The sequence below is a fragment of the Pseudonocardia nantongensis genome, assembly GCF_046546495.1.
GTDB classification, from domain to species: Bacteria; Actinomycetota; Actinomycetes; order Mycobacteriales; family Pseudonocardiaceae; genus Pseudonocardia; species Pseudonocardia nantongensis.
The window spans coordinates 112,961-160,808 of record NZ_JBKGXT010000015.1 but is presented as its reverse complement, the minus strand read 5'-3'; the positions used below and the strand labels follow the sequence as shown (position 1 = coordinate 160,808).

The following is a 47,848-nucleotide window of genomic DNA, read 5'->3' as shown; positions in this document are numbered from 1 at the left end:
CGGCTCATGTCCGCCCGGCTGGCTGGCGAGCAGCTCCCCGAGCCTCGAAGCGACGTCGAGAAGGAAGCTGCCCGCCGGCTAGCAGAAGACCTCGAGAACTGACTCACGAGGTTTCACAACACGCTCTCAGGCGTCGCGGCGCCGCATCCGGACGACCAGCACGGCGGCGCCGGCGAGCAGGTAGCCAGCGGCCAGCGCGGTGCTCGATCCCAGGCCGCCGTACGGGACCGGGTCGCGCAGCACGTCCGCACCCGAGCCCCAGCCCATGGTGAGCAGCCACGGCTGCAGCGGTTCCAGCGCCGGGATCGTACCCAGCACCCCGAACGCGATCAGCCCGCCGAGCACCGACGCCAGAACGACCAGCGGGTGCTCGGTGCACGCCGACACCGCGAGCGCCACCGCCGCGACGGCGGCCAACTGCCCGAACGTCCAGACCGCGACCAGGGCCAGCCGAGCGGCGACCTCGCCGGCGTCGAGCGTGCTGCCGGACAGCGTGACCAGCACGCCCGCCCCACCCGCCCCGGCCGGGTCCGGCGGGCCGATCAGCAGCCAGCCGGCCAGCAACGCCGCGACGATCACCACGGCGGTCGCGGCGGCGGCCACCACCAGCACCCCGAACCCCTTCATCGCCGCCAGCCGCAGCCGTCCGACCGGGGCGAGCAGCAGGCCGCGCAGGGTGCCGTGCGCGGCCTCCCCGGCGATCGCGTCCGCGGCGGCCACCGCGACCGCCATCGGCAGCAGCAGCGTCAGGGTGACCGACAGCGCGGTGACCGGGAGGACCAGGCCGTTCCCGGCGACGGCGCCGACCAGCCCGCCGCTCGGGCCGCGGTCGGACAGCACGATCCCGACCGCCATCAGCACCGGGACCAGGGCGAGCAACCCGAGCAGCACCAGCATCCGCGGCCGGCGCAGCACCCAGCGCAGCTCGGCGCCCAGCAGCCGGGTCCAGGACACCGGGTGCGGCGGTTCCGTGCCCGTCGTCGTCACCGGGGTGGTCATCCGGACTCCTCCTCGGTGAGCCGGGTGAACAGCTCCTCCAGGTCCGGGCGGCGCCGGCGCAGCCCGTGCACCGGGACGCCCGCGCGGACGAGGGCCTCGAACAGCACCGGGCCCTCGGGGCCGTCCTCGACGAGCACGCCGTCGCCGTGCGCGTGGGCGCTCGCCCCGGCGCCGCGCAGCGCGGTCAGTGCCCCCTCGACGTCGGTGCTGGCGATCTCCCAGCCGTCCGCGACGGCGTCCAGCAGCCGGCGCAGCTCACCGGAGGCCAGCAGCGACCCGGACTTCAGCACGGCGACGTGCGTGCACACCGCCTCCACCTCGGAGAGCAGGTGCGACGACAGCAGCACCGTCGCGCCGGCGGCCCGCAGCTCGGCGACGATGGCCCGGATCTCCCGGGTGCCGGCCGGGTCGAGGCCGTTGGTGGGCTCGTCCAGCACCACCAGCCGGCGCGGCACGAGCAGCGCCGCGGCCAGCCCGAGCCGCTGCTTCATCCCGAGCGAGTAGCCGCGGAACCGGCGCCCGGCCGCGGGCGCCAGCCCGACCCGCTCCAGTGCCTCCTCCACCGCCGGCCGCACCTGCGACGACGGCAGCCGGGGCTCGGTGGCGGCGGCCCGGCGCAGGTTCTCCCGCCCGGTCAGGAACGGGTGGAACCCCGGGCCCTCGACGAGCGCGCCCACGTCCGGGAGGGACGCGGCCAGCCCGTCCGGGACCGGGCGACCGAGCAGCTCGACGGCGCCGGCGGTCGGCCGGGTGAGCCCGAGCAGCATCCGGATCAGGGTGGTCTTGCCGGAGCCGTTCGGGCCGAGCATCCCGAAGACCGACCCGCCCGGGACGTCGAGGTCGACGCCGTCGACGGCCGTCACGGTCCGGTAGCGCTTGCGCAGCCCGCGCACCCGGGCGGCCGGGCCGGCGGGTTCGTCGGCGGTCCCGGCTCCGGCCAGCGGGCGGATGTCGGTACCGGTCACCGCGCGAGGGCCGCGCCGAGGACGTCGGGTCCGACGGCGCCTGCGGCGAACCGGCCGTCGTCGGTGAGGATCGCGGTGCCGGCCGGCGAGCTCAGCTGCCGCCCGGTGCCCCAGGGCCCGGAGACCGGGGTGCCCAGCTCGGACAGGTCCGGTGCCTGCTCGCCCGGCTGCTCCTGCGCCCGCTCGGGCACGGTGCCGGTCAGCACCGCGTCCCAGCCGTCCCCGACGACCGGGGCGTCCGGCCGCTCGCCGTCCTGCCCGCGGCCGGGCCGGTCACCGGACTCGCGGGCGGGTGCGTCCTGCACGGTCGCGCCCGGAGGCGGGGTGAAGGTGAACAGCGACGGGTCCTGCGGGCCGAACGTGACGTCGTCGAACCCGATCCGCAGCACCGGTTCCGGCTCGCCGGCGAGCACGGCCAGCTCCAGCGGCGTGCGGGTCTGCGCGTCGACGGCCACCCGGACCTGGCGGAGCAGCGTGCGCTCACCCGGCTGCGGGGCCAGGACCAGCGTGTACGCCGGGCGCCCGTCGACCTCGGTGGTCCCGTCGACGGTGACGGTGCTGGTCGACCGCAGCTTCTGCACGGCCTCGGCCGCGGCCTGCTGCGGGTCGGTCACGTCGCGACGATGCTCCGCGTCCGGCCCGCGGGCGGGCAGCTTCGTGACCGTGCGGTCGGCCGAGTCGTAGGCCCAGCGGGTGGCACCGTCGTCGACGTAGGTGCGCTCGCCGTCCGGGCGGGGGAGTGCGAGGCGGCCGCGGCCCTCGCCATCGGACCAGACCCGGGCGGTGGAGGTGCCGTCGGTCAGCCCGGGCTGCCCGCCGCCGCCCGGGAGCGCGGGCAACCCCAGCCGGTTCTCGACGGCGAGGGTGCCGGCCAGCGCCGCGGGCTCCGCCTCGGCGACCGAGGCGATCAGCTCCTCGGGGGAGACCGGTGGCAGCTCCTGTGCCGCCGACGCGCCACGGGCGGTGACCAGACCGAACGTCAGGGTGACGGCCAGCGCGGCCGCGAGCGCCGCGGCGATCCCGCCGGTGCGCAACCGGTGCGAACTCATGCGACCAGAGTGCCCGACCCCGGCCCGGCCGTGCAGATTTCCGGCGTGGCGGGCCCCGCGCGGCGTCGGGTCGCACCGCGCGGCACGGGCTGCTGCGGCCGCCGCGCGTTGGACCGGTCCGGTGCGCAGTGCGGGGCGGCGCCGTCAGGCGCGGTCGGCGCCGGCCAGGGGGCGCTCGGTGGCGGGGCCGCCGGCGGGTGCCGGTTCCGGCGCCGCGGGCCGGGTGGCGGTGGCCGCCCACATCCAGGACGCCGCCGCGACGACGAGCCCGGCGCCCAGCACGTGCAGCGAGACCAGCAGCTCCGGCACGCCGAGGGCGTACTGGGCTCCGCCCAGCGCGCCCTGCGCGAGCACCACGACGACCAGCACCCGGAAACGGCGCAGCAACGCCGGCGGGGCGGCGACGGCGTGCAGCAGGAACCCGATCCCGGCGAGCGTGCCGAGGTAGGCGAACAGCGCGTCCGCGTGCACCTGGACGAGCAGCGGGATGTCGACGTCCAGCCGCGGGGTCTCCGGGTCCCCGCCGTGCGGTCCGGCCCCGGTGACCAGGGTCCCGGCGACCAGCAGCACCGCGAGCACCGCGGTGGAGAGCACCATCAGCCCGCGCCCGGGGGCGGGGATCGTGCGGGTGCGCGGGCCGTCGTCCTCGGTGGCGGCACCGACGAGCAGCACCGCGAACCAGACCAGCACCATCGACGCCAGGAAGTGCAGCATCACCGTCCACCAGGCCAGGCCGGCGAGCACGGTGATCCCGCCGATCACGGCCTGCGCGACGACCCCGAGCGGCATCGCGACCGCCAGCGCGGTGAGCCGCCGCCGGTAAGGCCGGGTGAACAGCGCCCCGAGCAGTGCGGCCCCGGCCGTCAGGACGACCAGGACGCCGAGCAGCCGGTTGCCGAACTCGATCCACATGTGCAGCGGGGCGATCTCGGCGTGCGTGACCGGCACCATGCTGCCCGGCTCGCACTGCGGCCAGGTGGAGCAGCCCAGCCCGGAGCCGGTCACCCGCACCACCGAGCCGGTCACGCCGATCCCGATCTGGGCGACCAGGTTGGCGATCGCCAGCCCACGCATCAGCGCCGGTGGAGTGGAGGGTACGCGGGCGAGGATCGGCACACTACGAAGTGTAGAAGTCGCGCCGTGAGTGGTTGTCGTGGCCCTGAGCACGACAACCACTCACGGGTGCGTCAGCGCCACCGCACCGTCCGCGCCGCCACGAGTCCCGCGACCACGGCCCAGCCGGCCAGCACCAGCAGTGACCCGACGGCCGGGAACGTCCCGTCCCCCAGGGCCGCTCGCAGCGCCTCGGCCAGGGCTCCGGAGGGCAGCCACGGCGCGACGACGGCGAGCGGCCCGGGAAGATCGGCCACCGGCACGACGATCCCGCCGGCCAGCAGCAGCACGAACCACACCAGGTTGGCGACGGCGAGCACGATCTCGGCCCGCAGCGTCCCGCCGAGCAGGACCCCCAGCGCCCCGAACGCGGCGGCGCCGAGCAGCACGGCGATCAGCACGCCGTCCAGACGGGCCCCGGACGGGGCCCAGCCCAGGAACGCGGCCAGCACTCCCAGCAGCAGCATCTGGATCACGACGACGGCGGCCACCGCGGTCAGCCGCCCGCAGACAAGCGACCAGCGCGGCAGCGCGGTCGCGGCGAGCCGGCGCAGCGCGCCGTAGCGCCGGTCGAAGCCGAGCGCGATCGCCTGGCTGGTGAACGCCGAGCTCATCACGGCCAGCGCCAGCATCGGCGCGAGGATCCAGCTGACCCGCGGCTCGGGGGTGCTGACCGCCGGGACCAGGGTGAGCCCGACCAGCAGCGCGGCCGGGATGAGCAGCGTGAGCAGCACCTGCTCGGCGTTGCGCAGCGCCAGCCGGGTCTCCAGGCCGGACTGGGCCCGCAGCATCCTCAGCGTCCGCCCGCGGCCCGGGTCGGGGGTGAAGGTGCCCTCGGGGAACACGCTCACGGGTTCGCTCACGGGCGCAGCTCCCGTCCGGTCAGGTCCAGGAACACGTCCTCCAGGCTGCGCCGGACGACCTGGACGTCGTCGGCCATGACGCCCTGGTCGGCGCACCAGGAGGTGATCGCGGCCAGCGCGGCCGGGTCGATCCGGCCCTGCACGCGGTAGCGGCCGGGCCCGGTCTCGCTGGTGGCGTACCCGCCCGGCAGCCGGGCGTCCAGGCCGGCGGTGTCCATCCCGGGAGGGGCCCGGAACCGCAGCTCGGTCTGGTCGCCTGCGGTGAGCTGGGCGGGCGTGCCGTGCGCGACGACCCGCCCGTCGTCGATGATCACGACGTCGTCCGCGAGCTGCTCGGCCTCGTCCATCAGGTGGGTGGTGAGCAGCACCCCGACGCCGTCCCGGCGCAGTGCCCGGACCAGGTCCCAGACCAGGTGCCGGGCCTGCGGGTCGAGCCCGGCGGTGGGCTCGTCGAGGAACACCAGCTCCGGACGGCCGACGACGGCGCAGGCCAGTGCGAGCCGCTGTTGCTCGCCGCCGGAGAGCCGCTTGTAGGGCGTGCGCGCCCGCGGCCGCAGGCCGAGCACGTCGAGCAGGTGGTCCGGGTCCAGCGGGCGGGCCGCGCAGTCCGCGACCAGGTGCAGCATCTCGCGGGTGCGGACAGCCGGGTAGGCGCCGCCGCCTTGGGGCATGACCCCGATCCGGGGCCGGACGGCGTCGGCGCCGGCGGGGTGCCCGAGCACCGCGACCGAACCGCCGTCGGGCCGGCGCAGCCCGGTGCAGACCTCCACGGTGCTGGACTTGCCCGCCCCGTTGGGGCCCAGCAGCGCGACCACCTCGCCGCGCTCCAGTCCCAGGTCGACGCCGTCCACCGCGGTCCTCGACCCGTACCGGACGACGAGGCCGCGCACGTCCAGCGCGGTGACCGACGAGGTGCTCATGGCGGGCGCGGTCACGAGGCCGGTTCCGGCACGGACCCGGACCCGTCCCGGCCGGCGGGCCGGTGCAGCACGCGGCGCACCACGAGCAGCGACAGCGCGAACATCACGAGTCCGGCGATGATCGACAACGGCAGCTGGAAGGCGCGGAAGATGAAGTCGGCGCCGGTCGGCGGCACCAGCAGCGCGATCACCGCGGACAGCGCGATCACCGCCCGCCGGTAGCGGGGCATCGCGCGGGTCGCGACCAGCGGCAGCAGCGCCCAGAACAGGTACCAGGGGTGCACCACCGGTCCGAGCAGCACGACGGCGCCGAGACCGGCCCCGGTGCCGGTCACCGGGTCCAGCTTCCCCCGCAGGCAGGCCAGCAACAGCCAGACGACGACGACCGCGATCACCGCCCAGCCCAGCCCGCGGGCCAGCGTCAGGGTGGCCTCGGAGTGGTCGCCGAGCCCGAACAGCCGCCCGATCTGGCCGCCGAGCATGCCCAGGTCGGTGGTCACCGAGAACCAGCTGCGGATCGCGCTCGGCGCGGACAGGCCCTTGAGCCAGTTGAAGCCGAGGCCGGTGGCGAAGCTGAATGCGCTGAGGACGACCGCGGCGACGACGGTGAGCCAGCTGGTCAGGACCACCCAGTCGACGAGCCGCCCGCCGCGCTTGCGGACCAGGTAGACGCCCACGAACCCGAGCGCGAGCAGCGCCGGCAGCTTCACCGCGGCCGCGGCGACGATCAGCGCCGCGCCCAGGGTGATCTTCCACCAGGGTTGCTCCGCATCGTCGCGGCCGAGCATCACGTAGAGCCCGAGCAGCAGCAGCGGCAACATGATCGACTCGTTGTGGATGCCGCTGACCAGGTGGAACAGCACCAGCGGGTTCGCAACGCCGAGCCAGAGCACGAGCCCGGCGTCGAGGTCGAAGCGCTGCGCGAGCCGGGGCAGCGCCCACACGATCACCGCGACCCCGAGCAGCGCCAGCACCCGGTGCTCGAAGATCCCGAGCACGACGTTCTCGCCGCTGATGGCGGTGATGACGCGGCCGAGGCCGAGGAACAGCGGCCCGTACGGGGCGGGGGTGTCCCGCCAGATCGTCGGGATGCCGCCGACCAGCGGGTCCCCGACCCCCAGCGCCTGCGCCGGGCCGATCGTGTACGGGTCGATGCCGCGGGCGAGCGTCGCGCTCTGCGCCAGGTAGCTGTAGATGTCCTTGGAGAACATCGGCGGCGCCAGCGCGAGCGGCAGGCCCCAGAGCATCGCGGTGCGTCCGAGCTCACGCTTCTCCGGCGCCGGGAACCGGGCGCCGCGGGCGGTGAGCATCCGGGCGATCCACAGCCACGCCGTCACGACCATCAGCAGGCCCGCGTAGGTGACCGCGATGGCCAGGGTCACGTTCCGCGCGGGCAGCCCGAGCACGCGCAGCCCGTTGAGCGGGTTGGGGGCCGGGAACGCGCCCGATCCGAGCGCGCTGATGCCCATCAGGAGCGCGCCGGTCAGGCCGAGTCGCCGGGCGATCCGGGCCTGGTCGCGCAGGCCGCGCCGGGTCGGCCGGGCGGCGTCCGGCCCGGCGCCGTCGTCGCCGGACGGCGCTGCGGGGAGGGAGTCGTCCCGCCCGGGCGGGACGACCTCGGGCGTCACCATGGGTACGCAGGCTAGCCGGGGCGGGTCGGGCCCCCGGGTACCGGCCCGGACCGGCGGGGACGAGGCCGATCGGGGTGAGCCCGGTCACCCGGGACCGGTCGGAAGGGGGGTGGGTTTTGCCGACCGCCGGTATATCCGCAACACTGGTGTTGTGAAAACGAACCCGACGGCGCACACGCGCTCGGACCCGGCCTGCGGGCACGGGACCGACGCCGTACTGCCCGCGTCCGGTTCGCACGAGGGCAGTACCCGGGCCGCGGTGGCGCGGGTGCTGATGGAACAGGGCCCGGTCACCGCCGCCGTCACGGCGGGGGAGCTGGGCCTGACCGAGGCGGCGGTACGCCGGCACCTGGACGCGCTGATCGCCGACGGCGAGGCGGAGGTCCGGGCACCGGCCAGGTCCGTGTCGCGCCCCCGCGGGCGCGGGCGCCCGGCCAAGGAGTATTTGCTCACCGACGCCGGCCGGGTCCGGTTCGGGCACGGATACGACGACCTGGCCACCTCGGCCCTGCGCTTCCTCGCCGAGACGGCGGGGGAGGACGCCGTGAACGCGTTCGCCCGCAAGCGGGTGCACGACCTGCTGGGCGAGGAGATCGGGGCGGTCACCGCACCGGCGAGCCCGCAGGACCGCGCGGAGGCACTGGCCCGGGTGCTCAGTGCCCGTGGCTACGCCGCGCAGACCCGCGGCGGCGGATTCGGCGTGCAGCTGTGCCAGCACCACTGCCCGGTCGCGCACGTCGCCACCGAGTTCCCGGAGCTCTGCGAGGCCGAGACGCGTGCCTTCGCCGAGTTGCTGGGTACTCACGTGCAGCGGCTGGCCACGATCGCGCGCGGCGACGCCGCGTGCACCACACACGTCCCGCTCGAGGATCCCGAACTCCTCGCGCGGGCCCGGCACGGGGACCGGGACGAGGTACCCACCCCCCGCGCCGGAAGTCCGCAACCACCTGCAGGTGTGACGAGCAGGGAAGCGATTCCCGCGTCCGAGGCTGTGAGTCAGCAACGGGCGGCGGCGGTAGCGGATCCGGGGACTCCCGGGTCCCGCACCGTGAATCCGCAACCCACTGCTCGGCTGCGGAAGATGCAAGAAGAGAAGGGTCCCGCCGAAGGCGGGTCAAAAACCCACCACGGTCCCCGAAAGGGAGGCAGTCCGAATGACGACCACTCCTGATGTGCGCACCGAGCTCACCCAGGAGGAGACGATCGCGGCGCTCGGCCGGTACGACTTCGGCTGGGCGGACTCCGACGAGGCCGGCTCCAGCGCGAAGCGCGGGCTGTCCTCCGAGGTCGTCGCCGACATCTCCCGCCTGAAGGACGAGCCCGAGTGGATGCTCGAGTTCCGGCAGAAGGCGCTCGACATCTTCGGCAAGAAGCCGATGCCGCGGTGGGGTTCCGACCTGTCCGGGATCGACTTCGACAACATCAAGTACTTCGTGCGGTCCACCGAGAAGCAGGCCCAGACCTGGGAGGACCTGCCCGAGGACATCAAGAACACTTACGACAAGCTCGGCATCCCGGAGGCGGAGAAGGAGCGTCTGGTCGCCGGCGTCGCGGCCCAGTACGAGTCCGAGGTCGTGTACCACCAGATCCGCGAGGACCTGGAGGAGCAGGGTGTGGTGTTCCTGGACACCGACACCGCCCTCAAGGAGCACCCGGAGCTGTTCAAGGAGTACTTCGGCTCGGTGATCCCGGCCGGGGACAACAAGTTCTCCGCGCTGAACTCGTCGGTCTGGTCGGGTGGCTCGTTCATTTACGTGCCGAAGGGCGTGCACGTCGACATCCCGCTGCAGGCCTACTTCCGGATCAACACCGAGAACATGGGCCAGTTCGAGCGGACGCTGATCATCGTCGACGAGGGCGCCTACGTGCACTACGTCGAGGGTTGCACGGCGCCGATCTACAACACGGATTCGCTGCACTCGGCCGTGGTGGAGATCGTGGTGAAGAAGGGCGGCCGTTGCCGCTACACCACGATCCAGAACTGGTCGGGCAACGTCTACAACCTGGTCACCAAGCGCGCCAAGGCCGAGGAGGGCGCGACCATGGAGTGGGTCGACGGCAACCTCGGCTCCAAGGTGACCATGAAGTACCCGGCCGTGTGGCTGATGGGCGAGCACGCCAAGGGCGAGGTCCTGTCCGTCGCCTTCGCGGGCGAGGGCCAGCACCAGGACGCCGGCGCGAAGATGGTGCACATGGCGCCGAACACGTCGTCGACGATCGTGTCGAAGTCGGTGGCGCGCGGCGGGGGCCGGACCTCGTACCGGGGCCTGATCCAGGTCAACCCGCGGGCGCAGAACTCGCGTTCGACGGTGAAGTGCGACGCGCTGCTGGTCGACACGATCTCGCGGTCGGACACATACCCCTACGTCGACATCCGCAACGACGACGTGTCGATGGGGCACGAGGCCACCGTCTCGAAGGTCTCCGACGACCAGCTCTTCTACCTGATGAGCCGCGGTCTGACCGAGGACGAGGCGATGGCCATGGTGGTGCGCGGGTTCGTCGAGCCGATCGCCCGTGAGCTGCCCATGGAGTACGCGCTGGAGCTGAACCGGCTGATCGAGCTGCAGATGGAGGGTTCCGTCGGATGACGAGTGACGTTGCTGGCCTCGCGCCCGAACTGAAGGGCGCGAAGGAGGGCCAGGGCGAGGTGCCGATCGCCTCGGCGGGCGAGCGGTTCCAGTCGTTCGACGTGGCGGCCTTCGAGGTCCCCGGCGGGCGCGAGGAGAACTGGCGGTTCACGCCGATGCGCCGGCTCAAGGGCCTGCACGACGGCACCGCCGACTTCGAGGGCTCGACGACGGTCTCGGTCACCGGGGCCGCCGGGGTCGCCACCGAGACCGTCGGCCGCGACGACGCCCGGCTCGGCGAGGGCGGGATCCCCGCCGACCGGGTCGCCGCGGCCGCCTGGTCGGCCTTCACCGAGGCCACCGTCGTGACCCTGGACGGGAAGGACACCGGCGGGAAGGTCGACCCGGTCACGGTCACCGTGGAGGGCCCCGGCACCGGGGCCTCCGCGGCCGGCCACCTGCACATCCGCACCACCCCGCACACGCAGGCGACGGTCGTCGTCGAGCACCGGGGGCACGGCGTGCTGGCCGACAACACCGAGATCGTGCTGGCCGACGGCTCGCAGCTGACCCTCGTGGTCACCGAGGAGTGGGCCGACGACGCCGTCCACGTGGGCGCCGAGCACTACAACGTCGGCCGGGACGCCACGCTGCGCGCGACCGCCGTGCAGCTCGGCGGTGACCTGGTGCGGGTCAGCTCCACGATCCACTACTCCGGGCCCGGCGGCGACGCCGAGCTGCTCGGCCTGGGCTTCACCGATGCCGGGCAGCACCTGGAGCAGCGGCTGCTGGTGGACCATGCGGTCGCGAACTGCAAGTCGAACGTGCTCTACAAGAACGCGTTGCAGAGCGACTCGAAGGATCAGGCGCACGTGGTGTGGATCGGCGACGTGCTGATCCGGGCCGCCGCGGAGAACACCGAGACGTTCGAGTTCAACCGGAACCTGGTGCTCACCGAGCACGCCCGCGCGGACTCGGTCCCGAACCTGGAGATCGAGACCGGCGAGATCGCCGGTGCCGGGCATGCCAGCGCCACCGGCCGGTTCGACGACGAGCAGCTGTTCTACCTGCGCAGCCGCGGCATCCCGGAGGACCAGGCGCGTCGCCTCGTCGTCCGCGGGTTCTTCGGCGAGGTCCTGAACAAGATCACGCTGCCCGAACTCAAGGAGCGGCTCGAGGCCGCCGTCGAGGCCGAGCTCGCCATCACCGGCGTCTAGAGCCCGGCTCGGCCCAGCCCACCACCTTCTGCGACATACGGAGCGACCACCACAGATGTCCACTCTGGAGATCAAGGACCTGCACTCGTCGGTCGAGACCGAGGACGGTCCCAAGGAGATCCTGCGCGGCGTGAACCTCACCGTCCGCGCGGGCGAGACGCACGCCATCATGGGTCCGAACGGCTCGGGCAAGTCGACGCTCGCCTACGCCGTCGCCGGCCACCCGAAGTACACGATCACCTCCGGCCAGGTCCTGCTGGACGGCGAGGACGTGCTCGAGATGAGCGTCGACGAGCGGGCGCGGGCCGGGCTGTTCCTGGCCATGCAGTACCCGGTCGAGGTGCCCGGTGTGTCGATGGCGAACTTCCTGCGGTCCGCGGCCACCGCGGTGCGCGGCGAGGCGCCGAAGCTGCGCACCTGGGTCAAGGAGGTCAAGGACGCGATGACCGACCTGGACATCTCCCAGGAGTTCGCCGACCGTTCGGTGAACGAGGGCTTCTCCGGCGGCGAGAAGAAGCGGCACGAGGTGCTGCAGCTGGGGCTGCTCAAGCCGAGGATCGCGGTCCTGGACGAGACCGACTCCGGCCTCGACGTCGACGCCCTGCGCGTCGTGTCCGAGGGCGTGAACCGCTACCGCGAGGGCGGCGAGACCGGCGTCCTGCTGATCACGCACTACAACCGGATCCTGAACCACGTCACGCCGGACTACGTGCACGTGTTCTTCGACGGCCGCATCGCCGACTCCGGGGGGCCGGAGCTGGCCCGGGAGCTGGAGGAGACCGGCTACGCGCGGTTCACCCAGCAGGCAGCTGCGGCGGTCTGAGCATGACGACCGTGCACGGTACCGGGACCGCGGCCGGCCTTGACGCCGACGCCGTGGCCCGGATCCGGGCGGACTTCCCGATCCTCGGGCGCACGGTCCGCGAGGACAAGCCGCTGGTGTACCTCGACTCCGGCGCGACGTCGCAGCGGCCGCGCCAGGTGCTCGACGCCGAGCGCACGTTCTCCGAGCGGCACAACTCGGCGGTCCACCGCGGAGCGCACCAGCTCTCCGAGGAGGCCACGGACGCCTACGAGACGGCCCGCTTCCGGATCGCCGGTTTCGTCGGCGCCGGTCCGGACGAGATCGTGTTCGTCAAGAACGCGACCGAGGGCATCAACCTCGTCGCCTACGGGATGTCGAACGCCGCGGTCCGGGCCGGGCTCGACCCGGCCTCCGAGCGGTTCGCGCTCGGCGAGGGCGACGAGGTCGTGGTCACCGAGCTGGAGCACCACGCGAACCTGGTGCCCTGGCAGGAGCTGTGCCGGCGCACCGGTGCGACGCTGCGCTGGTTCCCGGTGACCGACGAGGGCCGGATCGACCCGGACTCGCTGGAGCTGTCCGACCGCACGAAGGTCGTGGCGTTCAGCCACCAGTCGAACGTCACCGGGGCCGTCGCACCGGTCGAGGCGCTGGTCCGCAAGGCCCGCGCCGTCGGTGCGCTCACCGTGCTGGACGCCTGCCAGTCGGTACCGCACGGCCCCGTCGACGTGCACGCGCTGGGCGTGGACTTCGCGGTGTTCTCCGGGCACAAGATGCTCGGGCCGTCCGGGGTCGGCGTGCTGTGGGGGCGCTCCGAGCTGCTGCAGGCGCTGCCGCCGTTCCTGACCGGCGGTTCCATGATCGAGATGGTGCACATGGAGGGGTCGACCTACGCCCCGCCGCCGCAGAAGTTCGAGGCCGGCGTGCCGATGACGTCGCAGGCAGTGGGCCTGGGTGCGGCCGTGGACTACCTGTCCGCGATCGGTATGGAGACGGTCGCCGCGCACGAGGCCGAGCTGACCCGCGTCGCGCTGGACGGGCTGCGCGAGGTCGACGGCGTGCGGCTGGTCGGACCCGACACCACGGAACAGCGCGGCGGGGCCGTGTCGTTCGTGGTGGACGGGGTGCACGCGCACGACCTCGGCCAGGTGCTCGACGACCGCGGCATCGCGATCCGGGTGGGGCACCACTGCGCCTGGCCGCTGCACCGGCGGTTCGGGATCGTGGCCACGGCGCGGGCGTCGTTCGCGGTGTACAACACGGTGGACGAGGCGGCGCAGCTGGCCGACGGCATCCGTGCCGCCCAGAAGTTCTTCGGGGTGAGCTGATGCAGCTTCAGCAGATGTACCAGGAGATCATCCTGGACCACTACCGCGACCCGCACGGCTCCGGCCTGCGCGAGCCGTACGACGCCGAGACCCACCACGTGAACCCGACCTGCGGGGACGAGGTCACGCTGCGGGTCAAGGTCGAGGGCGACACCGTCAGCGACGTCTCCTACGAGACGCTGGGCTGCTCGATCAGCCAGGCGTCGGTGTCGGTGCTCAACGACCTCGTGATCGGCCGCCCGGTGTCCGAGGCGATGCGGGTGATGGCGTCGTTCCAGGAGATGGCGCAGGGTAGGGGGCAGGTCGAGCCGGACGAGGCCCTGCTCGGCGACGGCGTCGCCTTCGCCGGGGTGGCCAAGTACCCGGCGCGGGTCAAGTGCGCCCTGCTGGGTTGGATGGCGTTCAAGGACGCCGTCTCCCGTACCGACGCGACGATCGAGACCGCTGATACGGAGGGATCTCCGGCATGACCGACACCACCGAGAACAGCACCGACGAGGTCGTGCGCGGCGCGGCCGGGATGCCCGAGCCGCCGGCCGGGCAGGCCGACGAGGGCGCCACGCAGGACCAGCTCGAGGAGGCGATGAAGGACGTCGTCGACCCCGAACTCGGGATTAACGTCGTCGACCTCGGCCTCGTCTACGGCATCGACCGGGACGGGAACACCGCGGTCATCGACATGACCCTCACCTCGGCGGCCTGCCCGCTGACCGACGTGATCGAGGAGCAGACCCGCTCCGCGCTCACCTCCGGTCCGGACGGCGGCCTGGTCGACGACATCCGGATCAACTGGGTCTGGATGCCGCCGTGGGGCCCGGAGAAGATCACCGAGGACGGCCGCGAGCAGCTGCGCGCCCTCGGTTTCCGGGTCTGAACGACCTCGCACGAGCACGCCGGAGCCGGGTCCCTGTGGGGCCCGGCTCCTCGTGTGTACGGGGTCAGGAGAAGTGCCGCTCCCGGAGCCGCCCCTCCAGCCCGGCGATGCCGGCCGTGTCGATCCCGAAGACGTCCTCCAGTGCACCGCGTACGGCCGATGCCGACTCCAGCTCGTGCTGCTCGGTGCGGCCGTCCGCGTAGCGCAGGGTGAGCCGGTTCCCGTCGAGCGTGGCCCGGTGGTCGTCCGCCGAGTAGGCCGCCCCGACCTCGTTGCGGAACCCGGAGCCGGGGTGCCGGGTCAGGTACCAGGATCCCATCGTGAAGTCGACGTCCGGGGCCGGGACCAGGTCGAACGTGTACTGGGGGAGCCAGCCGCCGCTGCCGCGGCGCTCCAGGACCCAGGTGCCGTGATCGCCCCGCCGGTAGCGGTAGCTGCCGTGCGCGGTCGGCTGGACGGTCCCGGCGACCAGCCGCAGCGGTGCGACCGGCACGGTCCCGCCGAACCCGACGTCGGCGGTGACGGTGCCCTCGTCGGTCTCCACCAGGGTCAGCCGGTGCGTCCGCGAGGTCGTCGGGGCGTCGTCGTCGAGGCCGAGCCGGACCCGTCCGACCAGCGGCGTGACCCGGTACCCGAGGTCGCGCAGGACGTCGTGCAGGAGCAGGTTGTGCTCGAAGCACCACCCGCCACGATGCCCGTGCACCAGCTTCGCGGCGACGTCTGCGCCGTCCACCGGAGGCTCGAGGTGCGTGAACGGATCGAGGTTCTCGAACGGGATCGTCGCGACGTGCGCACGGACGATCCGGGCGAGCAGCGACACGTCCGGCGGGCCCGGTACGACACCGATCCGGTCCAGGTAGGTGGCCACAGCCGGCGGGGCGGTCGTCATGGCGGTGAGCCTGCTCCCTGAACCGGGCTTCAGGTCAAGGCGCTCCCTGATCACCCGGCCGGCCCGGGCCGGTCAGCGTTCCCGGGCGCCGCGCAGCGCCCAGGCCCGCAGGTGCGCGTAACCGCGGGTGTGCAGGGTCGCGATCCGGCGCAGCGCGAACCGCGGGTCGTCCCGCAGCGACTCGTGGACCTCCCGGTCGACGAGCACGGTGTCCGGCCGGGCCGCGGAGGTGAGCCGGGCGGCGACGTTGACGACCTCGCCGTAGACGTCGCCGTAGCGGCTCAGCACCATGCCCTGCGCCAGCCCGATGCGCAGCTGCGGCAGCGCCGGTTCGACCCGCACCCGGTCCCGCAGTCCCAGCGCGATGGCGGCGGCGTCGGCCGGGTGCTCGGTCACGAACAGCACCTCGTCGCCGACCGTCTTGATGATCCGGCCGCGGCCGTTGGCGATCACCTCGTTGGTGACCGCGCCGAACCGCTCGATCATCTGGCCGAGCTCGTCCATCGACCGGCGCCGGGTGGTGCGGGTGAACCCGACCATGTCGGCGAACCCGACGGCCAGCGGCCAGGTGTCGGCCGCGATGCGCTGCGGGTCCGAGCGTTGCGCGCCGGCCGTCCAGCGGGCGGCGGTCGCGGCCATGTGCCGGCGCCAGACGTAGGACTGCAGCTGCTCCAGCTCGGGCAGCACGTCGGCGGCCAGCCGGGCGGCCGCGCTCGGGGTGAGCTCCTCGACGTGGTCGGCGGCGAGCTGGGCGAGCATGCCGACCTGCCACTCGGCGAGCCGGGACAGCGACTGCGCGACGGCCCTGGCGACCGCCTCCCGGACCCCGGCGTCGGGCAGCCAGGCGTCACTCAGCTGCGCGACGGTGCGGGCGGCGTCCAGGTCGGCCCGGGTGAAGACCCGCTCGTCGGGGGCCGAGTCCGGGAAGCCCAGGGCCCGCCAGAGCCGGTTCGCCTCCTCGGCGTCCAGGCCGGAGGCCGCGACCAGCTCGTCGCGGGTGTACTCGCGAGGTGCCCCGAGGATGATCTCGTCGAGCACACCGCCCTCGATGTCGGTCCAGTCGATCGAGGCGGGGTCCGGCAGCGCCGGGTGATCGGGAGGCTGGTCGCCGTCCGAAGAAGGTCCGGTCACCGGCTCAGGTGGTGTGCACCACGAGCACGTCCACCCCGGCGCGCCGGGTCGCGTCGGACGGGACCGAGCCGAGCAGCCGCCCGGAGAGCGTGTTGAGCCCGCGGTTGCCGACCACCAGCAGGTCCGCGTGGTGGTCCTTGACCGCCTTGCGCAGGACGTCGACCGGGGCGCCGTCCTCGGCGTGCGTGCTGACCTTCTGCGCACCGATCTTCGCGGCCCGGTCGGCGGCCTCGCGCAGCGCCTCCTCGGCCGGGGTCCAGCCGGTGACGAGGTGCGCCTCGTCCTTGAGCACGTCCTCGGCGGCGGCGGTGTCCTCGCGGCTGGCGGGGGTGTAGGCCGAGACGATGACGAGCTGGGCGTCGCTGTCCGCGGCGACGCCTGCGGCGCGCTGCACCGCGGCGAACGAGGTCGCCGAGCCGTCGGTCCCGACGACGATGGTCTGGTAAGCGGGCATGGGGCAGCCTCCGTGGGGCGGGGCCGTCGCCCGCACCCGGTCGCCGGGCGAGCGGGGGACGGACCCTCGACGCTGGGTACCAGGACGTTACCTCCTGGTACCCGGTCAACTGGTCACAACCCCGAGCCGTCACCGCCCGATCGGGTGAAATCGTGCCGCCGAGCGGAGCATCTTCCGTCGAACGGGGGCCGGTGCAGCGGCGAACACCCTGGCCATCCCGGCCAGGTTGCCGGGCAGGTCGTCACGCCCGGTGAGGAACGCGCGGCGCCGTCCGGCCGTCGCGCCGGAGGCGAAGAAGGCGTCGAAGAAGCCGGGGACCAGCGGCGGCGGCATCTCCAGCACGGTCCGCAGGCCGTGCCGGCGCAGCCGGTGCACCCAGCGCGCCGCCGGCGACCAGAGCAGCCGGCCCGCTGCGGCTGCCGCCCGGTCCGGATCGGCCGGCAGCCGCGTGGCGAGCACCGCGGCCAGCCGGGGCGCGAGCTGCAGCGCCGGGGCGACACTGAAACCGGTCGCCGGGTGCACCAGCGGGGTGGCGGCTCCGAACGGCACCGGATGCGCGGGTCCGCGCGGGGTGTCGACCGGGAAGCGGACCCGCTCGACCCGGGCGTCGTCCGGGACCGCCACGCCGAGGGCGTCCAGCCGGGCGTGCAGACGCTCGCGCAGTTCGGGCAGCGGCAGCCCGGGGCGCCGCGCCAGCGAGGTCTCCTCCAGCAGCACCGTGCCGTCGCCGTACGGGACGGCGTAGAGGAACGTCGGCCAGTCCGTCCAGCCCGGCGCCGGCGTGCCGGCGGGGGAGCGCCAGTCCATGAACACGGCCTCGTCCGGCCCGGTGACCGGCGCGGCCACCGCGTCGCCGACGACGACGCCGTAGGCGGTCTGCTCGGCCCGGGGGCCCGCGGCGGGCCGCAGCCGGGACGGGGCGCCGGTCGCGTCGACCACGAGCGCCGCGGTCACCGACCGGTCGTCGAGCGGGACGCGGTACCGGCCCCCGTCCCGCCGGACCTCCCGGGCGTGCCCGGTCAGCACCGCCACCCCGGCCAGCCCGGCGTCCAGGTGCGCGCGCAGTCCCGTGGTGTCGAGCACCGCGTAGTCGCCGAGCAGGCGGGTGCCGTCCGGGCCGGGCAGTACGACCCGGGCCTGCGGCCGGGCCGCGACCGCGGAGGCCGGCAGGTCCGGCGGCAGCTCCTCCGGCCACGCGCAGTAGGTGGCCGTCCACGGACGCTCCGGCGCCGGATCGGCCAGCGCGGTCCGCAGGCCCGCCGCCGCGCAGCTGCGGGCCAGCGCGCGCCCGGCCGGTCCGCCGCCGAGCACCAGGACGTCGGTTCCCGGGTCCGTCACCGCCGTCGCACCCGCCTCTCCGGTCCCGCGCACCCGGCCCGCGCCGGTGTGCGTCCACCGAACCAAAGTCCCGGCGGCCGGGCGCGCGGAGGGGTCGATGCGGGTGAGGTCGGTCATGTCACCGGGCCCGCATCGGGAATCCGATCGCCCCGGCCGGTAGCCTGGCGACGTGGTCCTGATCGAGTAACCGATGCGCCCGGGCACTCGTGTGCCGGCCGTCCGACTCTCAGCACCCCACACTCCGTCTGGAGCCCCTTCACGTGATCACCACGACCGACCTCGAACTGCGTGCCGGCTCGCGGATCCTGCTCTCCGGTGCCGACCTGCGCGTGCAGCCCGGTGACCGGATCGGCCTGGTCGGGCGCAACGGTGCCGGCAAGACCACCTCGATGCGCGTGCTGGCCGGTGAGGGCGAGCCGTACTCCGGTGAGGTCCGTGCCAACTCCCCGATCGGTTACCTGCCGCAGGACCCGCGCGAGGGTGACCTCTCGGTCCCGGCCAAGGACCGGGTGCTGTCCGCCCGGGGGCTGGACGTGCTGCTCGCGAAGATGGAGAAGGCGCAGACCGCGATGGCCGAGCTGGCCGACGGTGCGGAGAACGAGAAGGCGGTCCGCGAGTACGGCCGGCTGGAGGAGCGCTTCTCCGCGCTCGGCGGGTACGCCGCGGAGTCCGAGGCGGCCCGGATCTGCACCCACCTCGGGCTGCCGGACCGGGTGCTGGACCAGCCGATGCACACCCTGTCCGGCGGCCAGCGGCGCCGGGTCGAGCTGGCGCGGATCCTGTTCGCCGCGTCCGACGGCGGCTCGCAGAGCGCGACCACGCTGCTGCTCGACGAGCCCACCAACCACCTCGACGCCGACTCGATCGCCTGGCTCCGCGGGTTCCTGCAGAACCACGAGGGCGGCCTGGTCGTGATCAGCCACGACACCGACCTGCTGGCCGACGTGGTCAACAAGGTGTGGTTCCTGGACGCCACCCGCGGCGAGGCCGACCAGTACAACATGGACTGGCGCCGCTACCAGGAGGCGCGCGCCACCGACGAGAAGCGCCGCCGCCGGGAGCGGGCCAACGCCGAGAAGAAGGCGTCCGTGCTGCACACCCAGGCCGCGAAGATGGGCGCCAAGGCGACCAAGGCGGTCGCCGCGAAGAACATGGCACGCCGGGCCGACGAGCTGCTGTCGAACCTGGACGAGGAGCGCCAGGACGACCGGGTCGCGCGGATCCGGTTCCCGGATCCGGCCGCCTGCGGGAAGACGCCGATGACCGCCGAGGGGCTGTCCAAGGCGTACGGGTCGCTGGAGGTGTTCACCGGGGTGGACCTGGCCGTGGACCGCGGGTCCAAGGTCGTCGTCCTGGGGCTGAACGGCGCCGGGAAGACCACCCTGCTGCGGCTGCTGGCCGGCACCGAGGAGGCCGACGCCGGAAAGGTCGTCCCCGGCCACGGGCTGCGGACCGGCTACTTCGCCCAGGAGCACGACACGCTCGACATGAACGCCAGCGTCTGGGACAACATCCGGCACGCCTCGCCGGACGCCCCGGAGCAGCAGCTGCGCACGTTGCTGGGCTCGTTCATGTTCTCCGGTGAGGCGCTCCACCAGCCGGCCGGGACGCTCTCCGGCGGTGAGCGCACCCGGCTCGCGCTGGCCGGACTGGTGTCGTCGGCGGCGAACGTGCTGCTGCTCGACGAGCCCACGAACAACCTGGACCCGGCCAGCCGCGAGCAGGTGCTGGACGCGCTGCGCCGGTTCTCCGGCGCCGTCGTGCTCGTGACGCACGACCCCGGCGCGGTGGAGGCGCTGGAGCCGGACCGGGTGATCGTCCTGCCGGACGGCACCGAGGACCACTGGTCGGCGGACTACCTGGAGCTCGTGCAGCTCGCCTGAGCGCGACCGCTCCGGTCGCCGCACCGACGGATGAACACTCGTCCGGACCAGCAAGCGCGTTGCACGGGCCGGGCCGGTGATCGTCTGCAATTCCCGATTGCACGTGCCGAATCCTTCGGGTGACCGGACCGGGCGACCTTCCTCATGATCGTTCCGCCGGTCACCGAACCATGTGCGCCGTTCGGGGGAACCGTTCACCGATCGCGTTTTCGGCGTTCTGGTCAGAATTCGTGTTCTGGATCATCATGGCCTGATCGTCGCGCCGTTCGCGGCGGTCCGCGGGGGCATCCGCGGTGGGGATGAGGAGGGCCGATGGCCGAGTTGAAGAAGGGCGCCCGGATCACCGGGACGCAGCGGGGGAAACTCGCGGCGGATCTCAAGAAGAAGTACGAGAAGGGCGCCAGCATCCGCTCGCTCGCCGAGCAGACCGGGCGTTCGTACGGATTCGTGCATCGGGTGCTCTCCGAGACCGGTGTGACCCTGCGCGGTCGCGGCGGGGCGACCCGCACCAAGAAGAAGTAGCCGCTCCGCACCGTCGCGCCCGGGTCGGCCGCCCACCGGCGGTAGCACCGGGAGCGGGCGGAGCGGTCACCACCGGCGACGCCGCAGGCGGGGTCCAGCAGCAGGCCCTCCGGCGGCGTCGTCGCATGCCGGTCCCCGCCCGTACCGGACCGCGCCGCGGGCCGGTAACCGCCGTAACGTGATCCCACGCCGTCCACCACCGGCGAAGGGAACACCGTTGGATCGCCCGCTGGCGCTGATGCGCGGGGTCGTCCGTGGAGCGGACTCGGAGTCCATCCGCCGCGGCTCCGTCGCGAAGGGCACCTGGCGACGCATCTGGGGCTTCGTCCGCCCCTACCGTCGCTGGCTGCTCGGCTTCCTGGCGCTCACCACCGTCACCGCCGTGATCGGCGTCGTCACCCCGCTGCTGGCCGGGCGGGTGGTCAACACCATCGTCGCGGCCGGGGATCTCCCGGACGCCGCACGCGTGATCATGGTGCTGGCCGGCGGCATCGCCGGGATGGCCGTGCTGGAGGCCGTCGTCGGGCTGACCGGGCGCTGGTTCTCGTCCCGGCTCGGCGAGGGGCTGATCGAGGACCTGCGGGTCGCGGTGTTCTCGCACGTGCAGGCCATGCCGCTGGCGTTCTTCGCCCGCACCCGGACCGGAGCGCTGGTCAGCCGGCTCAACAACGACGTGATCGGTGCCCAGACCGCGATCACCGGGGCGCTGTCCACGGTGCTGTCGAACAGCATCCAGCTGGTGCTCGCGATCGCGGTGATGATCGGCCTGGCCTGGCAGGTGACGCTGCTGGCGATGCTGCTGCTGCCGGTGTTCGTGCTCCCGGCCCGGCGGATGGGTACCTGGCTCGCCGAGCTGCGCCGGGAGGCCGCCGAGCTCAACGCGACCATGGGCAACCAGATGACCGAGCGGTTCTCCGCGCCGGGCGCGACGCTGGTCAAGCTGTTCGGCGACCCGGTGCAGGAGGCCGGGGTGTTCCGCGGCCAGGTGGCCCGGGTGCGCGACATCGGCGTCCGGTCGGCGATGGTCTCCCGGCTGTTCGTCACCGCGCTGCAGCTGGTGTCCGCGCTGGCCCAGGCCCTGATCTACGGCCTCGGCGGCTACCTGGCGGTGACCGGGTCGATCCCGGCCGGCACCGTCGTCGCGCTCGGGCTGCTGCTGACCCGGCTCTACACCCCGATGACCGCGCTGGCCAATGCCCGGGTCGACGTGATGACCGCGGTGGTCGCCTTCGAGCGGGTCTTCGAGGTGCTCGACCTGCAGCCCTCGATCACCGAGCGGCCGGACCCGCGGACCCTGCCCGACGGTCCGCTGGACGTCCGGCTGCACGACGTCCGGTTCACCTACCCCCGTGCCGAGGACGTCTCGCTGGCCTCGCTGGAGGAGGTCGCGGTCCTCGACCAGCGGGTCAACACCGAGGTGCTGCACGGCGTGGACCTGCACGTCCGCGGGGGTGGGCTGCTCGCCCTGGTCGGGTCCTCCGGCGCGGGCAAGTCCACGCTGGCCTCGCTGGTCCCGCGGCTGCACGACGTCGACTCCGGCGCGGTCGAGCTGGCCGGGACCGACGTGCGGGACCTGAGCTTCGCCGCGCTGCGCGGCACGGTCGGCATGGTCACCCAGGACGGGCACCTGTTCCACGACACCATCGCGCAGAACCTGCGCTACGCCGCCCCGGCCGCGAGCGACGAGGAGATGCGCGACGCGCTGCGCCGGGCCCGGCTCGGCGAGCTGCTCGACACGCTGCCGGAGGGGCTGGAGACGGTCGTCGGGGAGCGCGGCTACCGGCTCTCCGGCGGCGAGCGCCAGCGCCTGACGATCGCCCGGCTGCTGCTCGCCCGGCCCCGGGTGGTGATCCTCGACGAGGCCACCGCGCACCTGGACACGGAGTCCGAGGCGGCGGTGCAGGCCGCGCTGTCCGAGGCGCTCGTCGGCCGGACCGCGATCGTGATCGCGCACCGGCTGTCCACCGTCCGGGCCGCGGACCGGATCGCGGTCCTCGAGCACGGCCGGGTCGTCGAGACCGGCACGCACGACGAGCTTCTCGCCGCCGCTGGCCGCTACGCGACCCTGTACCGGACCCAGTTCGAGACCGACGCCGTGCGCTCCTGACCCCGGCTACCCGGCGGCGACGCCCTCGAGCGGGGAGGGCAGCCCGGCCTCCGGGCCGGCGACCGCCCAGAACAGCAGCGCCACCCCGACCGCGCCGGGATCCTGCGCGCCCTTGGCCCGGTCTCCGAGGTAGGACGCCCGACCGTGCCGCGCGAGCAGGTCCGCGGTCTGCTCGGCGCCCTCCCGGGCGGCGGTCGCCGCCGCGGCGTAGCCGTCCCGGCCCAGGGCCGTGACCGCCGGCGCGAGGGCGTCGACCAGGGTGCGGTCGCCCGGCTCGGCCTCGCCGACCCGCTGGATCGCGGTCAGCCCGGCACGGGCACCGGCCGCGAACGCGGCGACGTCGTCGGACGAGGTGCTCAGCGCCCGGGCGATCTCGGTGAACAGCAGCCCGAGCAGCGGCCCGCTGGTCCCGCCGACCTCGTCCAGGAAGACCTCGCCGAGCGCGGCGAACCCGCGGTGCGGGCCGTGCCCGGCGCGCTGCACCGCGGCCCGGACGCCGGCCCGCAGGTTGTCGCCGAAGTCGCCGTCGCCGGAATGCTGGTCGAGCGCGGTGAGCGCGCCGTGCCCGTCCTCGACGGCGGTCGCGAACCGGTCCAGCACGGCGTCCTGATCCAGATGGGTCATCGGTCCTCCCCGGTGCCGCGCGGGAACGCGGCGGTCTCGGCCGGTGCGGCCCAGTAGTCCTTCCAGTGCGGCCGCATCCGGGTCAGCGTCAGCGAGAACCCGGCCATGTCCAGCGCCGGGACGAACGTCCCGACCAGCAGCCCGGCCCGGGTCAGCCCGCGCTCGGCCAGTCCGGCCGAGGCCAGCTCGGCGAGCACGTAGAGCTCCAGCAGCGCGGTCCCGCCCATCCCGTTGACGACCAGCACCACGTCGTCGCCTGCCGGGGCGCCCGGCGCGTCGGCGAGGGCGGCGACGAGCTCGTCGAGCATCCGGCCGACCAGCTCCTCGGTCGGCGGGCGCGGCACCGACCGCCGGGCCCGCTCGCCGTGGATGCCGACGCCGTAGTCCAGCTCGCCGTCCAGCGCGAACGCCGGATCTCCGGTGCGGGCCGAGGTCTGCGCGCGGGACGCCACGGCCAGGCTCCGGGATGCGGCGGCGACCTCGGTGCCCAGCGTCGCGAGCTCGTCCAGGCCGGCGCCGGTGTCCGCGGCCGCCCCGAGGATCTTCTCGACGACGACCGTGGCGCCGGTCCCGCGGCGGCCGGTGGCGGTGTCCAGGCCGTCGGTGGCGAGGTCGTCGTCGACCAGCACCCGGCGGGCGTCGACGCCCTCCATCCGCAGCCGTTCCGCGGCGATCCCGAAGTTGATCCGGTCGCCGGTGTAGTTCTTCACCACGTGCACCACGCCGCCGGGACCGGCGGCGGCCCGGGACGCGGCCAGCACGGCCGTGTTGTGCGGCGAGGTGAACACCGGGCCGGGGGCGACGGCGTCGAGCATCCCGCGGCCGAGGAACCCGGCGTGCAGCGGTTCGTGCCCGGAGCCGCCGCCGGACACCAGGCCGACCCGGCGGTCCGGGTGCCGGTGCCGGGCGACGAGGTGGATCGGGTCCTCGTGCAGGGCGACGAGGTCGTCGTGCGCGCGGGCGAACCCGCGCACGGCGGTCGGGACCGGGTCGTCGCCGGCCGGGTGGAAGGGGAACGGCATGCCCCCGATCCTCCTCCGGTCCGGGACCGGCGGATCAGGGGGTGCGGCCGGCCGCCCGGACCCCGTTCTCGACGACGTCGAGCACCTCGTCGAGATCGTCGGCGGGCAGGCCCATCGCGAGGTGTGAGACCAGGCCCTCCAGCACCAGCTCCAGGTAGCGGGCCAGCACCGGGACCCCCACGTCGTCCCGCAGCGCACCGGCGGCGGCCTGGCGCTCCAGCCGGGCCCGGGTGGCCGCGGTGAGCCCACCGGAATGCTCCTGCCAGCGGGCCCGGAACTCCGGGTCGGTGCGCAGCCGCCGGGAGACCTCCAGCCGGGTCCCGAGCCAGCTGCGGTCGCTCACGTGCTCGCCGGCGTCGGTGCCGCGGGCGGCGTCGAGCAGGTCCCGCATCACCTGCACCAGCCCCTGCTCGGCGACGACGTCGGCCATCCGGGTCGCGTCCTGCTCGGCCAGCGCGAGGAACAGCGCCTCCTTGTCCCGGAAGTAGTGGAAGATCGCGCCCCGGGACAGGCCGGTGTACTGCTCCAGCCGGCGCACCGTGGCGCCCTCGTAGCCGTGGTCGCCGAAACAGCTGCGTGCACCGTCCATGATCTGCCGCCGGCGGGCGGCGAGCTGGTCGGTGCTGACGCGGGGCATGGGAGCCAGTATCCCGTACGGCTGTCCGGTAAGGCCCCCCGGCTCGCCCGTCCCGGTGTCGCTGCACGGCGGAAACGTGGCTCTGGCCACCCGGAAGACGTCATGCGGGCGTCATCCGGCCGGGGTAGCGTCGCCGTGGTGATCCTGGAGGAGAGCGCCGCATCCGGCGACGGGGTGCTGCGCAGTCAGGCCGAGGCGGAGGCCTACGTCGCGTCGGTGTGCTTCAAGCACGGGCCGCCACAGCTGGCGGGTGTCGAGCTCGAATGGATGCTCTACCACCCGGATCGGCCGGGCGACCCGGTCGACCTCGACACCCTGCGGGCCGCGCTCGGCCCGCACACGCCCGCCTCCCTGGGCAGCACCGCGCACCGCCCGCTTCCCGCCGGGTGCACCGTCACCGTCGAGCCCGGTGGGCAGATCGAGATCTCCAGCCCCCCGCTCGACGGGCTGACCCGCCTCGTCGCCGACGTCTCGGCCGACGCCTCCTACCTGCACGAGCTGCTCGCCCGGCACGACCTCCGGCCGCACCCGCGTGCCGCCGACCCGGTCCGGCCCGCGCAGCGCCTGCTCGACCTGCCCCGCTACTCGGCGATGGAGTGCACGTTCGACCGCGTCGGCCCGCACGGTCGCAGCGGGATGTGCTCGACGTCGGCGGTGCAGGTCTGCCTGGACGCCGGGCCCGCCGACCGGGTCGCCGACCGCTGGGCGGTGCTGCACGAGCTCGGCCCGGTGCTGGTCGCCGCGTTCGCGAACTCCCCGGTCCAGCACGGCCGGGCCACCGGCTGGAAGTCGTCCCGCCAGGCGTGCTGGCTGAGCCTGGATCCGGCCCGCACGGCGCCACCGCCGGCCCCCGCACTGGGCGGGTCGCCCGCCGCGGCGTGGGCCCGCCGGGTCGTCGAGACCCCGCTGCTGTGCGTGCGCGGCACCGGGTCCTGGGCGGTGTCGGCCGGCGTGACGTTCGCCGACTGGGTCACCGGCCGCGCCCGGGACGGCGTGCTCGAACGCCCGCCCACCACCGATGACCTGGACTACCACGTCTCCACGCTGTTCCCGCCGGTCCGGCCGCACGGGCACCTGGAGGTGCGCTACCTGGACGGCCAGCCCGGCGACGACTGGGCGCTGCCCGCCGCGGTGCTGCTGGCACTGACCTCGTCCCCGGCGGTCGTCGACCGGGTGCGCGAGGTGTGCGCGCCGGTCGCCCGGTCCTGGGTGCCTGCGGCCCGCGACGCGCTGGCCGACCCGGCACTGGCCCGGGCCGCGGCGGTGCTGTTCCCGCTGGCCTGCGAGGTGCTCGCGGCCGGCGACGGGGCGCTCCTCGACGCGCCGGGCCCGGTGCTCGACCGGCTCCGCGAGGTCACCGAGCAGCGGGTGCTGCGCGGCCGCTGCCCGGCCGACGACCCGATGCCGCTGGAGGAGGGCCCGGCCGCGGACGGCCCGGGCCCCGGGGCGGCGTTCCCGCCCGGCCTGTACCAGTCCGACGGGGCACACGACCACACCGCCCGGATCGAGGAGGGTGTCCGATGAGCATCGATTCCGCACGACCCACGACACGACCCACGACCGGTCCCGCCGCGCCGGGGGAGACCCCCGAGGCGATGCGCGAGCGGGTCGCCGCGCTGCTGGCCCGCTCCCGGGACCGCAGCACCACGCTCACCGACCTGGACGACGCCGAGCTCTCCACCCAGCACTCGCCGCTGATGTCCCCGCTGGTGTGGGACCTCGCGCACATCGGCTCCCAGGAGGAGCTCTGGCTGGTCCGCGACGTCGGCGGCCGCGAGCCACTGCGGCCGGAGATCGACGGCCTCTACGACGCGTTCCAGCACTCCCGGTCGAGCCGGGTCGGTCTGCCGCTGCTGGGGCCCGCCGAGGCCCGGCAGTACGTGGGCGAGGTGCGGGAGAAGGCGCTCGACGCGCTGCACCGCAGCCCGCTGCGCGGCCGTCCGCTCGAGCACGAGGGTTTCGCGTTCGGGATGATCGTGCAGCACGAGCAGCAGCACGACGAGACCATGCTCGCCACCCACCAGCTGCGGTCCGGCGGCCCGGTGCTGGACGCGCCGGCGCCGGGCCGTCCCGCGGCGCCGGTCGACCCGGCCGCGCAGGTGCTGGTGCCGGCCGGGCCGTTCGAGGTGGGGACCTCGGCCGAGCCGTGGGCCCTGGACAACGAGCGACCCGCGCACACGGTCGACCTGCCCGCGTTCCGGATCGACGCCTACCCGGTCACGAACGGCCGCTACCGGGAGTTCGTCGAGGCCGGCGGGTACGACGACCCGCGGTTCTGGACCGAGGCCGGCTGGGCGCACCGGGTCGCCGAGGGACTGACCGCTCCGCGGTTCTGGTCCCGCGACGCCGGTGGCGCCTGGTGGCGGCGCCGGTTCGGCGTCCTCGAGCGGGTGCCGATGGACGAGCCGGTCGTGCACGTGAGCTTCCACGAGGCCCGGGCGTTCGCGACCTGGGCCGGGCGGCGGCTGCCGACCGAGGCCGAGTGGGAGAAGGCGGCCCGGTTCGACCCGGCGACCGGCCGCTCCCGGCGCTTCCCCTGGGGCGACGACGAGCCGACCGCCGCGCACGCCAACCTCGGCCAGCGGCACCTGCAGCCCGCCCCGGTGGGCGCCTACCCGGCCGGTGCGTCCGTGCTGGGCGTGCACCAGCTGCTCGGCGACGTCTGGGAGTGGTGCGACTCGGGCTGGCATCCGTACCCGGGGTTCCGGATGTTCCCGTACCCCGAGTACTCGGAAGTCTTCTTCGGCGGGGACTACACGGTGCTGCGCGGTGGCTCGTTCGGCACCGACCCGGCCGCGATCCGGGCCACCTTCCGCAACTGGGACCACCCGGTCCGGCGGCAGATCTTCGCCGGTTTCCGGCTGGCCGCGGACGCCCACCCGGGCCACGACCACTGAGGTGTGCCGCCACCTGGCCTACCTCGGTCCGTCCCGGACGCTGGCGGAGGTGCTCCTCGCCCCGGAGCACGGTCTGCTGGCCCAGTCCTACGCCCCCGCCGACATGCGCGGCGGCGGCACGATCAACGCCGACGGCTCCGGCGCCGGCTGGTACTCGGAGCCCGGCGCCGACCCGGTCCGGGTGCGGTCCGAGCGGGCGCTGTGGGCCGACACCGCGTTCGTCGCGCTGGCCGGGGCGACCCGGGCCACCGGCATGCTGGCCGCGGTCCGCTCCGCGACCACCGGGATGCCGGTGGTGAGCACGGCGAACGCCCCGTTCGTCGAGGGCCGGTGGCTGTTCAGCCACAACGGGGTGGTCCGTGGCTGGCCGGGGACCCTCGCCGCCGCGGCCGCGGCGCTGCCCGCCGTCGACCTGATGACCCTGGACGCGCCCACCGACGCGGCCGTGCTGTGGGCGCTGGTCCGGGACCGGCTGCGGGCCGGCGAGGACCCGGGCGCCGTCCTGGGCGGGACCTGCGTGCGGGTCGAGCAGGACGCCCCCGGCTCCCGGCTCAACCTGCTGCTCACCGACGGGACGACGATCTGGGCCACCGCGTGGCGGCACGCCCTGGCGGTGCGCACCTCCGGCGGCCCCGGTCGCCCGGGCGCCCCCGAGGTCACCGTGGCCTCCGAACCCACGCACGCGTTCCCGGACTGGACGCAGGTGCCCGACCGGCACCTGGTGGTGGCCCGCCCGGGCCGGCACGAGCTGTACCCGCTGGGGGAGACCTCCCCGGCGGCCGTAGCGCAGTGATCGCGAAGGAGCACCGTGTGAGCACCCCCGGCGGCCTGATCCGCCTCGACGTCCACCTGACCGATGCCGATGCCGACGCCGCACTGCGCACCGATGTCGCGCGGGGCCTCGTGGCCCGGCCCAAGGAGCTCCCGCCGAAGTGGTTCTACGACGCCCGCGGCTCGGAGCTCTTCGAGCGGATCACCGAACTGCCCGAGTACTACCCGTTCCGCACCGAGCGGGCGCTGCTCGCCGACTCGGTGGCCGACATCGCCCGCTCGTCCGGCGCGGACACCGTCGTCGAGCTGGGGTCGGGCTCGTCGACGAAGACCCGGTTGCTGCTCGACGCGTTCTCCGGTGCCGGCACCCTGACCCGCTACGTGCCGCAGGACGTCAGCGAGTCGGCGTTGCGCGGCGCGATCGACGTGCTGCACCGCGACTATCCGGAGCTGGTGGTGCACGGCGTCGTCGGGGACTTCACCACGGACCTGGACCGGCTCCCCGGCGCCGACCCCGGCGGCAAGCGGATGATCGCCTTCCTGGGCGGGACGGTCGGCAACCTGCTGCCCGGGCCCCGGCACGAGTTCCTCACCCACGTCCGTTCGGTGCTGGCGCCGGGGGAGCAGCTGCTGCTGGGCACCGGGCTGGTCACCGACCCGGCCGTGATGGTGCCCGCCTACGACGACGCCGCGGGCGTCACCGCCGAGTTCAACCGCAACGTGCTCCTCGTGCTCAACCGCGAGCTCGGCGCGAACTTCGACATCAACGCCTTCTCGCACGTCGCGGTGTGGGAAGCCGAGCACGAGTGGATCGAGATGCGGTTGCGCGCGGTACGGGACCTGCACGTCAGCGTGCGGGCGCTGGACCTGGACGTGTCGTTCCTGGCCGGCGAGGAGATGGTCACCGAGATCTCGGCGAAGTTCCGGCCCGAGGTGATCGACGAGATGGTCACCGCGGCCGGGTTCGTGCCGTCCCGGCGCTGGACCGACCCGGACGACCGGTTCGCGCTGAGCCTGGTCACGGCCGTCTGACCCGGCCCGGTTGGCGATCAGCGTAATTACGGAATATCGTAAGGGCGTGATCGCCACCGGGTCCTCCACCGTCCCCGCCGCCGGGCGCGGCACGCTCGCCGCGGCGCTGGCTGGGGCGGTGCTGCTCGGCGTGCTCGGCTGGCTGCTCGCGCCCGCGCCGTCGTCGCCCGGGCCGGAGCAGAGCGGCGACCCGGCGCTGGCCGAGCGGCTGCGCGCGGCCGCCGGGCCGGGGCAGTACGGCGTGGTGGCGGCCGTCGTCGAGGGCGGGGCGGTGACCTACGCCGGCATCGGCGACGACGGCCGCGGCACCCCGGTGTCGGCCACGACCCCGTTCGAGATCGGCTCGGTCACCAAGACCATGACCGGGGCGGTGCTGGCCGGGCTGGAGCGGCAGGGCGTCGTCGACGCCGACGACCGGGTCCGCGAGGTGGTCCCGGGCCGGGAGTGGGGCCCGGTCGGCGACGTGACGCTGGGCGAGCTGGTCTCGCACCGCTCCGGGCTGCCCCGGCTGGCCTCCGGGTTCGACCGGTTCGCCATGGGTCTCGGCTACACGTGGTTCGGCACGGACCCGTACGACAGCTCGCCGGAGGATGTGTTCGCCTCCGCGGACGCGGCGGGCCTCGGGCCGCGCGGCGAGCCGGAGTACTCGAACCTGGCGAACGCGCTGCTCGGGCAGGTGCTCGCCGCCCGTACCGGGACGCCGTACCCGCAGCTGGTCGAGCAGATCGTCACCGGCCCGCTCGGGATGACCGCGACGGCGATCCCGGACGCCTCACCGCCGGGAGCGGCGGTCGGGCACGACGAGGCCGGCCGCGCGGTCGCACCGTGGATCAGCCCCGGCGACGTCCCGGGTGGGGTCGGGGTGTGGTCCACGGCCGAGGATCTCGTCCGCTACGCCGGTGCCCTGGACGCGCCGGGTTCACCGGTCGCCGACGCCGCCGTCCCGCGCTACCCGTCGGACTTCGGCCGGATCGGCTATGGCTGGTACACCCTCGAGACCGGCGGGCACACCCTGCTCTGGAAGAACGGTGGCTCCGGTGGGGTGTCGTCGTCGGTGCTGGCCGAGCCCGCGACCGGGTCGACCGTGGTCGTTCTCGGCAACTCCGAGGCCGGGGTGGACCGGATCGGCGCCGAGCTGCTCGGCGTGCCGCCGCCGTCGACGGCGCGGACCGACGACGCCGGAGGTGTCGAGCTGCCCGGCTTGGTGCCGGTCCTGGTGGCGATCGTGTTCCCGCTGTCGGCCGGGACGACCGTGCTCGGTGCGGCTCGCGGCGGGTGGCGGCGCGCACCGGCGTCCGTGCGGCGCACCGACGTCGGGACCGCGCTCGGCACCGGCCTGTTCTTCCTCGTCGTCGCCTGGGCGACCGGCGCGATCGGGTGGGCGTACGTCCCGTTCTGGGTAGCCGGGTGCGTGCTCGCCGGGGCCGGTGCGGGTCTGGCCGTCGCGCGGTGGCGGGACTGGGGACCCGACCACGATGCCGGCGCCGGCGGCCGGCGGGCGAGCGCCGCCTTCGGGCTGGTGCTCGGCCTGGGGGCGCTCGCGGCCGTCGTCACGGCCCGGGTGCTGATCTGACGACGGCCGGGCCGGGCGCGCGCTACGGTCCCGGCCATGCCGATGAACGCGCTGCACCGCCGCATCTGCCGTTCCGACTCGTGGGCCGACCGGATGCACGGGACGACGCTGCCGTGGGCCACCCGGGATGTCGATCTCGGCGGCGAGGTGCTCGAGATCGGGCCCGGCTACGGCGTCACCACCCGCTGGCTGGCCCCGCGGACCGGTGCGCTGACCGCGCTGGAGGCGGACCCGGCGATGGCCGCCGACCTGCGCGAGGGGCTCGGCGGCCCGCTCGGGGTGGACATCCGGCACGGCGACGGCGCCGCGCTGCCGTTCCCGGACGCCGGCTTCGACGCCGTCGTCTGCTTCACGATGCTGCACCACGTGCCCACCCCGGCCGAGCAGGACCGGTTGTTCGCCGAGGCCGCGCGGGTGCTGCGCCCCGGCGGCACGTTCGCCGGCATCGACACCCGGCTGTCCCTGAGGTTCCGGGTGATCCACATCGGGGACACGATGACCGCCGTCGACCCCGACCGGCTGCCCGCCCGGCTGGCCGCGGCCGGGCTCGCCGACCCCGGAACGGAGCTCGGCGCCCGCTCGTTCCGCTTCCGTGCCGTGCGGCCCTCCTGAGGCGTTACCGTGCCGGACATGACCACCGACTGGCGCGACGACGGCGTCCGCGTGATCCCCGGCGACGCCCTCGACACGAACACCCCGCAGACGCCGGGCATGAACCGCGCTGCGGCCGTCACGCACGGCCGGGCGGGTGCGGAGAAGCTCTGGGCCGGCACGGTCACCATCCATCCGGGCGCCCGCACCGGGGCGCACCACCACGGCGAGCTGGAAAGCGTGATCTACGTCCTCCGCGGCCGGGCTCGGATGCGCTGGGGCGAGAACCTGGAGTTCACCGCGGAGGCCGGGCCCGGTGGGTTCATCTTCGTCCCGCCCTACGTCCCGCACCAGGAGATCAACGCGCTGGACGACGAGCCGCTGGAGTGCGTGCTGACCCGCTCCGGGCAGGAGCCGATCGTGGTGAACCTGGACATCGACGGCGTCGCCGACCCCGAGCACGTGCCCTGGGTCGACCCCGGCCATCCGGCCTGACCCCGCACCCTCGCGGGCCGAACGCGTGCGCGTTTCTCCTGAACGGCGCGGGGTCGGTCGTCGGTCAGGGAGTGGGGGCGGGCCGGAGGGTGAGCCGGCCGTGCGTCGCGACGAGGACCAGCACTGCCGGCGCGACGGCCGTCGCCTCGCGCAGCGCGTCGACGAACTGGAAACCGGGCGGCTCGAACGAGAACAGCGTCCGGTACGGGTGAGCGCTCCAGGCGTTCTCCGCCCGTGCGCGAGCGCCACCAGCAGCACGTTCCGGGAAGAACAGGGCGGTCACCAGGTACGCGAGCCCGACGGCGTCCGGCGCGACGATCTGCACCGGCCAGCCGGCGGTGGCCAGCAGAAGGCAGAACGCGAGCACGGGACGTCGCCGAACGACTCCCGTGATCCGCTGTCGTACCCCCGGCACCGGACCACCCCCGGCGTCGATGCTGCCACGACATCGAACCTGGCCGAACCGCCGGCGCAGCGCGGTCAGGCGCGCACGGCGGGCAGAACGCGTGCGCGGCGCGGGATCCGCTGCGCGGGCCGCCCGCTGCGCGCGGGGTCCGGCGCTGCGTGGCGGCCGCTGTGCGGGTTAGGGCGCGACGGCCGGTCGGTCCCGCTACGGGCCTGCGGGAGCGCTCAGAGGTACGGGCGGGTGAGCATCTCCAGGAAGTGCCCGGCCGGATCCCGGAAGTACACGCCGCGTCCGCCGTGCCCATGGTTGATCTCGCCGGGACGCTGCTGCTGCGGGTCCGCCCAGTGCGCGACGCCGTCGGCGACCAGCCGGGTGTAGGCCCGGTCGAACAGCTCGTCGTCGACCAGGAAGGCGTAGTGCTGGTTCTGGATCTCCGGGAACGCGTCCTCGGGCAGGTCGGCGAACTGGATCAGCACGCCGCCGTCGAGCAGCACGTTGGTGAACGGCCCCCAGGACGGTGCCTCGGCCGCCTCGAACACGTGCCGGAAGAACGCCGCCGACTCCGAGCGGGCCCGTGCGGCGACGATGGTGTGGTTGAACGTGCAGGTCATGGTGGTCCTCCTGTGGTCGAGAACCGGGGGAGTGCGCACCCCGACCGAGCGCGAGGAGCGAGAGGAGACTGCGCCCGCGGGCCCGTGCGGGACGCCGACGCGAGGCGTCGGCGGTGCGAGGACTCCTTCCGGCTGGGCCCATCGGGGGCGCACCGGTGAAGCTAGCAGGTCACGTGCCGGGTGCGAAGCCCTCGCCGGGGGCCCGCTGCGCGGCGACCAGCAGTGCGGCGCAGCGCTGCACGACGTGCTCGCGCGGGGCGTCCAGGTCGCCGACGAGCCAGGCCTCGAGCACCCGGCCGAGACCGCCGACGGCGAAGGTGGCGACCAGGTCGTCCGGGCCCCGCTGGCGTTCCACGAACAGCCGCACGAACAGCCGTGCGGTCTCGCCGTGCCGGGCCGCGTGCTCCGGCCCGAACAGCACCCGGCCCTTGCGCGGGTCGTCGGCGAGCACCGCGACGATCGCGCCCACCCCGGCCCGCACCCGCTCGACGTGCGGCGTGCCCGGGTGGTCGACGGCGGCGGCCGCGGCGGCCCCGACCTCGGCGACGACCTGGTCGTAGACGGCGGCGGCCAGCGCATCCCGGTCGGCGAAGCTCTCGTAGAAGTAGCGGGTGGCGACCCTGGCCACCCGGCACGCCCCGCGCACCGTCAGCTCCCCGCCCGGGCTGCCGAGCAGCTCCAGCGCGGCGGCCAGCAGCTGCGCCCGCCGGTCGGCCCGGCGCTGCGCGCCGTTCACGCCGCCATAGGTGCGCAGTGCCTCCGCCACGGCCACGATCGTGCCTGCTTGCGACGCCCGTGCCAAACTGACTACGGTCGTTGTCAGAAGCTGGGGAGGGAGTCGGGATGCTGCTCGGTGCGCCCGCGGCGACACCTCGCACGGCCCGTGATCTGGTGCTCGCACCGGTCCTGCTGGGCGCCACCGCGAACGTGATCATGGAACTGTCCCTGCCGCCGGTCGGGCACGGCGTGCGGGAGAGCCGGGTGACCAGCGGCAACCTGTTCGAGCACCCGCTGCACCGGTTCCGCACCACGAACACCTACCTCGGGGTGGCCCTGCTGGGCACCGAGGACGACCGGCGGGACTACCGGCGTGCCGTCGGGGGCTCGCACGCGCAGGTCCGCTCGACCGAGCAGAGCCCGGTCGCCTACCGGGCCACCGACCGGAACCTGCAGCTGTGGGTCGCCGCCTGCCTCTACCGGGCGTTCGAGGACACCTGGGGCCTGCTGACCGGACGGCCCGGGATGCGGCTGCCGAACCCGGTCTATCGCGAGTGCGCCGCGCTCGGGACCACGCTGCAGGTCCGGCCCGAGCAGTGGCCCGCGGACCGGGCTGCCTTCGAGGACTACTGGACCGAGGGGCTGCGTGCGGTGGCGATCGAACCGGCGATGCGGGCCTACTTCGAGCGGCTGATCAACCGGGAGTACCTCGGCCGGGCCGGCCGGATCGGCCTCGCCCGCAGCCGCTGGTTCACCACCGGATTCCTGCACGAACCGTTCCGGAGCATGCTCGAACTGCCCTGGTCGGACGCCGATCAGCGGGAGTTCGAGCAGCGGACGCGCAGGATGGGCGAGGTCCTGTTCCGGCTGCCGCCCGCGCTGCGCCGGATGCCGTACAACACCTGCCTCGCCGACATGCGGCTCCGTCGCCGGTTCGGCCGCCCGCTCGTCTGACGCACGCCACATGACACCCACGACAAGATCGGCGAGGATGTCGCCGGGTTCCGCCGCGCCGGTTCCGCCGGGATCGTCCGGCCGTCGGAGCCCGGCGCACGGCCGCCGCGCACGCGCCGCCGGCACGCCGGCCGGGACGGCCCGGGCCCGCCGCGCAGATCCGTGACACGTTCGGAGAGGAATGCCCGATGGACTTCGCCCTGCCCGAGACCGCGCTCGCCGTCCAGGAAGGGGTGCGGGCGATCGGCGCCCGCTACGACCACGACTACTGGTCGCGGATGGAGGAGGAGCACCGGTTCCCGTGGGAGGTGTGGAAGGACCTGGCCGCGGGCGGCTGGCTGGGGCTGACCGTCCCCGAGGAGTACGGCGGAGGCGGGCAGGGGATGCTCGAGCTGGCGATGGCCTGCGAGACGCTCGCCGCGTCCGGTGGCACCGGCGGGACGTTCCTCTACATCCTCACCCCCGGCTTCGGCGCGACCACCCTGACCCGGCACGGCAGCGTGGAGCAGAAGGCCCGGCTGCTGCCCGGGCTGGCCACCGGTGACCTGCAGTTCTGCATGGCGCTCACCGAGCCGGACGCGGGCAGCGACGCGCTGAGCATCCGCACCCACGCCGTCCGCGACGGCTCCGACTTCGTGCTGAACGGCCAGAAGGTCTGGATCTCCGGGCTGGAGAACGCCGACTGGATGATCGCGATCACCCGGACCGTGCCTGCGGCCGACGCCCGGCCGCGCACCTCGGGGTTCACGCTGTTCCTGGTCGACGTCAAGGAGGCGGTCGACGCCGGGACGCTGCGCTACACCCCGATCCCCAAGATGGGGTCCAACATCGTCACCTCCAGCCAGGTCTTCCTCGACGACGTCCGGGTGCCCGCCGAGAACGTGCTCGGCGAGGTGGACGCGGGCTTCGCGGTGCTGTGGGACGTGCTCAACCCGGAACGGATCCTGGCCGCGGCCGGCGGCGTCGGCGGTGCGGACGCCGCGCTGGACGTCGCGGTGCGGTACGCCTCGGAGCGCGAGGTGTTCGGCCGCCCGATCGGCGCCAACCAGGGCATCCAGTTCCCGCTGGCGCAGATCAAGGCGAAGACCGAGCTGGGCCGGTTGATGACCTACAAGGCAGCCTGGCTGTTCGACCGGGGCCTGCCGTGCCAGGCCGAGACCAGCATCGCCAAGCTCACCGGCGCGCAGGTCGGCTGGGAGGCCGCAGAGCAGGCGTTCCAGACCTTCGGCGGGATGGCCTACTCGAAGGAGTACCCGGTGGAGCGGCTGTTCCGGGACGCCCGGATCGCCCGCAACATCCCGGTGGCCGAGGAGCTCGTGCTCGCGCACATCGGCACCCAGGTCCTCGGACTCCCGCGGAGCTACTGAGCCGGTGACCGGGCTAGCCGGTGAGCAGCTTCTTCTGCACCTTGCCCATCGGGTTGCGCGGCAGCGCGTCGACGAACCGGACCTCGCGCGGGCGCTTGTGCCACGACAGCTGGGACGCCACGTGCTCGATCAGCGCGTCGCCGGTGCCGGCCTCGCCGACCACGAACGCCACGATCCGCTGGCCGAGGTCCGGGTCCGGCAGTCCGACGACGGCGCACTCGGCGACCGCCGGGTGGTCCAGCAGTACGGCCTCGACCTCGCCGCTGCCGATCCGGTAGCCGCCCGACTTGATCAGGTCGGTGCTCTCCCGGCCGACGATCCGGTGGAACCCGCCGGCGTCGCGGACGGCGAGGTCGCCGGTGCGGAACCAGCCGTCCCCGGCCGACGACTCGGCGGTCGCCTCCGGCCGGTTCAGGTAGCCGGAGAACAGCATCGGGCCGCGCACCTCCAGCCGGCCGATGGTGTCACCGTCGTCCGGGACCGCGCCCACCTCGTCCTCGGCGGGCATCAGCCGGGTCTGCGCGCCCGGCACCGGCAGCCCGACCCACCCGGCGCGGCGCTCGCCGTCCGCCCGGGCGGACAGCGTGATCATGGTTTCGGTCATGCCGTAGCGCTCCACCGGCGCCTGCCCGGTGAGCGCGGCGACCTGCTCGAACAGCGACGCGGGCAGCGGGGCGCTGCCCGAGACCAGCAGCCGGGCGCCGCCGAGTGCCCTGGCCGAGTCCGGCTCGGAGACGATCCGGTTCCAGACGGTGGGCACGCCGAAGTACATGCTGGCGCCGGCCGCGGCGTAGCGGGCCGGCTGCGGCTTCACGGTGTGCACCACCCGGGACCCGACGCGCAGCGACCCGAGCACGCCCAGGATCAGCCCGTGCACGTGGAACAGCGGCAGCCCGTGCGCGACGGTGTCGGCGGGCGTCCAGCCCCAGACCTCGGCCAGCGCGTCCAGGCCGGTGGCGATCGACCGCCCGCTGAGCTGCGCACCCTTCGGCGCGCCGGTCGTGCCGGAGGTGTAGAGCAGCATCGCGGTCGCCTCGGGGTCGACCTCACCGGGGGCGAGTGCCGTCGGGCCGGGCGTGACGCGCGGGAGCTCGACGCCGTCCGGGACCTCGCCGGACCACGCCGTCGCGCCGGAGTCGCGCAGCACGTGCCCGCGCTCGGCCGGCCCGGCGTCCGGCGGGACCGGGACGACCGGCACCCCGGCGAGCAGGCAACCGGTGACCGCGACGACGGTGTCCGCCGACGCCGTCGCATGCACCGCGACCGGTCCGTCGTCGGGGATCCCGGCGGCGAACCGGCCGGCCTGCTCGAGCAGTGCGGACCGGGACAGCGACACGTCCCCGACGGTGACGGCGCGGTCCAGGTCGTCGGCCGCGGACAGCGAGCTGAGCAGCAACGTGATTCCTCTCGGGTGGTGCGGGTCAGAAAGCCGTCGCGGGCAGCACGAGCGCGCCGACCAGCACGATCGGGCCGATCACGACCAGCGACATGCCCCAGCGGGTGAGCAGGGCGGTCATCCGCGGTCGCTGCGCCGGGTCGCCGGTGGTGGCGACCAGCGTCGCACCGACGGTGGAGAACGGCGACACGTCCACGATCGACGAGCAGACCCCGAGGGCGCAGATCAGCGCCCAGCCGGGGACACCGCCCTGCTGGATCAGCGGGATGGCCAGCGGAACCAGCGCGGCGAGGATGCCGGTGGTGGACGCGAACGCCGACACCAGCCCGCAGACCACGCAGATCACCACGGCGGCCAGCAGCGGCACGGTGAGGCTCGCGGCGAGGTCGCCGAGCAGGTCGACCGCGCCCATCTCCTGCAGCACGCCGACGTAGGTGATGATGCCGCCGACCAGCAGGACGGTCGACCAGTCGATCTCGGACAGCGCCCCGCGCCCGGAGTCCGGGTCGAGCAGGGTGAGCGCGGCGCCGAACGCGAACGCGAGCACGCCGACGTCCGGCTCGTTGCCGAGCAGTGCCAGCACGATCACGGCCGCGACCAGGCCGAGCATCGCCAGCACGGTGACCCGGTTGATCCAGGTGAAGGGCCGCTGCTCGGCCGGCTCCCGCTCGACCTGCTCTCCGAGGTCTCCGGGGCCCGCGGTCCCGCCGGACGGCGCAGGCGCGGTGTCGGTGCCCGCCGGGCTCCCGGACGCGGCCGCCACCGTCACCGTCCCCCGGGCCGCCCGCCGGGCGCGGGCCCGGCTGCCGAACAGCAGGTGGGCCAGCGCCAGCAGCACCAGGTTGGCCACGATCGCCACGGCGAAGAGCGTCAGCGGGCTCAGCCCGATCCCGGCCGAGGCCGCGGTGCCCCAGGTGACGATGCCGAACAGGCTGGTCGGGGCGAACCCGCCCGCCGAGAGCCCGGTGCCGACGGCGAGCGCCATCAGCATCGGGTCGATCCCGCGCCGGTGCGCCACCGACATCGCGATCGGGGCCATGACCAGGCCGCCCAGTGGCGAGCCCATCGCCGAGATCCCGCCGGTGAGCAGGAAGAACACCGCGGGCAGCAGCCCGGCGTTGTCGCCGACCCGGCTGATGGCGCCGTCGACGAGCCGGCCGATCGTGCCGTTCGTCTTGGCGATCCCGAAGAAGTAGGTGACCCCGACCAGCAGCACCAGGATGTCGATCGGGAAGCCGGCGATGACGTCGTCGAGCGAGAGGCCGGCCACCACCAGGCCCATCCCGCACGCCGCGGCGAACATGACGATGCCGATGTGCGTCCGGCGCAGTTCGGCCACGAGGAAGACCCCCGCGAACACCACCAGCGCGATGATCTGGACGGCCATGTCCACCTTTCGTCGGTCCGGCGTCGTCGTCGGCTTCCTGAGCGGTCCACCTGATGGCACAGTGGTTCATCTGATGGACCATTCCGGCGGAACGCTAGGTCACCCGTCGGGGGAGGGCAAGGGCTGTCATGACGACGAACAGCGTGCTGTCGGCGATCCGGGTGCTGGAGGTCGTCGGGGAGCGGCAACCGGTCGGCCTGTCCGGGCTGGCCCGCGCGGTGGGGCTGCCGAAGAGCACCGTGCAGCGCTGCCTGCTGACCCTGGCCGAGGCCGGCTGGACCCGGGTCGACGAGACGTCGCGGTGGCGGCTGACCTACCGCGCGTTCGCCGTCGGGAACCGGGCGCGGGAGGGCACTCCGCTGCGCGAGATCGCGCTCCCGGTGCTGCACGAGCTGCAGCTCGCGACGGGGGAGACGGTGCACCTGGCGGCGCCGGACGGGCGCGACCTGGTGCTCATCGAGCGCCTGGACACCGCGCACCGGTTGCGCGCGTTCCTGCCGCTCGGGCACCGGATCCCGATGCACGCCTCGGCCACCGGCCAGGCGTACCTGGCCGCCGGCACGGACGCCGACGTCGAGGAGTACCTGGCCGGGCCGCTGGAGCCCTCGACCCGGTGGACGGTGACCGACCCCGGGGCGCTCCGGTCCCGGATCAGCGAGGTCCGGTCCCGCGGCTGGTCGGTCAACCCGGAGGGGCTCAGTGAGGGCATCGCCGCGGTCGGCGCCGCCGTCCTCGGTGCGGACGGGGGACCGGCCGGGGCGCTGTCGGTATCCGGCCCGACCGTCCGGATGACCGACGAGGTGTTCGACGCCCACGGCGTGGCCGCCGCCGACGCCGCCGCTCGCATCTCCCGCGACCTCGGCGCCCCCGCTGTTGCGCGCGTTGCGGAGCCCCGGGGGTGAGGGGGAGGGGAGATGGGTGGAGCCCGCCCCCTGGGGTGGGGGCGGGCTCCGTGTGGTGGTGGTGGTGGTGGTGGTGCGACTGCGTCAGCTAGTCAGCATGCCCCGCAGGACGTACTGCAGGATGCCGCCGTTGCGGTAGTAGTCGGCCTCACCGGGGGTGTCGATGCGCACCTTCGCGTCGAACTCGACGGCCTCGCCGGAGGACTTCGTCGCGGTCACGTGCACCGACGCCGGGGTCTTCCCGTCGTTCAGCTCGGTGATCCCGGCGATGTCGAAGGTCTCGGTGCCGTCGAGGGCCAGCGAGCTCGCCGACTCGCCGGCCGGGAACTGCAGCGGGACGACGCCCATGCCGATCAGGTTCGAGCGGTGGATCCGCTCGAACGACTCGACGATGACGGCCTGGACGCCCAGCAGCGCGGTGCCCTTGGCCGCCCAGTCCCGCGACGACCCGGAGCCGTACTCCTTGCCGCCCAGCACGACCAGCGGGGTGTTCTGCGCGGCGTAGTTCTGCGCGGCGTCGTAGATGAACGCCTGCGGGCCGCCGTCGGCGGTGAAGTCACGGGTGTAGCCGCCGCTCACCCCGCCGTCGACGACCGCGTCCAGCAGCAGGTTGCGCAGCCGGATGTTGGCGAACGTGCCGCGGATCATCACCTCGTGGTTGCCGCGCCGCGAGCCGAAGGAGTTGTAGTCCTTCTTGTCGATGCCGTTCTCGTCCAGGTACTGCGCGGCCGGGGTGCCCGGCTTGATCGCGCCGGCCGGCGAGATGTGGTCGGTGGTCACCGAGTCGCCGAGCAGTGCCAGCACCCGGGCGCCGGAGATGTCGGTGACCGGCGCCGGCTCGCTCGACATGCCCTCGAAGTACGGGGGCTTGCGGACGTAGGTGGACTGCTGGTCCCACTCGAAGACCTGACCCTCCGGAGTGGGCAGCTCGCGCCAGCGGTCGTCGCCGCGGAAGACGTCGGAGTAGCTCTTGGTGAACATCTGCGAGGTGATCGAGGAGTCGACCACCGAGTTGATGTCCTCGGTCGAGGGCCAGATGTCGCGCAGGAAGACGTCGTTGCCGTCACCGTCGTTGCCGAGCGGCTGGTTCTCGAAGTCGAAGTCCATCGTCCCGGCCAGCGCGTAGGCGATGACCAGCGGTGGGGACGCCAGGTAGTTCATCTTGACGTCCGGGTTGATCCGGCCCTCGAAGTTCCGGTTGCCCGACAGCACCGAGGCCACGGCCAGGTCGCTGTCGTTGACCACCTCGGAGATCTCCTCCGGTAGCGGGCCGGAGTTGCCGATGCAGGTGGTGCAGCCGTAGCCGACCAGGTTGTAGCCGAGCTTGTTCAGGTACGGCCAGAGGCCGGCCTTCTCGTAGTAGTCGGTGACGACCTGCGAGCCCGGGGCCATCGAGGTCTTGACCCACGGCTTGACCGACAGGCCCTTGTCGACGGCGTTGCGCGCGAGCAGCGCGGCGCCGAGCATGACCGAGGGGTTCGAGGTGTTGGTGCAGGAGGTGATCGAGGCGATCACGACGGCGCCGTGGTCGAGCACGAACTCGCCGCGCGAGTCGGACCTCACGGTGACCGGCTTCGACGGGCGACCCTCGCGGCCGTTCGCGGCGGAGTGCACGACCGGGGCGGTGTCGGCTGCGGACGACGGCGCCGGCGCGTCGCTGGCCGGGAACGACTCGTCGCTCGCCTCGTCGAGGCCGGTCAGCGGTGAGTCGGACACCGCGTCGTCGGTGTAGTCGCGAACCGCCTGGCGGAACGCGGGCTTGGCCTCGGACAGCGCGATGCGGTCCTGCGGGCGCTTCGGGCCGGCGATGGACGGCACGACCGTCGACAGGTCCAGCTCGATGGTCTCGGAGTAGACCGGCTCGTGGTCCGGGTCGTGCCAGAGGCCCTGCTCCTTGGCGTAGGCCTCGACCAGCGCGATCTGCTCCGCGGAGCGCCCGGTCAGCTTGAGGTAGCGGACGGTCTCGGAGTCGATCGGGAAGATCGCCGCGGTGGAGCCGAACTCCGGGCTCATGTTGCCGATGGTGGCGCGGTTGGCCAGCGGCACCTCGGCGACTCCGGCACCGTAGAACTCGACGAACTTCCCGACGACGCCCTGCCTGCGGAGCATCTCGGTGATCGTCAGCACCACGTCGGTGGCGGTCACGCCGGTCGGGATCTCGCCGGTCAGCTTGAAGCCCAGCACCTGCGGGATGAGCATCGAGACCGGCTGGCCGAGCATGGCGGCCTCGGCCTCGATGCCGCCGACGCCCCAGCCCAGCACGCCGAGGCCGTTGACCATCGTGGTGTGCGAGTCGGTGCCGACCAGGGTGTCCGGGTAGGCGGAGAGGACGGAGCCGCCGTCGGCGGTGGGCACGTCCCGGGCCATCACGGTGCGGGCCAGGTGCTCGATGTTGACCTGGTGCACGATGCCGGTGCCGGGCGGGACGACCTTGAACTCGTCGAAGGCGCCCTGGCCCCAGCGCAGGAACTGGTAGCGCTCCTTGTTGCGGCCGTACTCGAACTCGATGTTGCGCTCGAAGGCGTCCTCGGTGCCGAAGAAGTCGATCATCACCGAGTGGTCGATGACGAGCTCGGCGGGCGCCAGCGGGTTCACCTTCGCCGGGTCGCCGCCCATCTCGGTCACGGCCTCGCGCATGGTCGCCAGGTCCACCACGCAGGGGACACCGGTGAAGTCCTGCATGATCACCCGCGCCGGGGTGAACTGGATCTCGGTGTTCGGGTCGGCGGCCGGGTCCCACTTCGCCAGGGCGTTGATGTGGTCGGCGGTGACGCCTCTGCCGTCCTCGGTACGGAGCAGGTTCTCGAGCAGGACCTTGAGGCTGAACGGCAGACGCTCCGAGCCCTCCACCGCGGAGAGCCGGAAGATCTCGTAACCGTTGCCCCCGACGTCGAGCTGTCCTCTGGCGCCGAAGCTGTCGGTGCTGGCCACTTGGTGGTCCTCCCCGTGGTGGTGGGCGTGTCTCGAGTCCGGTGCGGTGGGTGTCGCTGCGCGCGTGCCCACCGGCGTCGTCGGGAGTCTCGCGCACCGTGCGGTCGGCGGCAGCGCGGACCCTCGTGACCTAAATATTACGCGTGTCCTACAACTCGGTCGACCCGGGTGTGCCCCGTGACCCGGCGGTCCGGGCGTCGCCCGGCCGGAGGACACACTGGTCGTGTCCGGTGTGTCGCACGGTGCCCGCGTGACGGGAGTGGCACAGTGCCCGCGATCTTCGTCCGCTCCCGACCGTCGGCGCCGCCGGTCCGGGACGCGGACGCCCAGCTCGCCCGGGAGGCCCCGTTGCAGCGCGAACGGCGCGAACACGGCACGAGGCGCACGGCACGCCGCCGGCCGGCGGCACCGGTGGCCGCCGGTGTGCTCGCGCTGCTGGCCGCCCTCGTGGTCGCCACGCCCGGGATCGGGACGGCCGCTCCGGTGCCGGCGTCGCTGGCCGTCACCCCGGCGCAGCCACCCCCGCCGCCGCCGAACCCGGACGACGACGAGCTGGAGCGCAGCCGCCAGGGCGTCACCGACCGGGCCGCCGAGGTCGGCCGGCTCACCGCGCGGCTGGCGGAGCTGTCCGCGGAGGCCGACCACCTGCAGATCCAGGTGGCCGCCCGGCGGGAGTCCGCGCTGGAGGCCCGGGACACCGCGGACGTCGCCGGCCGCGAGGCCGACACGGCCGCCGCCCGCGCGCAGCAGGCGCGGCAGCGGACCGAGGAGGCCGGTCGGGTCGTCGCGGACGCGCGGTCCCGGCTGGACGCGTTCGTCGGCGACGTGTACTCGCACGGGCTCGACCTCGGGCCCCTCGGGCTGCTGTCCCGCGCCACCGATCCGCAGGACCTGATGGACAAGGCCCGGCTGACCGACGCGCTGAGCCGGGACCAGGAAGCGGCCCTGGACCGGCTCGAGCGCGCCCGCGTCGAGCAGGCCAACACCGACTCGCTGGCCCGCGCGGCCCAGGAGGAGGCCGACCGGCGTCGGGCGGCCGCCGAGCAGGCCAGCGACGACGCCGACCGGGCGCTGGTGGCGGCGTCCGCGGCCGCCGACGAGCAGCAGGGCCGGCTGGATGCGGTACGTGCCGAGCAGGCCGACGTGCAGCGCCGGCTGGACGCGGCGGAGAACTCCGACGCCGGGCTGCGGGCCCAGCGTGAGCGGTTCGACGCCTGGCAGGCCGAGCAGGAACGGATCGCCGAGGCGGCCGCGCAGCGGGCCCGCGACGAGGCCCGGGCCCGCGTCGCCCAGGAGAGCGGCGGGCCGGACGAGGACCAGGACCGCGACCAGGACCAGGACGACGACTCCGGCTCGACGCCGCGGCGCACCGGATCGGCCGCGATCGAGCAGGTGATCGACCGGGCGATGGCCCAGATCGGCGTCACCTACGCCTGGGGCGGCGGCAACGCCCGCGGCCCGTCCAAGGGCATCCGGGACGGCGGCGTCGCCGACGACCACGGCGACTACCGCAAGGTCGGCTTCGACTGCTCGGGCCTGATGCTCTACGCCTTCGCCGGGGTCGGGATCGACCTGCCGCGCTACAGCGGGAACCAGGCCGACGCCGGCGAGCAGGTCCCGGCCGACGAGATGCGGCGCGGGGACATGCTGTCCTGGGAGGAGGACGGGCGGACCTACCACATCGCGATCTACCTGGGCGACGGGAAGATGCTCGAGGCGCCCTACTCGGGGGCGTCGGTGAAGATCTCGTCGGTGCGCTACGACGGCCTGTCCGACACGGTGACCCGGATGCTGTGAGGCCGGCCGCCGTCGCGCGGGAGACCGCTCAGCTCGCGGGTGAACAGAACAGCTGCAGCAGGTTGCCGCAGGTGTCGTCGATGACGGCGATCGTCACCGGCCCGGCCGGCGCCGGCGGCTGGACGACGGTCACGCCGTGCTCGGTGGAGAGCCGCTGCACCTCGGCGTGCACGTCGTCCACCTCGAATGCGGTGCACGGGATCCCGTCCTCGACCAGCGCGGCCTTGAACGGCCTGACCGCCGGGTGCTCGTCCGGCTCGAGCAGCAGTTGGGTGCCGTCCGGGTCGTCCGGGGCGGTGACGGTGAGCCAGCGCGGCCCGCCCATCGGGACGTCGTGCTTGAGGACGAAGCCGAGCACGTCGGTGTAGAAGCGCAGCGCCTTCTCCTGGTCGTCGACGAACACGCTGCAGTAGGAGATCGCGGGCATCAGGGTTCCTCCGGTGGGATCGGCCAGCGCCGTGTGATCGCACGGAGCGGGCGGGTGTCGAGGTCGTGGAACTTGTAGCGGCCCTGGCGCCGGACCCGGACCAGGCCCGCCTCCTCCAGGAGGGCGAGGTGCTGGGAGATCGCCTGCCGGGTCGGGCTCAGGCCGTGCCGGGGCAGCCGGCTGCAGAGCGAGAACAGGGTCTGGCCGTCGGTGTCGGTGAGCTCGTCCAGCAGCGCGCGCCGGGTCGGGTCGGCGATCGCGCGATAGACGTCGCTCACGCCGGCGAGCATAGGCAAGTCATGACTTGCCTGTCTAGAGCGCCGCCGGGGTCGTCAAACGTGGCGAGGCGCAAGCCTGGCTACAGGTGGACACTTCTCGGAACCTCGCAGGCACGGGAGGTCGTCGTGACGATCAGGCTGTTCCCGGGACCGCCCGGGATCTCCGGTGATGCTCCCGGGCTCGCGCTCCACGAGCAGGGGCGTTACCGAGCGGCGGCCGGGCACGCCCGCCGGGTGATTCCGGGCCCGGTGGGCGAACTGGTCCACCGCGAACTCCGGGCCTACGCCGATTTCGGCTACCGCTTCGGCGACGATGCGCTGATCCAGCGCCTGGCGACCGCGGTGCTGGCGATCCGGTCCGACGACCCGCAACCGGCGGCGCACACTGCCGTGAGCGGGGTGCTCTCGCTGCTGGGTGCGGGCCGAAGCGGCTCCTGCAACGCGCGCGAGTAGTCGAGCAAGGCCACAACGGTCGGCGTCCCCCGCTCGCGGTCGACCCGTGAGGCTGTCCGAGCCGTGCGGGGAAACCGGGATGAACCCGTCCGCCCGCGCCGTTACCCTGACGGTCATGGCACGAGGCATCTGGTCGCAGAAGGTCCGCTCCGCCCGCTGACGGCGGCGCCTTTTCCCACCCCGAATCAGCGCTCGCCGTTCCGGTTCCCGCCGGGCGGCCGTCTTCCGCTGCCCGGCTCCACTGCGAGCTGCGGAGCGTCCGTTGAACCTCACCTCGACCCCTAGCGCCCTCCCGACGTCCGCCGGTGCCCACGTGCGCGCCGACGGCGTCACCGTCACCCGCGGGGCCCGGCGCGTCCTGGACGACGTCTCGGTCACCGTCTCCGCCCGATCGCGGGTCGCCGTCGTCGGCGAGAACGGCCGCGGCAAGACCACGCTGCTGCACGTGCTCGCCGGGCTGCTCGTGCCCGACGAGGGCGCCGTGCAACGGGCCGGCACGATCGGGCTGGCCCGCCAGGAGCTGACCGCCCGGGACGGCGAGACCGTCGGCACGCTCACCGCCGAGGCGCTCGCCGGGTCGCTGGCGGCGCTGCACGCCCTGGACGAGGCGACCGCCGCCCTGGCCGAGGGCGACGAGGCCGCGGACGACCGTTACGCCGCCGCGCTGGAGGCCGCCACCCGGCTCGACGCGTGGGACGCCGGGCGCCGGGTCGACATCGCCCTGGACGCCCTCGGCGCCTGCACCGACCGCAATCGTCCCCTCTCGACGCTCTCGGTGGGCCAGCGCTACCGGGCCCGGCTGGCCTGCCTGCTCGGCGCCCGGCACGACGTCCTGCTGCTCGACGAGCCGACCAACCACCTCGACGCCGCCGGCCTGGACTTCCTGACCCGCACGCTGCGCGAGCACCCCGGCGGGTTCGCCGTGGTCAGCCACGACCGTGCGCTGCTGCGCGACGTCGCCGAGCGGTTCCTCTATCTCGACCCCACCCGGGACGGGAAGCCGCGGCGCTACGCCGGCGGTTACGACGCCTGGCAGGACGCCCTGCGCCGGGAGCGCGTGCGGTGGGAGCGGGACTTCGCCGGGCAGCAGGCCGAGCACCGGCGGTTGCAGGACTCGGTGTCGAAGGCCCGCGACCGGCTCTCCACCGGCTGGCGCCCGGACAAGGGGACCGGCAAGCACGAGCGCCAGTCCCGGGCCCCGGGTGTGGTGCAGGCGCTGCACCGGCAGCAGGACGCCCTCGCCGCGCACCGGGTCGACGTCCCCGAGCCGCCGCCGTCGCTGCGCTGGCCCGATCCCGGTGTCCGGCCGGGGGCACCGCAGGTGCGGGCGGACGGTCTCGCCGTGGCGGGACGGCTGGCCGGTCCGGTCGACCTGATCCTGGACGCCGGCGACCGGTTGCTGGTCACCGGTCCGAACGGCGCCGGGAAGTCGACGCTGCTCGCGGTGCTGGCGGGCTCGCTCGAACCTACCGAGGGGCGCGTGCGGACCGCCACGGGGGCACGGGTCGTCCGGGTCGAGCAGGAGACGGCCGCGCAGGATCCGCGGCTCACGGCCCGCGAGGTGCACGCCCGCCACGTCGGACGCCTGGTCGCCCGCCGGGAGCTGCGGGAGGCCGACGTCGTTCCGCTGGGCCCGCTCGGCCTGCTCGACGCCGACGCGCTACGCACCCCGGTCGGGCGGATGTCGCAGGGCCAGCAACGCCGGCTCGACCTCGCGCTGGCGCTGGCCGGGCGGCCGTCGACGATCCTGCTGGACGAGCCGACCAACCACCTCTCGCCGGTCCTGGTCGACGAGCTGACCGGGGCGATCCGCCGGACGGGCGCCGCCGTCGTCGTCGCCACGCACGACCGGCAGCTGCTGCGGGATCTGGCCGGGTGGCCGCGGCGGGAACTCGGTGCAGAATGTCGCGACACCGGTGTCCGAT

At 74.1% G+C, this 47,848-nt stretch carries 44 protein-coding genes and 2 pseudogenes (1 of these 46 only partly in view); 24 read left to right on the top strand and 22 right to left on the bottom strand.

Features of this window, described 5'->3' with window-relative positions; all coding sequences use genetic code 11:
- Nucleotides 1-102, top strand: a pseudogene (locus ACLFMI_RS17680) (IS5/IS1182 family transposase); the annotation flags it as partial.
- 24 nt (nucleotides 103-126) lie between these two features.
- On the opposite strand, the gene ACLFMI_RS17675 reads toward ACLFMI_RS17680, so the two are convergent.
- The 7 genes from ACLFMI_RS17675 to mptB all read right to left on the bottom strand — a co-directional run bounded on the left by ACLFMI_RS17675 (nucleotide 127) and on the right by mptB (nucleotide 7,540).
- Nucleotides 127-999 carry an ABC transporter permease subunit gene (locus ACLFMI_RS17675; RefSeq protein WP_410948977.1) on the bottom strand — a complete coding sequence of 291 codons (873 nt, stop codon included), beginning with the start codon at nucleotides 997-999 and terminating at the stop codon, nucleotides 127-129.
- Nucleotides 996-1,964 carry an ABC transporter ATP-binding protein gene (locus ACLFMI_RS17670; protein WP_410948976.1) on the bottom strand — a complete coding sequence of 323 codons (969 nt, stop codon included), beginning with the start codon at nucleotides 1,962-1,964 and terminating at the stop codon, nucleotides 996-998. Before ACLFMI_RS17670 ends, ACLFMI_RS17675 begins: the two co-directional genes overlap by 4 nt.
- Complete coding sequence (locus ACLFMI_RS17665; protein ID WP_410948975.1) at nucleotides 1,961-3,013, bottom strand: LolA family protein; 1,053 nt, start codon at nucleotides 3,011-3,013, stop codon at nucleotides 1,961-1,963. The genes ACLFMI_RS17670 and ACLFMI_RS17665 overlap by 4 nt, the downstream gene beginning before the upstream one ends.
- Nucleotides 3,014-3,157: 144 nt before the next feature.
- Nucleotides 3,158-4,129: a COX15/CtaA family protein gene (locus tag ACLFMI_RS17660; RefSeq protein ID WP_410948974.1), complete on the bottom strand. Its 972-nt coding sequence runs from the start codon at nucleotides 4,127-4,129 to the stop codon at nucleotides 3,158-3,160.
- 71 nt (nucleotides 4,130-4,200) lie between these two features.
- Nucleotides 4,201-4,917, bottom strand: coding sequence for an ABC transporter permease (locus ACLFMI_RS17655; protein WP_410948982.1), 717 nt, complete (start codon nucleotides 4,915-4,917; stop codon nucleotides 4,201-4,203).
- A 68-nt stretch (nucleotides 4,918-4,985) separates the two neighbouring features.
- Complete coding sequence (locus tag ACLFMI_RS17650; protein WP_410948973.1) at nucleotides 4,986-5,909, bottom strand: ABC transporter ATP-binding protein; 924 nt, start codon at nucleotides 5,907-5,909, stop codon at nucleotides 4,986-4,988.
- Between the two features lie 11 nt (nucleotides 5,910-5,920).
- A complete protein-coding gene (gene mptB / locus ACLFMI_RS17645) occupies nucleotides 5,921-7,540 on the bottom strand; it encodes a polyprenol phosphomannose-dependent alpha 1,6 mannosyltransferase MptB (RefSeq protein WP_410948972.1) in 1,620 nt (539 codons plus the stop codon).
- A gap of 217 nt (nucleotides 7,541-7,757) precedes the next feature.
- On the opposite strand from mptB, the pseudogene ACLFMI_RS17640 reads away from it, so the two are divergent.
- From ACLFMI_RS17640 to ACLFMI_RS17610, 7 genes and pseudogenes are all read left to right on the top strand, one after another.
- Nucleotides 7,758-8,495: pseudogene (locus tag ACLFMI_RS17640) on the top strand (helix-turn-helix transcriptional regulator); the annotation flags it as partial.
- 199 nt (nucleotides 8,496-8,694) lie between these two features.
- A complete protein-coding gene (sufB, locus tag ACLFMI_RS17635) occupies nucleotides 8,695-10,131 on the top strand; it encodes a Fe-S cluster assembly protein SufB (protein WP_410948971.1) in 1,437 nt (478 codons plus the stop codon).
- Nucleotides 10,128-11,327 (top strand): Fe-S cluster assembly protein SufD, encoded by a 1,200-nt coding sequence (gene sufD, locus ACLFMI_RS17630; RefSeq protein ID WP_410948970.1) that lies wholly within the window; start codon nucleotides 10,128-10,130, stop codon nucleotides 11,325-11,327. Before sufB ends, sufD begins: the two co-directional genes overlap by 4 nt.
- 55 nt (nucleotides 11,328-11,382) lie before the next feature.
- Nucleotides 11,383-12,150, top strand: a complete 768-nt coding sequence (gene sufC, locus ACLFMI_RS17625; RefSeq protein ID WP_410948969.1) for a Fe-S cluster assembly ATPase SufC — start codon at nucleotides 11,383-11,385, stop codon at nucleotides 12,148-12,150.
- Nucleotides 12,151-12,152: 2 nt separating this feature from the next.
- Nucleotides 12,153-13,457, top strand: a complete 1,305-nt coding sequence (locus ACLFMI_RS17620; protein WP_410948968.1) for a cysteine desulfurase — start codon at nucleotides 12,153-12,155, stop codon at nucleotides 13,455-13,457.
- Nucleotides 13,457-13,927, top strand: coding sequence for a Fe-S cluster assembly sulfur transfer protein SufU (gene sufU / locus ACLFMI_RS17615; RefSeq protein WP_410948967.1), 471 nt, complete (start codon nucleotides 13,457-13,459; stop codon nucleotides 13,925-13,927). Before ACLFMI_RS17620 ends, sufU begins: the two co-directional genes overlap by 1 nt.
- Nucleotides 13,924-14,331, top strand: a complete 408-nt coding sequence (locus tag ACLFMI_RS17610) for a metal-sulfur cluster assembly factor (protein ID WP_410948966.1) — start codon at nucleotides 13,924-13,926, stop codon at nucleotides 14,329-14,331. Before sufU ends, ACLFMI_RS17610 begins: the two co-directional genes overlap by 4 nt.
- Before the next feature lie 64 nt (nucleotides 14,332-14,395).
- On the opposite strand, the gene ACLFMI_RS17605 is transcribed toward ACLFMI_RS17610, so the two are convergent.
- From ACLFMI_RS17605 to ACLFMI_RS17590, 4 genes are all read right to left on the bottom strand, one after another.
- Entirely contained in the window at nucleotides 14,396-15,220 is an 825-nt protein-coding gene (locus tag ACLFMI_RS17605) for an arylamine N-acetyltransferase family protein (protein ID WP_410948965.1), read from the bottom strand.
- Nucleotides 15,221-15,292: 72 nt separating this feature from the next.
- Nucleotides 15,293-16,351, bottom strand: a complete 1,059-nt coding sequence (locus tag ACLFMI_RS17600; RefSeq protein WP_410948964.1) for an adenylate/guanylate cyclase domain-containing protein — start codon at nucleotides 16,349-16,351, stop codon at nucleotides 15,293-15,295.
- A 4-nt stretch (nucleotides 16,352-16,355) separates the two neighbouring features.
- Nucleotides 16,356-16,805: a universal stress protein gene (locus ACLFMI_RS17595; protein ID WP_410948963.1), complete on the bottom strand. Its 450-nt coding sequence runs from the start codon at nucleotides 16,803-16,805 to the stop codon at nucleotides 16,356-16,358.
- 129 nt (nucleotides 16,806-16,934) lie between these two features.
- Nucleotides 16,935-18,143 carry a lycopene cyclase family protein gene (locus tag ACLFMI_RS17590; protein WP_410948962.1) on the bottom strand — a complete coding sequence of 403 codons (1,209 nt, stop codon included), beginning with the start codon at nucleotides 18,141-18,143 and terminating at the stop codon, nucleotides 16,935-16,937.
- A 260-nt stretch (nucleotides 18,144-18,403) separates the two neighbouring features.
- Between ACLFMI_RS17590 and ACLFMI_RS17585 the strand changes: the two genes are divergently transcribed.
- The 3 genes from ACLFMI_RS17585 (at nucleotide 18,404) to ACLFMI_RS17575 (ending at nucleotide 22,655) form a co-directional block, all read left to right on the top strand.
- Nucleotides 18,404-20,026 (top strand): ABC-F family ATP-binding cassette domain-containing protein, encoded by a 1,623-nt coding sequence (locus ACLFMI_RS17585; RefSeq protein ID WP_410948961.1) that lies wholly within the window; start codon nucleotides 18,404-18,406, stop codon nucleotides 20,024-20,026.
- 312 nt (nucleotides 20,027-20,338) lie between these two features.
- Nucleotides 20,339-20,548, top strand: coding sequence for a helix-turn-helix domain-containing protein (locus ACLFMI_RS17580; protein WP_010240451.1), 210 nt, complete (start codon nucleotides 20,339-20,341; stop codon nucleotides 20,546-20,548).
- A 238-nt stretch (nucleotides 20,549-20,786) separates the two neighbouring features.
- Nucleotides 20,787-22,655 carry an ABC transporter ATP-binding protein gene (locus tag ACLFMI_RS17575; protein WP_410948981.1) on the top strand — a complete coding sequence of 623 codons (1,869 nt, stop codon included), beginning with the start codon at nucleotides 20,787-20,789 and terminating at the stop codon, nucleotides 22,653-22,655.
- Nucleotides 22,656-22,661: 6 nt separating this feature from the next.
- On the opposite strand, the gene ACLFMI_RS17570 is transcribed toward ACLFMI_RS17575, so the two are convergent.
- Genes ACLFMI_RS17570 through ACLFMI_RS17560 form a run of 3 tightly spaced genes read right to left on the bottom strand, consistent with a single transcriptional unit; the run spans nucleotide 22,662 to nucleotide 24,938 of the window.
- Nucleotides 22,662-23,279 carry a DAK2 domain-containing protein gene (locus tag ACLFMI_RS17570; protein WP_410948960.1) on the bottom strand — a complete coding sequence of 206 codons (618 nt, stop codon included), beginning with the start codon at nucleotides 23,277-23,279 and terminating at the stop codon, nucleotides 22,662-22,664.
- Nucleotides 23,276-24,301 carry a dihydroxyacetone kinase subunit DhaK gene (locus ACLFMI_RS17565; RefSeq protein WP_410948959.1) on the bottom strand — a complete coding sequence of 342 codons (1,026 nt, stop codon included), beginning with the start codon at nucleotides 24,299-24,301 and terminating at the stop codon, nucleotides 23,276-23,278. The genes ACLFMI_RS17570 and ACLFMI_RS17565 overlap by 4 nt, the downstream gene beginning before the upstream one ends.
- Before the next feature lie 34 nt (nucleotides 24,302-24,335).
- Nucleotides 24,336-24,938: a TetR/AcrR family transcriptional regulator gene (locus tag ACLFMI_RS17560; protein ID WP_410948958.1), complete on the bottom strand. Its 603-nt coding sequence runs from the start codon at nucleotides 24,936-24,938 to the stop codon at nucleotides 24,336-24,338.
- Between the two features lie 138 nt (nucleotides 24,939-25,076).
- On the opposite strand from ACLFMI_RS17560, the gene egtA reads away from it, so the two are divergent.
- From egtA to ACLFMI_RS17525, 7 genes are all read left to right on the top strand, one after another.
- Nucleotides 25,077-26,462: an ergothioneine biosynthesis glutamate--cysteine ligase EgtA gene (egtA, locus tag ACLFMI_RS17555; RefSeq protein ID WP_410948957.1), complete on the top strand. Its 1,386-nt coding sequence runs from the start codon at nucleotides 25,077-25,079 to the stop codon at nucleotides 26,460-26,462.
- Between the two features lie 71 nt (nucleotides 26,463-26,533).
- Nucleotides 26,534-27,835 carry an ergothioneine biosynthesis protein EgtB gene (gene egtB, locus ACLFMI_RS17550; RefSeq protein ID WP_410948980.1) on the top strand — a complete coding sequence of 434 codons (1,302 nt, stop codon included), beginning with the start codon at nucleotides 26,534-26,536 and terminating at the stop codon, nucleotides 27,833-27,835.
- A 1-nt stretch (nucleotide 27,836) separates the two neighbouring features.
- Nucleotides 27,837-28,628, top strand: a complete 792-nt coding sequence (gene egtC / locus ACLFMI_RS17545) for an ergothioneine biosynthesis protein EgtC (RefSeq protein WP_410948956.1) — start codon at nucleotides 27,837-27,839, stop codon at nucleotides 28,626-28,628.
- 17 nt (nucleotides 28,629-28,645) lie between these two features.
- A complete protein-coding gene (egtD, locus tag ACLFMI_RS17540; protein ID WP_410948955.1) occupies nucleotides 28,646-29,638 on the top strand; it encodes an L-histidine N(alpha)-methyltransferase in 993 nt (330 codons plus the stop codon).
- 46 nt (nucleotides 29,639-29,684) lie between these two features.
- Complete coding sequence (locus ACLFMI_RS17535; protein ID WP_410948954.1) at nucleotides 29,685-31,211, top strand: serine hydrolase domain-containing protein; 1,527 nt, start codon at nucleotides 29,685-29,687, stop codon at nucleotides 31,209-31,211.
- Nucleotides 31,212-31,247: 36 nt separating this feature from the next.
- Entirely contained in the window at nucleotides 31,248-31,823 is a 576-nt protein-coding gene (locus ACLFMI_RS17530) for a class I SAM-dependent methyltransferase (protein ID WP_410948953.1), read from the top strand.
- A gap of 18 nt (nucleotides 31,824-31,841) precedes the next feature.
- Nucleotides 31,842-32,297, top strand: coding sequence for a cupin domain-containing protein (locus ACLFMI_RS17525; RefSeq protein ID WP_410948952.1), 456 nt, complete (start codon nucleotides 31,842-31,844; stop codon nucleotides 32,295-32,297).
- Nucleotides 32,298-32,361: 64 nt separating this feature from the next.
- Here the strand turns inward: ACLFMI_RS17525 and ACLFMI_RS17520 are convergent, their stop codons facing one another.
- The 3 genes from ACLFMI_RS17520 to ACLFMI_RS17510 all read right to left on the bottom strand — a co-directional run bounded on the left by ACLFMI_RS17520 (nucleotide 32,362) and on the right by ACLFMI_RS17510 (nucleotide 34,080).
- Nucleotides 32,362-32,664: a hypothetical protein gene (locus ACLFMI_RS17520; RefSeq protein WP_410948951.1), complete on the bottom strand. Its 303-nt coding sequence runs from the start codon at nucleotides 32,662-32,664 to the stop codon at nucleotides 32,362-32,364.
- Between the two features lie 263 nt (nucleotides 32,665-32,927).
- Nucleotides 32,928-33,314, bottom strand: coding sequence for a VOC family protein (locus tag ACLFMI_RS17515; RefSeq protein ID WP_410948950.1), 387 nt, complete (start codon nucleotides 33,312-33,314; stop codon nucleotides 32,928-32,930).
- Between the two features lie 169 nt (nucleotides 33,315-33,483).
- Nucleotides 33,484-34,080, bottom strand: a complete 597-nt coding sequence (locus ACLFMI_RS17510) for a TetR/AcrR family transcriptional regulator (protein WP_410948949.1) — start codon at nucleotides 34,078-34,080, stop codon at nucleotides 33,484-33,486.
- A gap of 77 nt (nucleotides 34,081-34,157) precedes the next feature.
- Here ACLFMI_RS17510 and ACLFMI_RS17505 point away from each other — a divergent pair, with 77 nt between their 5' ends.
- Together ACLFMI_RS17505 and ACLFMI_RS17500 are read left to right on the top strand one after the other, a co-directional pair.
- Nucleotides 34,158-34,985, top strand: a complete 828-nt coding sequence (locus ACLFMI_RS17505; protein ID WP_410948948.1) for an oxygenase MpaB family protein — start codon at nucleotides 34,158-34,160, stop codon at nucleotides 34,983-34,985.
- Between the two features lie 188 nt (nucleotides 34,986-35,173).
- Complete coding sequence (locus ACLFMI_RS17500) at nucleotides 35,174-36,352, top strand: acyl-CoA dehydrogenase family protein (protein ID WP_410948947.1); 1,179 nt, start codon at nucleotides 35,174-35,176, stop codon at nucleotides 36,350-36,352.
- Nucleotides 36,353-36,365: 13 nt separating this feature from the next.
- Here ACLFMI_RS17500 and ACLFMI_RS17495 read toward each other — a convergent pair whose 3' ends face one another.
- Both ACLFMI_RS17495 and ACLFMI_RS17490 read right to left on the bottom strand, forming a co-directional pair.
- Nucleotides 36,366-37,748 (bottom strand): acyl-CoA synthetase, encoded by a 1,383-nt coding sequence (locus tag ACLFMI_RS17495; RefSeq protein WP_410948946.1) that lies wholly within the window; start codon nucleotides 37,746-37,748, stop codon nucleotides 36,366-36,368.
- 25 nt (nucleotides 37,749-37,773) lie between these two features.
- Nucleotides 37,774-39,135: an SLC13 family permease gene (locus ACLFMI_RS17490; protein WP_410948945.1), complete on the bottom strand. Its 1,362-nt coding sequence runs from the start codon at nucleotides 39,133-39,135 to the stop codon at nucleotides 37,774-37,776.
- 128 nt (nucleotides 39,136-39,263) lie between these two features.
- Here ACLFMI_RS17490 and ACLFMI_RS17485 point away from each other — a divergent pair, with 128 nt between their 5' ends.
- Nucleotides 39,264-40,037, top strand: a complete 774-nt coding sequence (locus ACLFMI_RS17485; RefSeq protein WP_410948944.1) for an IclR family transcriptional regulator — start codon at nucleotides 39,264-39,266, stop codon at nucleotides 40,035-40,037.
- 84 nt (nucleotides 40,038-40,121) lie between these two features.
- Here the strand turns inward: ACLFMI_RS17485 and ACLFMI_RS17480 are convergent, their stop codons facing one another.
- Nucleotides 40,122-42,968 (bottom strand): aconitate hydratase, encoded by a 2,847-nt coding sequence (locus tag ACLFMI_RS17480; RefSeq protein ID WP_410948943.1) that lies wholly within the window; start codon nucleotides 42,966-42,968, stop codon nucleotides 40,122-40,124.
- 267 nt (nucleotides 42,969-43,235) lie between these two features.
- Here ACLFMI_RS17480 and ACLFMI_RS17475 point away from each other — a divergent pair, with 267 nt between their 5' ends.
- Entirely contained in the window at nucleotides 43,236-44,765 is a 1,530-nt protein-coding gene (locus ACLFMI_RS17475) for an NlpC/P60 family protein (protein ID WP_410948942.1), read from the top strand.
- Nucleotides 44,766-44,793: 28 nt separating this feature from the next.
- Here the strand turns inward: ACLFMI_RS17475 and ACLFMI_RS17470 are convergent, their stop codons facing one another.
- Both ACLFMI_RS17470 and ACLFMI_RS17465 read right to left on the bottom strand, forming a co-directional pair.
- Nucleotides 44,794-45,192: a VOC family protein gene (locus tag ACLFMI_RS17470; RefSeq protein ID WP_410948941.1), complete on the bottom strand. Its 399-nt coding sequence runs from the start codon at nucleotides 45,190-45,192 to the stop codon at nucleotides 44,794-44,796.
- Nucleotides 45,192-45,482 (bottom strand): ArsR/SmtB family transcription factor, encoded by a 291-nt coding sequence (locus ACLFMI_RS17465; RefSeq protein WP_410948940.1) that lies wholly within the window; start codon nucleotides 45,480-45,482, stop codon nucleotides 45,192-45,194. The genes ACLFMI_RS17470 and ACLFMI_RS17465 overlap by 1 nt, the downstream gene beginning before the upstream one ends.
- A gap of 114 nt (nucleotides 45,483-45,596) precedes the next feature.
- On the opposite strand from ACLFMI_RS17465, the gene ACLFMI_RS17460 reads away from it, so the two are divergent.
- Nucleotides 45,597-45,923 carry a hypothetical protein gene (locus ACLFMI_RS17460; protein ID WP_410948939.1) on the top strand — a complete coding sequence of 109 codons (327 nt, stop codon included), beginning with the start codon at nucleotides 45,597-45,599 and terminating at the stop codon, nucleotides 45,921-45,923.
- Nucleotides 45,924-46,236: 313 nt separating this feature from the next.
- Nucleotides 46,237-47,848, top strand: the 5' portion of a protein-coding gene (locus tag ACLFMI_RS17455; protein ID WP_410948938.1) for an ABC-F family ATP-binding cassette domain-containing protein. Its footprint extends 29 nt past the window's final position; the window shows 1,612 of its 1,641 coding nt (coding positions 1-1,612); its start codon is at nucleotides 46,237-46,239; the stop codon falls past the right edge of the window.

Coding starts and splice junctions, on each gene's coding strand:
- ACLFMI_RS17675 (WP_410948977.1), bottom strand. CDS start 999: ATGACCACCCCGGTGACGACGACGGGCACGGAACCGCCGCACCCGGTG.
- ACLFMI_RS17665 (WP_410948975.1), bottom strand. CDS start 3,013: ATGAGTTCGCACCGGTTGCGCACCGGCGGGATCGCCGCGGCGCTCGCG.
- ACLFMI_RS17655 (WP_410948982.1), bottom strand. CDS start 4,917: ATGCTGCGGGCCCAGTCCGGCCTGGAGACCCGGCTGGCGCTGCGCAAC.
- ACLFMI_RS17650 (WP_410948973.1), bottom strand. CDS start 5,909: ATGAGCACCTCGTCGGTCACCGCGCTGGACGTGCGCGGCCTCGTCGTC.
- mptB (WP_410948972.1), bottom strand. CDS start 7,540: ATGGTGACGCCCGAGGTCGTCCCGCCCGGGCGGGACGACTCCCTCCCC.
- sufB (WP_410948971.1), top strand. CDS start 8,695: ATGACGACCACTCCTGATGTGCGCACCGAGCTCACCCAGGAGGAGACG.
- sufD (WP_410948970.1), top strand. CDS start 10,128: ATGACGAGTGACGTTGCTGGCCTCGCGCCCGAACTGAAGGGCGCGAAG.
- sufC (WP_410948969.1), top strand. CDS start 11,383: ATGTCCACTCTGGAGATCAAGGACCTGCACTCGTCGGTCGAGACCGAG.
- ACLFMI_RS17620 (WP_410948968.1), top strand. CDS start 12,153: ATGACGACCGTGCACGGTACCGGGACCGCGGCCGGCCTTGACGCCGAC.
- sufU (WP_410948967.1), top strand. CDS start 13,457: ATGCAGCTTCAGCAGATGTACCAGGAGATCATCCTGGACCACTACCGC.
- ACLFMI_RS17610 (WP_410948966.1), top strand. CDS start 13,924: ATGACCGACACCACCGAGAACAGCACCGACGAGGTCGTGCGCGGCGCG.
- ACLFMI_RS17605 (WP_410948965.1), bottom strand. CDS start 15,220: ATGACGACCGCCCCGCCGGCTGTGGCCACCTACCTGGACCGGATCGGT.
- ACLFMI_RS17595 (WP_410948963.1), bottom strand. CDS start 16,805: ATGCCCGCTTACCAGACCATCGTCGTCGGGACCGACGGCTCGGCGACC.
- ACLFMI_RS17580 (WP_010240451.1), top strand. CDS start 20,339: ATGGCCGAGTTGAAGAAGGGCGCCCGGATCACCGGGACGCAGCGGGGG.
- ACLFMI_RS17575 (WP_410948981.1), top strand. CDS start 20,787: ATGCGCGGGGTCGTCCGTGGAGCGGACTCGGAGTCCATCCGCCGCGGC.
- ACLFMI_RS17570 (WP_410948960.1), bottom strand. CDS start 23,279: ATGACCCATCTGGATCAGGACGCCGTGCTGGACCGGTTCGCGACCGCC.
- ACLFMI_RS17565 (WP_410948959.1), bottom strand. CDS start 24,301: ATGCCGTTCCCCTTCCACCCGGCCGGCGACGACCCGGTCCCGACCGCC.
- ACLFMI_RS17560 (WP_410948958.1), bottom strand. CDS start 24,938: ATGCCCCGCGTCAGCACCGACCAGCTCGCCGCCCGCCGGCGGCAGATC.
- egtB (WP_410948980.1), top strand. CDS start 26,534: ATGCGCGAGCGGGTCGCCGCGCTGCTGGCCCGCTCCCGGGACCGCAGC.
- ACLFMI_RS17530 (WP_410948953.1), top strand. CDS start 31,248: ATGCCGATGAACGCGCTGCACCGCCGCATCTGCCGTTCCGACTCGTGG.
- ACLFMI_RS17525 (WP_410948952.1), top strand. CDS start 31,842: ATGACCACCGACTGGCGCGACGACGGCGTCCGCGTGATCCCCGGCGAC.
- ACLFMI_RS17515 (WP_410948950.1), bottom strand. CDS start 33,314: ATGACCTGCACGTTCAACCACACCATCGTCGCCGCACGGGCCCGCTCG.
- ACLFMI_RS17505 (WP_410948948.1), top strand. CDS start 34,158: ATGCTGCTCGGTGCGCCCGCGGCGACACCTCGCACGGCCCGTGATCTG.
- ACLFMI_RS17500 (WP_410948947.1), top strand. CDS start 35,174: ATGGACTTCGCCCTGCCCGAGACCGCGCTCGCCGTCCAGGAAGGGGTG.
- ACLFMI_RS17490 (WP_410948945.1), bottom strand. CDS start 39,135: ATGGCCGTCCAGATCATCGCGCTGGTGGTGTTCGCGGGGGTCTTCCTC.
- ACLFMI_RS17485 (WP_410948944.1), top strand. CDS start 39,264: ATGACGACGAACAGCGTGCTGTCGGCGATCCGGGTGCTGGAGGTCGTC.
- ACLFMI_RS17470 (WP_410948941.1), bottom strand. CDS start 45,192: ATGCCCGCGATCTCCTACTGCAGCGTGTTCGTCGACGACCAGGAGAAG.
- ACLFMI_RS17465 (WP_410948940.1), bottom strand. CDS start 45,482: ATGCTCGCCGGCGTGAGCGACGTCTATCGCGCGATCGCCGACCCGACC.